Source organism: Variovorax sp. P4_B11 (genome assembly GCF_056402355.1).
Window position 1 is genome coordinate 114,394 of record NZ_JBFUHO010000007.1, and the last position, 55,246, is coordinate 169,639.

Annotated in this window: 57 protein-coding genes and 2 pseudogenes (2 of these 59 running past the window's edge); 30 read left to right on the forward strand and 29 right to left on the reverse strand. The window is 67.8% G+C overall.

The genetic code is table 11. The annotated features are described in order from the left end of the window. The 7 genes in view from AC1DYD_RS09760 to AC1DYD_RS09790 are tightly spaced (at most 30 nt apart) and all read right to left on the reverse strand, a layout consistent with a single transcriptional unit that may run on beyond the window. Positions 1-148 carry the start of an SDR family NAD(P)-dependent oxidoreductase gene (locus AC1DYD_RS09760; protein WP_478172535.1) on the reverse strand. Its footprint begins 605 nt before the window's first position, so 148 of the gene's 753 nt are visible here — the first part of the coding sequence; it begins with the start codon at positions 146-148; its stop codon lies off the left edge, out of view. Between the two features lie 15 nt (positions 149-163). Next, positions 164-919, reverse strand: a complete 756-nt coding sequence (locus tag AC1DYD_RS09765; protein WP_478172536.1) for an SDR family NAD(P)-dependent oxidoreductase — start codon at positions 917-919, stop codon at positions 164-166. Further along, a complete protein-coding gene (locus AC1DYD_RS09770; protein WP_478172537.1) occupies positions 916-1,737 on the reverse strand; it encodes a polysaccharide deacetylase family protein in 822 nt (273 codons plus the stop codon). Before AC1DYD_RS09770 ends, AC1DYD_RS09765 begins: the two co-directional genes overlap by 4 nt. A gap of 15 nt (positions 1,738-1,752) precedes the next feature. Further along, positions 1,753-2,544: an ABC transporter permease gene (locus AC1DYD_RS09775; RefSeq protein WP_478172538.1), complete on the reverse strand. Its 792-nt coding sequence runs from the start codon at positions 2,542-2,544 to the stop codon at positions 1,753-1,755. Beyond that, positions 2,541-3,392: an ABC transporter permease gene (locus tag AC1DYD_RS09780; RefSeq protein ID WP_478172539.1), complete on the reverse strand. Its 852-nt coding sequence runs from the start codon at positions 3,390-3,392 to the stop codon at positions 2,541-2,543. Before AC1DYD_RS09780 ends, AC1DYD_RS09775 begins: the two co-directional genes overlap by 4 nt. After that, positions 3,389-4,477, reverse strand: a complete 1,089-nt coding sequence (locus AC1DYD_RS09785) for an ABC transporter ATP-binding protein (protein WP_478172540.1) — start codon at positions 4,475-4,477, stop codon at positions 3,389-3,391. The genes AC1DYD_RS09780 and AC1DYD_RS09785 overlap by 4 nt, the downstream gene beginning before the upstream one ends. Positions 4,478-4,507: 30 nt before the next feature. After that, positions 4,508-5,533 carry an ABC transporter substrate-binding protein gene (locus AC1DYD_RS09790; RefSeq protein ID WP_478172541.1) on the reverse strand — a complete coding sequence of 342 codons (1,026 nt, stop codon included), beginning with the start codon at positions 5,531-5,533 and terminating at the stop codon, positions 4,508-4,510. 106 nt (positions 5,534-5,639) lie between these two features. On the opposite strand from AC1DYD_RS09790, the gene AC1DYD_RS09795 reads away from it, so the two are divergent. Next, positions 5,640-6,224: a MarR family winged helix-turn-helix transcriptional regulator gene (locus AC1DYD_RS09795; protein ID WP_478172542.1), complete on the forward strand. Its 585-nt coding sequence runs from the start codon at positions 5,640-5,642 to the stop codon at positions 6,222-6,224. Here the strand turns inward: AC1DYD_RS09795 and AC1DYD_RS09800 are convergent. Continuing rightward, a complete protein-coding gene (locus AC1DYD_RS09800) occupies positions 6,168-6,758 on the reverse strand; it encodes a TetR/AcrR family transcriptional regulator (RefSeq protein ID WP_478172543.1) in 591 nt (196 codons plus the stop codon). The two genes, AC1DYD_RS09795 and AC1DYD_RS09800, sit on opposite strands and share 57 nt — an antisense overlap. Before the next feature lie 240 nt (positions 6,759-6,998). On the opposite strand from AC1DYD_RS09800, the gene AC1DYD_RS09805 reads away from it, so the two are divergent. The 10 genes from AC1DYD_RS09805 (at position 6,999) to AC1DYD_RS09850 (ending at position 17,980) form a co-directional block, all read left to right on the forward strand. Continuing rightward, positions 6,999-8,246 carry a branched-chain amino acid ABC transporter substrate-binding protein gene (locus tag AC1DYD_RS09805; RefSeq protein WP_478172544.1) on the forward strand — a complete coding sequence of 416 codons (1,248 nt, stop codon included), beginning with the start codon at positions 6,999-7,001 and terminating at the stop codon, positions 8,244-8,246. Positions 8,247-8,280: 34 nt separating this feature from the next. Then, the gene (locus tag AC1DYD_RS09810) at positions 8,281-9,915 is read left to right on the forward strand and encodes an acyl-CoA dehydrogenase family protein (protein ID WP_478172545.1); all 1,635 of its coding nucleotides are present in this window, start codon (positions 8,281-8,283) and stop codon (positions 9,913-9,915) included. 12 nt (positions 9,916-9,927) lie between these two features. Then, positions 9,928-11,430, forward strand: coding sequence for a class I adenylate-forming enzyme family protein (locus tag AC1DYD_RS09815; RefSeq protein WP_478172546.1), 1,503 nt, complete (start codon positions 9,928-9,930; stop codon positions 11,428-11,430). A 10-nt stretch (positions 11,431-11,440) separates the two neighbouring features. Further along, positions 11,441-12,277, forward strand: a complete 837-nt coding sequence (locus AC1DYD_RS09820; protein WP_478172547.1) for a thioesterase family protein — start codon at positions 11,441-11,443, stop codon at positions 12,275-12,277. 112 nt (positions 12,278-12,389) lie between these two features. Then, positions 12,390-13,295, forward strand: coding sequence for an SDR family NAD(P)-dependent oxidoreductase (locus AC1DYD_RS09825; protein ID WP_478172548.1), 906 nt, complete (start codon positions 12,390-12,392; stop codon positions 13,293-13,295). A 116-nt stretch (positions 13,296-13,411) separates the two neighbouring features. Next, positions 13,412-14,314 (forward strand): LysR family transcriptional regulator, encoded by a 903-nt coding sequence (locus AC1DYD_RS09830; protein ID WP_478172549.1) that lies wholly within the window; start codon positions 13,412-13,414, stop codon positions 14,312-14,314. Between the two features lie 5 nt (positions 14,315-14,319). After that, positions 14,320-15,213: a LysR family transcriptional regulator gene (locus tag AC1DYD_RS09835; RefSeq protein WP_478172550.1), complete on the forward strand. Its 894-nt coding sequence runs from the start codon at positions 14,320-14,322 to the stop codon at positions 15,211-15,213. A 719-nt stretch (positions 15,214-15,932) separates the two neighbouring features. Further along, positions 15,933-16,163 (forward strand): methyltransferase family protein, encoded by a 231-nt coding sequence (locus tag AC1DYD_RS09840; protein ID WP_478172551.1) that lies wholly within the window; start codon positions 15,933-15,935, stop codon positions 16,161-16,163. Positions 16,164-16,343: 180 nt separating this feature from the next. Beyond that, the gene (locus tag AC1DYD_RS09845; protein ID WP_478172552.1) at positions 16,344-16,769 is read left to right on the forward strand and encodes a YdhR family protein; all 426 of its coding nucleotides are present in this window, start codon (positions 16,344-16,346) and stop codon (positions 16,767-16,769) included. 635 nt (positions 16,770-17,404) lie between these two features. Next, complete coding sequence (locus AC1DYD_RS09850) at positions 17,405-17,980, forward strand: hypothetical protein (protein WP_478172553.1); 576 nt, start codon at positions 17,405-17,407, stop codon at positions 17,978-17,980. A gap of 239 nt (positions 17,981-18,219) precedes the next feature. Here the strand turns inward: AC1DYD_RS09850 and AC1DYD_RS09855 are convergent, their stop codons facing one another. Next, positions 18,220-18,969: a GntR family transcriptional regulator gene (locus tag AC1DYD_RS09855; protein ID WP_478172554.1), complete on the reverse strand. Its 750-nt coding sequence runs from the start codon at positions 18,967-18,969 to the stop codon at positions 18,220-18,222. Between the two features lie 104 nt (positions 18,970-19,073). On the opposite strand from AC1DYD_RS09855, the gene pcaB reads away from it, so the two are divergent. From pcaB to AC1DYD_RS09875, 4 genes are read left to right on the forward strand one after another with little or no spacing between them, the layout of a single operon-like run. Beyond that, entirely contained in the window at positions 19,074-20,450 is a 1,377-nt protein-coding gene (pcaB, locus tag AC1DYD_RS09860; RefSeq protein ID WP_478172619.1) for a 3-carboxy-cis,cis-muconate cycloisomerase, read from the forward strand. A gap of 20 nt (positions 20,451-20,470) precedes the next feature. Next, positions 20,471-21,883, forward strand: a complete 1,413-nt coding sequence (locus AC1DYD_RS09865; RefSeq protein ID WP_478172555.1) for a cation:dicarboxylate symporter family transporter — start codon at positions 20,471-20,473, stop codon at positions 21,881-21,883. A gap of 28 nt (positions 21,884-21,911) precedes the next feature. Beyond that, the gene (locus AC1DYD_RS09870; protein WP_478172556.1) at positions 21,912-22,886 is read left to right on the forward strand and encodes a tripartite tricarboxylate transporter substrate binding protein BugD; all 975 of its coding nucleotides are present in this window, start codon (positions 21,912-21,914) and stop codon (positions 22,884-22,886) included. A gap of 2 nt (positions 22,887-22,888) precedes the next feature. Continuing rightward, positions 22,889-24,280, forward strand: a complete 1,392-nt coding sequence (locus AC1DYD_RS09875) for a class II fumarate hydratase (RefSeq protein WP_478172557.1) — start codon at positions 22,889-22,891, stop codon at positions 24,278-24,280. 58 nt (positions 24,281-24,338) lie between these two features. Here the strand turns inward: AC1DYD_RS09875 and AC1DYD_RS09880 are convergent. Continuing rightward, positions 24,339-24,503, reverse strand: a pseudogene (locus tag AC1DYD_RS09880) (IS30 family transposase); the annotation flags it as partial. On the opposite strand from AC1DYD_RS09880, the gene AC1DYD_RS09885 reads away from it, so the two are divergent. The 3 genes and pseudogenes from AC1DYD_RS09885 to AC1DYD_RS09895 form a co-directional block, all read left to right on the forward strand. Continuing rightward, positions 24,501-24,755 (forward strand): hypothetical protein, encoded by a 255-nt coding sequence (locus AC1DYD_RS09885; protein ID WP_478172623.1) that lies wholly within the window; start codon positions 24,501-24,503, stop codon positions 24,753-24,755. The pseudogene AC1DYD_RS09880 and the gene AC1DYD_RS09885 overlap by 3 nt on opposite strands. A gap of 8 nt (positions 24,756-24,763) precedes the next feature. Further along, entirely contained in the window at positions 24,764-25,153 is a 390-nt protein-coding gene (locus AC1DYD_RS09890; RefSeq protein WP_478172558.1) for a tautomerase enzyme, read from the forward strand. Between the two features lie 23 nt (positions 25,154-25,176). Next, a pseudogene (locus tag AC1DYD_RS09895) lies at positions 25,177-25,395 on the forward strand (dihydroxyacetone kinase subunit DhaK); the annotation flags it as partial. On the opposite strand, the gene AC1DYD_RS09900 reads toward AC1DYD_RS09895, so the two are convergent. Then, the gene (locus AC1DYD_RS09900; protein WP_478172559.1) at positions 25,342-25,734 is read right to left on the reverse strand and encodes a hypothetical protein; all 393 of its coding nucleotides are present in this window, start codon (positions 25,732-25,734) and stop codon (positions 25,342-25,344) included. The pseudogene AC1DYD_RS09895 and the gene AC1DYD_RS09900 overlap by 54 nt on opposite strands. Next, entirely contained in the window at positions 25,731-26,024 is a 294-nt protein-coding gene (locus AC1DYD_RS09905) for a type II toxin-antitoxin system Phd/YefM family antitoxin (RefSeq protein ID WP_478172560.1), read from the reverse strand. Before AC1DYD_RS09905 ends, AC1DYD_RS09900 begins: the two co-directional genes overlap by 4 nt. A 414-nt stretch (positions 26,025-26,438) precedes the next feature. Between AC1DYD_RS09905 and AC1DYD_RS09910 the strand changes: the two genes are divergently transcribed. The 5 genes from AC1DYD_RS09910 to AC1DYD_RS09930 all read left to right on the forward strand — a co-directional run bounded on the left by AC1DYD_RS09910 (position 26,439) and on the right by AC1DYD_RS09930 (position 31,109). Then, a complete protein-coding gene (locus AC1DYD_RS09910) occupies positions 26,439-27,593 on the forward strand; it encodes a mandelate racemase/muconate lactonizing enzyme family protein (RefSeq protein ID WP_478172561.1) in 1,155 nt (384 codons plus the stop codon). A 180-nt stretch (positions 27,594-27,773) separates the two neighbouring features. Next, a complete protein-coding gene (locus AC1DYD_RS09915) occupies positions 27,774-28,790 on the forward strand; it encodes a Bug family tripartite tricarboxylate transporter substrate binding protein (protein ID WP_478172562.1) in 1,017 nt (338 codons plus the stop codon). Positions 28,791-28,792: 2 nt separating this feature from the next. Further along, positions 28,793-29,500, forward strand: a complete 708-nt coding sequence (locus AC1DYD_RS09920) for an arylmalonate decarboxylase (RefSeq protein WP_478172563.1) — start codon at positions 28,793-28,795, stop codon at positions 29,498-29,500. A gap of 364 nt (positions 29,501-29,864) precedes the next feature. Then, positions 29,865-30,545 carry a hypothetical protein gene (locus AC1DYD_RS09925; RefSeq protein ID WP_478172564.1) on the forward strand — a complete coding sequence of 227 codons (681 nt, stop codon included), beginning with the start codon at positions 29,865-29,867 and terminating at the stop codon, positions 30,543-30,545. Between the two features lie 258 nt (positions 30,546-30,803). Beyond that, positions 30,804-31,109, forward strand: coding sequence for a helix-turn-helix domain-containing protein (locus tag AC1DYD_RS09930; RefSeq protein WP_478172565.1), 306 nt, complete (start codon positions 30,804-30,806; stop codon positions 31,107-31,109). A 115-nt stretch (positions 31,110-31,224) separates the two neighbouring features. Here the strand turns inward: AC1DYD_RS09930 and AC1DYD_RS09935 are convergent, their stop codons facing one another. From AC1DYD_RS09935 to AC1DYD_RS09975, 9 genes are all read right to left on the reverse strand, one after another. After that, positions 31,225-32,505 (reverse strand): TRAP transporter large permease, encoded by a 1,281-nt coding sequence (locus tag AC1DYD_RS09935; RefSeq protein WP_478172566.1) that lies wholly within the window; start codon positions 32,503-32,505, stop codon positions 31,225-31,227. Further along, on the reverse strand, positions 32,502-33,071 hold the full coding sequence (locus AC1DYD_RS09940) for a TRAP transporter small permease (protein WP_478172567.1): 570 nt from the start codon (positions 33,069-33,071) through the stop codon (positions 32,502-32,504). The genes AC1DYD_RS09935 and AC1DYD_RS09940 overlap by 4 nt, the downstream gene beginning before the upstream one ends. Positions 33,072-33,098: 27 nt before the next feature. Further along, the gene (locus AC1DYD_RS09945) at positions 33,099-34,091 is read right to left on the reverse strand and encodes a TRAP transporter substrate-binding protein (RefSeq protein WP_478172620.1); all 993 of its coding nucleotides are present in this window, start codon (positions 34,089-34,091) and stop codon (positions 33,099-33,101) included. A 94-nt stretch (positions 34,092-34,185) separates the two neighbouring features. Further along, positions 34,186-35,037 carry an HpcH/HpaI aldolase/citrate lyase family protein gene (locus tag AC1DYD_RS09950; protein ID WP_478172568.1) on the reverse strand — a complete coding sequence of 284 codons (852 nt, stop codon included), beginning with the start codon at positions 35,035-35,037 and terminating at the stop codon, positions 34,186-34,188. Between the two features lie 9 nt (positions 35,038-35,046). Further along, on the reverse strand, positions 35,047-36,402 hold the full coding sequence (locus tag AC1DYD_RS09955; RefSeq protein ID WP_478172569.1) for an MmgE/PrpD family protein: 1,356 nt from the start codon (positions 36,400-36,402) through the stop codon (positions 35,047-35,049). Positions 36,403-36,490: 88 nt separating this feature from the next. Then, entirely contained in the window at positions 36,491-37,681 is a 1,191-nt protein-coding gene (locus AC1DYD_RS09960) for a CaiB/BaiF CoA transferase family protein (protein ID WP_478172570.1), read from the reverse strand. Beyond that, complete coding sequence (locus AC1DYD_RS09965) at positions 37,681-38,841, reverse strand: acyl-CoA dehydrogenase family protein (RefSeq protein WP_478172571.1); 1,161 nt, start codon at positions 38,839-38,841, stop codon at positions 37,681-37,683. Before AC1DYD_RS09965 ends, AC1DYD_RS09960 begins: the two co-directional genes overlap by 1 nt. Before the next feature lie 5 nt (positions 38,842-38,846). Next, on the reverse strand, positions 38,847-39,710 hold the full coding sequence (locus tag AC1DYD_RS09970; protein ID WP_478172572.1) for an HTD2 family dehydratase: 864 nt from the start codon (positions 39,708-39,710) through the stop codon (positions 38,847-38,849). Positions 39,711-39,725: 15 nt separating this feature from the next. Further along, positions 39,726-40,508, reverse strand: coding sequence for a citryl-CoA lyase (locus AC1DYD_RS09975; RefSeq protein WP_478172573.1), 783 nt, complete (start codon positions 40,506-40,508; stop codon positions 39,726-39,728). Positions 40,509-40,663: 155 nt separating this feature from the next. On the opposite strand from AC1DYD_RS09975, the gene AC1DYD_RS09980 reads away from it, so the two are divergent. The 5 genes from AC1DYD_RS09980 (at position 40,664) to AC1DYD_RS10000 (ending at position 47,050) form a co-directional block, all read left to right on the forward strand. Beyond that, positions 40,664-42,997 carry an acyl-CoA dehydrogenase gene (locus AC1DYD_RS09980; RefSeq protein ID WP_478172574.1) on the forward strand — a complete coding sequence of 778 codons (2,334 nt, stop codon included), beginning with the start codon at positions 40,664-40,666 and terminating at the stop codon, positions 42,995-42,997. Between the two features lie 335 nt (positions 42,998-43,332). After that, positions 43,333-44,343, forward strand: a complete 1,011-nt coding sequence (locus tag AC1DYD_RS09985; protein ID WP_478172575.1) for a Bug family tripartite tricarboxylate transporter substrate binding protein — start codon at positions 43,333-43,335, stop codon at positions 44,341-44,343. 1 nt (position 44,344) lies between these two features. After that, entirely contained in the window at positions 44,345-45,835 is a 1,491-nt protein-coding gene (locus AC1DYD_RS09990) for a class I adenylate-forming enzyme family protein (RefSeq protein ID WP_478172576.1), read from the forward strand. A gap of 285 nt (positions 45,836-46,120) precedes the next feature. Further along, positions 46,121-46,348 carry a CDGSH iron-sulfur domain-containing protein gene (locus tag AC1DYD_RS09995; RefSeq protein WP_478172577.1) on the forward strand — a complete coding sequence of 76 codons (228 nt, stop codon included), beginning with the start codon at positions 46,121-46,123 and terminating at the stop codon, positions 46,346-46,348. A gap of 27 nt (positions 46,349-46,375) precedes the next feature. Further along, entirely contained in the window at positions 46,376-47,050 is a 675-nt protein-coding gene (locus tag AC1DYD_RS10000) for a protein-L-isoaspartate(D-aspartate) O-methyltransferase (RefSeq protein ID WP_478172578.1), read from the forward strand. A gap of 17 nt (positions 47,051-47,067) precedes the next feature. Here the strand turns inward: AC1DYD_RS10000 and AC1DYD_RS10005 are convergent, their stop codons facing one another. From AC1DYD_RS10005 to AC1DYD_RS10025, 5 genes are all read right to left on the reverse strand, one after another. Then, positions 47,068-47,343: a DUF3303 domain-containing protein gene (locus tag AC1DYD_RS10005; RefSeq protein ID WP_478172579.1), complete on the reverse strand. Its 276-nt coding sequence runs from the start codon at positions 47,341-47,343 to the stop codon at positions 47,068-47,070. 176 nt (positions 47,344-47,519) lie between these two features. After that, positions 47,520-47,858 carry a hypothetical protein gene (locus AC1DYD_RS10010; protein WP_478172580.1) on the reverse strand — a complete coding sequence of 113 codons (339 nt, stop codon included), beginning with the start codon at positions 47,856-47,858 and terminating at the stop codon, positions 47,520-47,522. A 157-nt stretch (positions 47,859-48,015) separates the two neighbouring features. Next, the gene (locus AC1DYD_RS10015; protein WP_478172581.1) at positions 48,016-48,798 is read right to left on the reverse strand and encodes a DUF2189 domain-containing protein; all 783 of its coding nucleotides are present in this window, start codon (positions 48,796-48,798) and stop codon (positions 48,016-48,018) included. Between the two features lie 214 nt (positions 48,799-49,012). Continuing rightward, positions 49,013-50,458 carry a DUF2252 domain-containing protein gene (locus tag AC1DYD_RS10020; RefSeq protein ID WP_478172582.1) on the reverse strand — a complete coding sequence of 482 codons (1,446 nt, stop codon included), beginning with the start codon at positions 50,456-50,458 and terminating at the stop codon, positions 49,013-49,015. Positions 50,459-50,525: 67 nt separating this feature from the next. Beyond that, complete coding sequence (locus tag AC1DYD_RS10025) at positions 50,526-51,491, reverse strand: AraC-like ligand-binding domain-containing protein (RefSeq protein ID WP_478172583.1); 966 nt, start codon at positions 51,489-51,491, stop codon at positions 50,526-50,528. 163 nt (positions 51,492-51,654) lie between these two features. Here AC1DYD_RS10025 and AC1DYD_RS10030 point away from each other — a divergent pair, with 163 nt between their 5' ends. Further along, complete coding sequence (locus tag AC1DYD_RS10030; protein ID WP_478172584.1) at positions 51,655-52,704, forward strand: carbon-nitrogen hydrolase family protein; 1,050 nt, start codon at positions 51,655-51,657, stop codon at positions 52,702-52,704. A gap of 25 nt (positions 52,705-52,729) precedes the next feature. After that, positions 52,730-53,791: a phenylacetaldoxime dehydratase family protein gene (locus AC1DYD_RS10035; protein WP_478172585.1), complete on the forward strand. Its 1,062-nt coding sequence runs from the start codon at positions 52,730-52,732 to the stop codon at positions 53,789-53,791. Positions 53,792-53,799: 8 nt separating this feature from the next. On the opposite strand, the gene AC1DYD_RS10040 is transcribed toward AC1DYD_RS10035, so the two are convergent. The 3 genes in view from AC1DYD_RS10040 to AC1DYD_RS10050 are tightly spaced (each overlapping or abutting the next) and all read right to left on the reverse strand, a layout consistent with a single transcriptional unit that may run on beyond the window. Further along, complete coding sequence (locus AC1DYD_RS10040; protein WP_478172586.1) at positions 53,800-54,234, reverse strand: acyl-CoA thioesterase; 435 nt, start codon at positions 54,232-54,234, stop codon at positions 53,800-53,802. Further along, on the reverse strand, positions 54,231-54,770 hold the full coding sequence (locus AC1DYD_RS10045; protein ID WP_478172587.1) for a MarR family winged helix-turn-helix transcriptional regulator: 540 nt from the start codon (positions 54,768-54,770) through the stop codon (positions 54,231-54,233). The genes AC1DYD_RS10040 and AC1DYD_RS10045 overlap by 4 nt, the downstream gene beginning before the upstream one ends. Continuing rightward, on the reverse strand, positions 54,767-55,246 hold the 3' portion of the coding sequence (locus AC1DYD_RS10050) for an SDR family NAD(P)-dependent oxidoreductase (RefSeq protein WP_478172588.1). The gene runs 294 nt beyond the window's last position; only the last 480 of its 774 coding nucleotides appear in the window; the start codon falls outside the window, past its right edge; it ends in the stop codon at positions 54,767-54,769. Before AC1DYD_RS10050 ends, AC1DYD_RS10045 begins: the two co-directional genes overlap by 4 nt.

Here is a 55,246-nt window from a genome sequence, read left to right on the forward strand (position 1 = left end):
GAACGGCAGAAAGTTGCTGCGCCAATGGCGCACAGTCGAGATCCAGCACGGCCACCCGGGCGCCGTGGGCCAGGAAGTCCAGCACCGCGGCGGCGCCGATGCCCTGGCCACCCCCGGTGACGACGGCGACCCTGTGGTCGAATTTCATGCGGCGGCCCGGCACTCAGTGGAAGGTACGGCCGCCATCGACGGCCAGCGCGGTGCCGGTGATGTAGCTGGATCCGGGGCCGCTCAGATACAGCACGGCCTCGGCCAGCTCCTCCGGCGCCGCGATGCGGCGCATGGCATAGCGCTGGCGGATCGCATCCAGCTCGCGCTCGGGATCGTCGCTGCTCTCGTAGCTGGAGCGAAACAGCGGCGTGTCGACCGCCCCCGGGCACACCGCGTTCACCCGGATGCCGTCGGCGGCCGCCTCGATCGCCAGGGCCTTGCCGAACATGATGACGCCGGCCTTCGCGGCGCAATAGGCCGTGCGATGCAGCAGCGGACTGAGGCCGGCCGCCGACGACACGTTGACGATCGTGCCGCCACCGGCACGGCGCAGATGCGGCAATGCGGCGCGGCAGACCAGCATCGGCCCGGTGAGATTGACCGCCAGCGTGCGCGCCCAGTCTGCATCCTCCAGCTGCTCGAGCGGCATGCGCGAATCGACGCCGGCGGAATTCACCACGGCGTCGATCCCACCCAGCCATCTCGCCGCCTCCTCGACCGCGGCGTTCACGGCAGCCGCATCGGCGACATCGCAGACGATCGGCCACACGGCCTCGCCCAATGCCTGCGACACCGATGCCAGCGCCGCCTCATCCCGATCCAGCAGGCCGCAGCGCGCACCGCGTGCCACCGCCAGCCGCGCCACGGCCAGGCCGATTCCGCTGGCCGCGCCGCTGACCAGAAAACGCGTCGGTGGTACGGGGCTCATCGCGCAGCCGCCTGCAGCCGTGGACGCATGTCGTCCGAGATCCTGTCGCAGCGATCGATCCAGACGTCGGCGTGCGCGAGCGCGTGCTCGATCAGGCCTTCGAGCACCTTGATGCGCGACGGCTGCCCGATGATCTCCGGGTGCATGCCGACCATCATCATGCGGCCCTCGGCATACAGGACGTCGAATTCGCTCTTCCAGGCTTCGAGCACGGCCGACGGCGCCTGCAGGGTGCGCCCCGGCAGCACGATCGAATACTGGAAGAAGGGCGCGTCGTCGAGCACCCAGCGAAACGGCAACTCGACGATGTCGGTGCGCTCGCCGCCGATTTCCAGCAGGTACGGCGAATCGTCGTCGAAGAAGTTCGACGAATAGTCGAAGCCGTATTCCTGGATCAGGTCGAGCGTGATGCTGCTGAACTCCGCCGCCGGCGAGCGCCAGCCGCGCGGGCGACTGCCGGTGAGTGCGGTGAGCACCTCCATGCCACGGCGCATTTCCTCGCGCTCTTCTTCCGGGCTGAGATTCACGATCCAGCGATGGCTGTAGCTGTGATGCGCCACCTCGTGGCCCTTGGCGATCACTTCGCGCACCAGGTCCGGCTGCCGCTCGGCGACCTCGCCGGGAATGAAGAAGGTCGCCTGGAGGTCGTAGCGCTCGAGCAGCGCGAGCACGCGCGGCATGCCCACCTTCCAGCCATAGGCGCCTTGCGACATGAGGATCGGCCGCTCGGCATTCGCGGGATCGCGCCCCGTCCACATGGTCTCGGCATCCAGATCGAAGGTCAGCATCAGAGGGAAGCCTCTGCTGGTCACGGGCATGGGGAACTCCTTGAATCACACGTGTTTGTGGAAGCCGGTCCAACGCTCGGCCAGCAGCAGCACGATGCCGGTGCTCACGATGAGCAGGGTCGAGACCGCCGCGACGCTGGGATCGACGCCCTGCTCCACCGACGTGAAGATCTTCACGGGCAGCGTCGTCTGGCTGGCCGACAGCAGAAAGACCGAGACGGGCACGTTGTCGAGCGAGGTGATGAAGGCGAACAGCCCGCCGGCCACCAGCCCCGGCTTGACCAGCGGGAAGGTGACCAGGCGGAAACTGGCGAAGCCGCCGGCGCCGAGCACGCGGGCCGCGTCTTCGAGCGCCTCGTCCACCGAGGACAGGCTCGACAGGCTCGCGCGCACCACGTAGGGCACCGTGATGACGACGTGAGCCAGCCAGAGCCCGAGCGAATTGCCGCGCATGCCGGTGAGCGTGTAGTACTGAAGCAAGGCCACGCCGAGCACCACGGAAGGCAGGATCAGAGGCGCCATGAAGAGCGAGGTCAGCGCGCCGGCGGCCGGTACCAGGCGCCGATGGATCGCGTAGGCCGCGATCAGGCCCAGCACCAGTGCCGCGGCCGTCGACCCGGCGGCCAGCCAGAGGCTGGTCCAGGCGGCGCTCAGGTACTCGGGGTCGCGCAGCACCACCTCGAACCAGTGCAGCGTCAGGCCCTTGGGGGGAATCGTCAGATAGGCCGTCTTGCTGAAGGCCGCGAGCACCACGACCAGCACGGGAATCTGCAGGAACACCACGACGCCGATGGCTGCAGCGGCCAGCCCGCGCCCTGGTCCACGCGCTTCGTTCATGACGTGCCTCCCCAGCGCCTGAGCACCCGGCTCGACAGTGCGATGACCAGCAGCGTCAGTCCCGTCAGGGTGAACGACATCGCGGCGCCGGCGGGCCAGTCGAGCGTCTGCAGGAAGTCGTCGTAGATCAGCGTGGCCATCACCTTGTAGGTCGGCCCGCCGAGCATGCGCGGGGTCACGAGCGCGCTGATGGTCAGCACGAAGACCAGAATCGAGCCCGACAGGATGCCCGGCGCGCTCATCGGCAGCGTGACCGACCAGAACACCCGCGCGCGGCTCGCGGCCAGGGTGTAGGCCGCCGCCTGGACGTCCTTGGAGATGGCCTGGATGGCGGGCACCAGCATCAGCACCATGAAGGGCAGGAAGATGTGGGACATGCCGACCAGCAGCCCGAAGAGATTGAACATCATCTTGATCGGCCGTTCGATCAGGCCGATGTCGATCAGCAGGTTGTTGACCAGGCCGCGGTTGGCGAGCAACGCGATCCAGCCGAAGGAGCGCACCACCAGGTTCAACAGCATCGGGAAGATCACCAGCATCGTCAGGGTCAGCCGCATCGCCGGTCCGGCGTTGGCGATGTAGCAGGCCAGCGGGTAGCCCATCACGAGGCAGATCGCGGTGACACCGAAGCCGAGCACCAGGGTGCGGAGCACCACCTCGCGGTAGTACGCGTCGGTCAGGATGCTGGTGTAGTTGGCCAGGGTCCAGTGGGCCGAGATGCCGGTGCCCGGCACGTATTCATGCAGGCTCAACGGCGCCATCAGCACGACGGGCGCCACGAACACCAGCAGCAAGACCAGCAGCAGCGGCGAGACCAGCAGGAAACCCGGGAGCTTCCCTTGGCTCATGCGGCCTCCAGCGCCCGTGCCGCGTTGACATAGACATGTTCCGGCTCGACCGCGATGCGGACGGCCATGCCCACCTCCAGCCCTGCGTAGGCGCCGTTGGTCGGTGCTTCGGCGATCACCTCGACGCCGCCCAGCGCGACCACGTACTGGACGCGCGAGCCGACGAAGGAACGCAGCGCGATGCGGCCCTCGATGGCGGTCGAGGCGCCGTCCTGCGGGCCGACGAAGCGCAGGTCTTCCTGGCGCACGACCACATCCACGGCCGCACCGTCGTCGAGGCCGTCGGCGGATGCGACCGCCAGCACCGGACCGTCCTGTATCCGTACCGACGCCGCCTGGCCGGCCGCGCGCAGCAGACGACCGGACAGGCGATTGGGGCGACCGATGAAGCCCGCGACGAAGCCGGTGGCAGGGCGGTGATAGATCTCCTCCGGCGTCGCGAACTGCTGCACCACGCCGTGCGCAAGCACGCAGACGCGGTCGGACATCGACATCGCCTCGCCCTGGTCATGGGTCACGAACAGGGTCGTGATGCCCACCTCGCGCTGCAGGCGCTTGAGCTCGATCTGCATCTCGTCGCGCAGAGATGCATCGAGATTCGACAAGGGCTCGTCGAACAGCAGAATGCTCGGGCGCGGCGCGATGGAGCGCGCCACGGCGACGCGCTGCTGCTGGCCGCCGGAAAGCTGCCGCGGCATCCGGTCGCCATACGACGCCAGCCGCACGCTCGCCAGCGCCTGCGCCACGCGCTGCTTCAGCTCGCTGCCCTCGATGCCCTGGCGCCGGAGGCCGAAGGCGACGTTGTCGAACACGCTCATGTGCGGGAACAGCGCGTAGGACTGGAAGACCAGCCCGATCTGGCGCTTGTTGGTCGGCACCTGCGTCACGTCCCTGCCGTCGATCAGGATGCGGCCGCTGGTCGGCTGGATCAGGCCCGCCACCATCCGCAGCACCGTCGTCTTGCCGCAGCCGGAAGGGCCGAGCAGGGAAATGAACTCGCCGTCCTTGACGGCCAGCGAAATCGAAGCGGCGGCCGTGTGCCCTGGATAGCGCTTTTCGAGACGCTCGAGCGTGAGTGCTGGCATGGCGGGTCCTGTGTCGGCGCGTTCGAGGCGTCAGCGCGCGACTTCACGCTGCCAGCGCTTGGTCCAGTCCGGCAGCGACTTCGCCACCGCCTCCGGGTCGGGCAGCCACAGGTTGTCGAAGGTGTCCTTGTAGGGAACGATCTTCGCGGCCTTGTCGCTGAGCACGACTCGGGAGTTGACCGGTCCCGCGTACTTGCGCTCGGCGAAGCAGGTCTGCCCCTCCTTGGACAACACCTCGTCGATGTACTTGAGCGCCAGCGCCGGCGACCTGGCGCCCTTCGGGATCACCAGCGCCGGCAGGATGCCCACCGCGCCTTCCTTGGGATAGACCACCGCCAGGGGCAGGCCCTTGTCGATGGCGGAGCCCGCACGGTCCGGGTACCAGACGGCGATCGCGATTTCCTGGCGTTCGAACAGCGACACGATCTGGTCGGCCTGCGTGTAGAGCGTCACCGACGACTTGGCCAGCGGCTTGACGGCCTCGAAGCCCGCATCCATGTTGCCGAGCGTGCCGCCCTTGGCGCGGTTGAGCGCCATCAGCAACTGCGAGCCCGAGGTGCCGCTGATGTCGCCGATGGCCAGCTTCCCGGCGTACTCCGGCTTCGACAGGTCGGCCCACGAGGTCGGCGGCGTCTTGATCTGCTGGGTGTCGTAGACGATCACGGTGGCGCCGGTCATGAAGACCACGTACTGGCCGTCCTTGTCGAAGGCCTTGGCGGACACCTCGCCGGCATTGGCCAGCCGGGTCTTGTCGATCACCTCCAGCAGCTTCTCGTTCTTGAGCTGCGCGGCCAGCGCGTTGTCGATGTAGACGATGTCGAAATCGGACTTTCCTGCCGTGGCCCGGATCGAGGCGGCGAACTGCGAGGAACTGCCGAGCTTCAGGGCCACCTTGGCGCCGGTCTTCTTCTCGAAGGCGGCAATGTGGCAGGCCTTCGAATCGTCCGCGAACGATCCGCCGAAGATGCCGATCACCAACTCTTCGGCCTGTGCGGCGCACGACATGAGCGCGGCGGCGAGACCGGCAGCCAGACAACGTGAGAACTTGGGGTTCATGGAAGCTCCTGATGAGGACAAGCAACGGACGATGGCACTTTATCTTTCGCAAAAGATAAATGCAAGGCATTTAAGATCGCGAGGCAAAACCTTGGAGAACCAGTCGATGAAGCACGCAAATGAAGCACCGAAGCCCGCAGCCGTCGCCGCGCTGCCGGTCCCGGTGAAAGGCCATGCCGTCGAGGACGACCTGGTCGGGCGGGGCATCCGGCAGTGGCGCAGCGAGCGCCCCGACCTCGACAGCAGCGGCAAGGCGGTGGTCGGCCGTCTGCTGCGCCTCGAAGAGGTCGTGCTGCGGACCATCAACACCGCACTGCAGCCCTTCGGCTTGAAGTACCAGGAATACGCGGTGCTGGCGACGCTGCGGGTGTCGGGGCCGCCCTATCGCCTGTCTCCCTCGCGCCTGCAGGCGACCCTGTTGTTCACCTCCGGCGGCCTGTCGAACCTGTTGAAGCGCCTCGAGCACGAAGGCCTGATCAAGCGCTCGACGGACCCGAAGGATGGACGCGGCGTGCAGGTCAAGCTGAGCCTGAAAGGCCAGCGCCTGGTCGACGAGGCGATGCCCAAGCACGCTGCCGCGGAGCTTCACCTGCTGCGCATGTTCGACACCCAGCAGCGAGAAGCGCTGTCGCAGCTACTGAGCCTGATGATGGTCGGGAACGATCCCGAACTGGGCCCCGAGCCCGCCTGACGGCGCCGGGCGCACGGCCTCCAGGTAGGCGTTGATGGCAGTACGGGTCTGCCGCGACAGGGCCTGCAGGTCGGGCGCGCCGACGGCGCTGATGTGGACGTGCGAGACCAGTCCGTACATCACGGTCTGGCACACCCGCGCAGCGTCCCGCAGCGCAGCTCCCGCGGGCAGGTCCGAGGCGGCAGCCAGCGCATCGGACCAAGCGTCGACGAAGCGCTCGTACATCTTGCGATAGGCATCGGCGCCCGACAGGTGGCGTTCGAGCAGATAGTGCGCGCCCCACTCCGCCGGCCGCTCGCGGTGGGCCTCGATCTGCGAGTCGATGAGCGCGTCGACGATCTCGCGCAACGGGCGGCCCGTGTGCTGCGCGACGGCATCCTGGATCGCCAGCAGCAGCGCCTTGGAGCGCAGGTGCAGGCAGACGCGCGCCAGGTCCTCCTTGCTGGCAAAGTACTCGTAGAAGCTGCCGAGGCCGGTGCCGGCCACCAGCACGATCTCGCGGATCGTGATGCCCGCGTAGCCGCGCTCGACCAAAAGCCGAACAAAGGCCTCCTGCAGGGCCTGCGAAGTGTGGAGCGCGCGCGACTGGCGCGGCTTCCTCCTCGGGGGAGAAGTCGGGGAAGGTTTGATCCTGGCCTCCTTGCACCGGAACCCGAACACCCGAAGCGTCGGTTGTTCCTAGAATTTTTCGAGCTGACAGGCTGCATTCTGCAGCGATGGACAGCAGCGCCGAAGACCGGCGCAGAACCCACAAGAACGGGAGACAAGAGACGCATGAAAACCATCCTCCGGGCGGCCTCGGCCGCGCTCGCGCTGGCCGCCGCAGCCGCGTCGGCCCAACCCGCATCGACCGTGAAGATCGCCTCGCTGGACGCGATGTCCGGGCCGATGGCCGGCCTCGGCCTGAACGTGCTCAAGAGCTTCCAGTACACGGTCAAGATGGCCAACGACGAAGGCTGGGCCGGGCCGGCCAAGTTCGAGATCGTGGCCTTCGACAACAAGCTGTCGGCCCAGGAGGCGCTGAGCCTGCTCAATTCGATCGTGGCCCAGGACATCCGCTACGTGGTGCAGGGCGCCAGCTCCTCGGCCGTCGGCATCGCGCTGCTTGGCGCCATCGACAAGCACAACAGCCGCAATCCGGGCAAGGAGATCGTGTACCTCAACTATGCCGCGCAGGCGCCCGTGATGACCAATGCGCAGTGCAGCTTCTGGCACTTCCGCACCGATGCGAATTCCGACATGAAGGTCGCGGCGATGACGACGCACATCGCGCTTCATCCCGGCGTGAAGAAGGTCTTTCTGCTGAACCCCAACTACGCCTACGGCCAGGAGGTCTCGAGGGCGGCGCGCGAGCAGTTGGCCGGCAAGCGCCCCGACATCGAGATCGTCGGCGACGACTTCCATCCGCTGGGCCAGGTCAAGGACTACGCGCCCTACATGGCGAAGATCAAGCGCGCCGGCGCCGACACGGTGATCACGGCCGACTTCGGCGCCGACCTGTCGCTGATCGTGCGCGCCGCGCGCGATTCCGGCCTGGGCGTCGACTTCTACACGCTCAACGGCAACAATTTCGGCGTGCCGAGCGCCATGGGGGCGGCGGGCGAAGGCCGGGTCAAGCTGGTCTCGGCCTTCAGCCCGAACGACCCGCGCCTGGCGTCCCAGCCGCTGCTCGGCGGCTTCAAGCGTCAGGTCAACGAGGACTTCATCAACGGCCTGGGCCACAACGCGATCGTGATGCTGGCGCAGGCGATCCGCGAGACGAAGTCGACCGACCCCGCGGTCGTGGCCGCGAAGATGGAAGGCATGCGCTTCGAGGGCCTCAACGGCCCGGTCGAGATGCGCAAGTCCGACCACCAGGCCCAGCAGCCGATCTACGTCCTGAGCTGGGAGAAGGTCGACGGCGAGGCCGTGGTGCACGACCAGGAGAACACCGGCCTGGGCTGGAGGCAGGTGGCGGTGGTCGATGCCAAGGCGGCCGAGCAGGCCACCACCTGCCGGATGAAGCGCCCGGCGGGCGGCTGAGCCCGCACCCCCATTCACCTCCGAAAGGCACACCATGACCGGCATCCATCCCGACAACCAGGCCCCCGAACTCAAGGACTACAACGTCTACACCAGCGACCCCGCGCTGCGCCGCGCGGTGGCGCGCGGCGGCGCCGGCTGGCGCGACGACGAGCTGGTGCGCCAGGGCGCGGCGTACGGCGCCGAAGCCACGCTGCGTGCCGCCGAGGACGCCAACCGCTACGAGCCCGAGCTGCAGACGCACTCTCGCACCGGCGAGCGCATCGACTTCGTCAAATTCCACCCTTCGTGGCACGCGATGATGACCATCGCGCGGCGCAACGGCATCGCCAACCTGCCCTTCTTCGACCCGCGCCCCTCGGCCTGGACCGCCTACGGCGCCTCGCTCTACATGCACAGCCAGATCGAGTCGGGCTCCACTTGCCCGACCACGATGACCAAGGCCTGCATTCCCGTGGTGCGCCTCAACCCGGCGCTGTTCGACGCCGTCGGACCCAAGTTCAGCGCCATGGCGTATGACGAACGCGATCTGCCCTTCGCCGACAAGCGCTCGATGAACGTCGGCATGGGCATGACCGAAAAGCAGGGCGGCAGCGACGTGCGCAGCAACACCTCGCGGGCCGTGCCTGCAGGCCAGGGCCCCTGGGGTGACGAGTTCCTGATCACCGGGCACAAATGGTTCATGTCGGCGCCGATGTGCGACGCCCACCTGGTGCTGGCCAAGACGGACGAACACGGTCCGTCGTGCTTCTTCGTGCCGCGCTGGCGGCCGGACGGCAGCAAGAACCCGATCCATATCCAGCGCCTGAAGGACAAGGTGGGCAATCGCTCCAACGCGAGCAGCGAGGTCGAGTTCAAGGACGCCTGGGGCGTTCTCGTCGGCGAGGAAGGCCGCGGCATCCCGACCATCATCGACATGGCGACCTACACCCGCCTCGACTGCGCGCTCGCGAGCGCCGGCTTCATCCGCCAGGCCTTCGCGCAGGCGCTGCACTACACGCGCAACCGCCATGCCTTCGGCCGCGCGCTGGTCGACCAGCCCGTGATGACCGAGCTGCTCGGCGACATGGCGCTCGAGTCCGAGGCCGCGACGCTGCTGGCCATGGACCTGGCCTCGCACTTCGGCTCGACCGAGCCACTGGACGCGGCCTGGCGCCGCCTGATGACGCCCGCGGCCAAGTTCTGGAACTGCAAGCGCGCGGTGGCGCTGACCGGCGAAGCGATGGAAGTCTTCGGTGGCAACGGCTACGTCGAAGACGCTCCGATGGGCCGCCTGTTCCGCGAAGCCCCGGTGAACTCGATCTGGGAAGGCTCGGGCAACGTGATGAGCCTCGACGTGCTGCGCGCCATCTCGCGCAACCCGGACGATGCGCACCGGGTGCTCGATCATCTTCAGGACGTCGCCTCGCAGGACTCCCGCGTGCTGGCGCAGACGCAGGCGCTGCGCGATGCGGTCCTGCTGCCGCCGGCCGAACAAGAACGGCAGGCACGCCGCTTCACGCAGCGCCTGGCGCTGACCGCCCAGGCCTGCCTGATGCTGCAGCATGCCAGCACGGAAGCTTCGACCGCCTTCATCGGCAGTCGCTTCGATGCCGACTGGGGGCCGGTGACGGGCATCACTGCCGGCACCAGCGACCCGGCCGCCCTGCTGCGCGCGGCCTGGCAGTGAGGCGCGGCACGCATGACTGATTTCGTCTCGATTCTCGACCAGCACGCCCGCGTGCAGCCGGCCAAGGAGTTCCTGCGCGCCGCCGGCCGCTCGTTCAGCTATGGCGAGTTCGCCGAGCGCACCCGCCGCGCTGCCACCGTGCTGCGCGGCCAGGGCGTGGGTTCGGGCGACAGGGTCGCGCTGTTGTGTTTCAACACGCCGGGCTTCGCGATCGCGCTGTTCGGCGCCTGGCGACTCGGCGCGGCCGTGGTGCCGGTCAACCACAAGCTGCAGGCCCCCGAGGTCGCGTACGTGCTGCGCCACTCGGGCAGCAAGCTGTGCGTGGTGGACGGCACGCTGGCCCCCTTGGCACAGAAGATCGACCCTGTGCTCGGCTGGCTCGCGACCGACAGCGCCGGCGCCGGCATGCCCTCCTTCGACGACCTGCTCGAACAGGCCGCGCCCATCGACGACGACACGCCGCCGGCCGGCGATGCGCTGGCCGAGATCCTCTACACCTCCGGCACCACCGGCAAGCCCAAGGGCTGCCTGCACACCCATGCCAACGTGTTCCTCGCCGCCGTCTGCGCGGCCGCCAGCACCTCGATCACGCGCAACGAGCGCACCCTGATCGCGATGCCGGCGTGGCACTCGTCGCCGCTCAACAACTGGCTGCTCGGCACCTTGCTGATGGGCGGCAGCGCGGTGTTCCTGCGCGAGTACGCGCCCAGGGCCTTCCTCGACGCGCTGGCGCAGGAGCGGATCAGCTTCACCTTCGGGGCGCCGATCGCCTTCCTGGCGCCGCTGCAGGCAGTGCCCGACGTGCAGTCCTACGATTTCAGCGCCATGCGCATGTGGGCCTACGGCGGCGGCCCGCTGGGCGCCGACATGGCGCGCAAGCTGGCCGCCAGCTACCGCAGCGACCGCTTCGTGCAGGTCTACGGCATGACCGAATCGGGCCCGCTGGGCACGGTGCTCTACCCGGAGGAAGCGATCGCCAAGGCCGGCTCGATCGGCCGTGCGGGCGTGCCGGGCGTCGCGGTCGAGCTGCGCCGCGCCGACGGGCAGCGCTGCACGGCCGGCGAGGTCGGCGAGATCCACCTGCGTTCGCCCGCGATCATGAAGGGCTACCTCGACAACCCCGAGGCCTCGGCGGCCGCCTTCGACGACGAAGGCTGGTACCGCACGGGCGACCTGGCGCGCATCGACGAGGACGGCTTCCTCTTCATCGTCGACCGGCTGCGCGACATGATCGTCACCGGCGGCGAGAACGTGTACTCGAAGGAGGTCGAGGATGTGCTCGCGATGCACCCCGACCTGCAGGACGTGGCGGTCATCGGCCGGCCGCATCCGGAATGGGGCGAGACGGTGACGGCGGTGCTGGTGGCACGCCCCGGCCGGACGCTCGACGGCGAAGCGTTGCGCCAGTTCCTCGAGCCGCAGCTGGCGCGCTACAAGATCCCGCGCGCCTACGAATTCCGCGACGCGCTGCCGCGCACCGCGACAGGCAAGCTGCTCAAGCACCAGCTGCGGTAAAAATGCGGCGATGACCCGCACCTCGATCGACCCCGAACGCCCCGCTGCCGTTTTCACGCGCGAGGGCGATGTCTGGCAGCCCTCCGAACTCTCTCGCGGGCCATGGGACCCCCGCGCCCAGCACGGCGGCGCGCCCAGCGCCCTGATGGCGCACGTGGCCGAGAGCGCCATGGCCGAGCCCGGTTGGCAGCTGGTGCGCCTGAGCGTCGAACTGATCAAGCCGGTGCCGGTGGCGCCGCTGACCGCGCGCTGCAGCGCGCATCCCGCCCGTTCGACCACGCGCCTGACGATCGACCTGTTCGCCGGCGACACCCTGGTGGCGCGCGCCCATGCGCTGATGCTGCGCGCGCAGGCGCTGGCGCTGCCCGACGGCCTGCCCGGGCGGTCGCCGCCGCGCCTGCTGCCGCTGCCCCGGGACTGCAGCGAGCCGCTGCGCATCCCCGGCCTGCCCGCGGGCCGCTCGTTCTACGGCACCGCCGTCGACACCCTCGCCGCCCAGGGCGACGTCTCGCGGCCAGGCCCCGGCGCGGCCTGGTTCCGTCTCGCCGTGCCGCTGGTGGCCGGCGCGCCGAACTCGCCGGCGATGCGCGCCGCCGCGGCGGCCGACTTCGGCAACGGCCTGAGCTGGGTGCTGGAGGCCGAGCGCTATGTGTTTTCCAATGCCGACCTGAGCCTGCACCTGCACCGCCAGCCGGTGGGCGAATGGGTCGGCCTGTCGTCGGATACCCAGGCCGACGCCGGCGGCGCCGGCACCACGCTGTCGCGGCTGTACGACGAAGACGGGCCGGTCGGCGTCGCCATCCAGACGCTGGTGCTGCGCGACCGCGCCGCGGGCCCCGGCCGCTGAGGCCCGTTCACCCCGGGGCCGAAGCCCCTCTTTCGGAATTCCGAAGCACGGGCGGCGGCCGCCGTGGCATTCTTCGCCAGCGATCCCGCAGGCACGTTTCAGGAGAGATCCGATGGTCGAAGGCAAAGTGGTTCTGGTCACCGGCGCTGGGGGCGGCATCGGCCGCGACATCGCGCTCGCCATGGCGCGGCACGGTGCCCGGGTGGTGGTGAACGACATCGGCGCCGCGGTCGACGGCGCCGGCCACAGCGCCGGGCCCGCGCAGCAGGTGGTCGACGAGATCCATGCGCTGGGCGGCGAGGCCGTGCCCAACGCCGACAACGTGGCCGATGCGGCGAGCGCGGCGCGCATCGTGCAGTGCGCGGTCGACAACTTCGGCCGCATCGACGCGGTGGTCAACAACGCCGGCATCCTGCGTGACCGCTTCTTCCACAAGATGTCGGTCGACGAATGGGATTCGGTGATCAAGGTCCATCTCTACGGCAGCTACTTCGTGAGCCGGGCGGCGGCGACCTTCTTCAAGGAACAGAATTCGGGCGCAATGGTGCACATGACCTCGACCTCGGGCCTGATCGGCAACTTCGGCCAGGCCAACTATGCGGCCGCCAAGCTCGGCATCGCGGCGCTCTCGAAGTCCATCGCGCTCGACATGCTGAAGTTCAACGTGCGCTCCAACTGCATCGCGCCCTTCGCCTGGAGCCGGATGATCGGCGCCATCCCGACCGACACCGAGGAGCAGAAGGCGCGCGTGGCCAAGATCCAGCAGATGACGCCGTCGAAGATCGCGCCGCTGGCGGTCTACCTGGCCAGCGACGCGGCGCGCGAGGTCAACGGCCAGATCTTCTCGGTGCGCAACAACGAGATCTCGCTGATCAGCCAGCCGCGGCCGGTGCGCTCGGTCCACCGCTCCGAAGGCTGGACGCCGCAGACCATCGCCGAGCACGCGATGCCGGCGATGCGGGCCAGCTTCTATCCGCTCGACCGCTCCGCCGACGTGTTCAGCTGGGATCCCATCTGAAATGACCCGTTGACCCCCACGCTCCCCACTTCGTGTGGTCGCTGCCCCCCGAGGGGGCCGCGGGCCTGCTTGGGGCGGCCCGGCGCCCGCCCGGCAATTCGCGGGACAATCCGCGCGTGAATCTTCATTTCGACCTGTTCGACCTCAAGCTCTTCGCCTATGTGGCGGAGGCGCGCAGTCTGACGCGCGGCGCCGACAAGGCCTGCATCTCGCTCGCGGCCGCTTCCACCCGCATCAAGCAGATGGAGGAAGTCATCGGCGGCAAGCTGCTGCACCGCACCGCCCAGGGCGTGAACATGACCGCGGCCGGCGAGGCCCTGCTCTACCATGCCAAGCGCGTGATGCAGCAGATGGAGCACCTGCGCATCGACATGCAGGACTTCGGCAAGGGCATCAAGGGCCATGTGCGGGTGTTCGCCAACACCACCTCGATCACCGAGTACCTGCCCGAGAAGCTGGCCGGCTTCCTGACGCAGCATCCGGCGGTGCAGGTCGATCTGCGCGAGTACCTCAGCGAGGAGATCGTGCGCTCGGTGGCCGACGGCGGCGCCGACATCGGCATCCTGGCGGGCGACGTGCACACCGGCGACTTCGATGCCCGCCCCTTCGGCCGCAACCAGCTGGTGCTGGTGGTGCCGGCCGCGCATCGCTTCGCCGAGGCGAGCGCGATGGCCTTCGTCGACACGCTCGAGGAGCAGCACGTCGGGCTCCACCATGGCAGCGCGATCCACCGCTTCCTGCTGCGCAAGGCCGAGCTCGCGGGCCGCGGCTACGCGCCGCGGATCCAGGTCGGCAGCTTCGAGGCCATCTGCCTGATGATCGAGGCCGGGGTCGGCGTCGGCGTGCTGCCGGCCTCGTCGGCGCGGCGGCTGTCGCGCGCACTGCGCATCAAGACGCTGCCGCTGACCGATGCCTGGGCCGAGCGCGAGCTGAAGATCATCGCCCGCAGCCGCGAGCAGCTGCCGGCCTCGGCGCGCGAACTCTTCGACTATCTGGCCCAGCCGTCCAAGTCGGCCTGAGCCCGATGTCAGCAGACCCGAAATCGCTGCGCCTGTTCGTCGCCGTGGCCGACCACGGCAGCATCAGCGAGGGCGCCAAGCGCTGCCACATCGCGCTGGCGGCTGCCAGCAAGCGCATCTCCGACCTGGAGTCACGGGCCCGGCTGCCGTTGCTGGTGCGCCATGCGCGCGGCGTCACGCTGACCTCCGCGGGCCACGGCCTGCTGGTGCATGCGCGCGCCGTGCTGTCGGCCATGGACCGGCTGGGCGCCGAGCTCGATGACTTCCAGAACGGCGTGACGGGCGTGGTCAGCATCACGGCCAACGCGTCGGCCATCGCCCAGTTCCTGCCGGCGCAGATCGGCGCCTTCCTGCGGCTGCACCCGGTGCTCAAGATCGACCTGCAGGAGCGCGCCAGCACCGAGGTGCTCAAGGCGGTGCTCGGCGGACTGGCCGACATCGGCGTGATCGAGGGCCAGACGCCAGCCGAGGGGCTCGAATGCCTGGCCTACCGCAGCGACGAACTCGCCGTGGTGGTGGCGCGCGACCATCCGCTGGCCCGGCGCCGGCGCATCGGCGTGGACGAGGTGCTGCGCCACGACCATATCGTGGTGCGCGAAGGCACGGCGCTGCACCGCGTGCTGCTGGGCGCCGCACTCGAGGCGCAGGCGCCGCTCAAGGTCCGCATGCAGGTCGGCAGCTTCGACATGGTGTGCCGGATGGTCGAGCAGGGCATCGGCATCGGCGTGCTGCCTTTGGCCGCGATCCTGCCCCAGATGCAGATCCTGCGGCTGCGCTGCCTGCGGCTCGACGCGCCGTGGGCCGTGCGCCGGCACCTGCTGTGCGTGCGGCGCGAGCAGGACCTGACGGCGGCCGCGCGCTCTGTGCTGGAGCACCTCCGAACCCCAGACCCGGCCTGACTGGCCCCCACGCTCCCCACTGTGTGTGGTTCGCTGCCCCCCGGGGAAAGCAGCAGGTCGCCCGTCCGTGCAAAGTGTGAAGAGCTGCAGTTGCGGGTTGTGGATCGCTAGCAACATCAAGAACCTCGGCAACAACTGCGACTGCCGCTCGAGGGGTCATTCCTGCAGTTGCTGCGCTTTTCCCACTCACCGGTTGAAGTTACCGAGATGCGCTTGCAGACGAACGCCCGCATTCGAGTGAATCGAACAGCCGGGTTGGGCCCATCCGTGCCCTTCGCGCCTCGCGGGTGAACTTCTGCAATCAGTCTTTCTTGTGGTTCGGTCGGCTCTCATCGGCCAACACCTGTCACTCGCGACGGTCCGCTTTCGAGCACGTCAACTCCAACCCCATGAGCATCTAGTGATTCGGGGGTCATGCCACCGATTGCACCGGCGCTAAGTTCGCGCTGGCGCATACCAGCGTCGACCGAGGTGCCGTCACCAGTTCATACACCACCGATGAAACAAGCCGGCCGCTGCTAGCCTTCCTCGCGCTGCCTGGCGCTGTCGCGTTTGCCGTTCCTGTCTCCTGGCTGCTGGCCAGTTCTCACACTCAGCTTGTCCAGCCGCTTGGTCTCGCTCCCCTGATCGTTGGCTGCCTCGCGCTCTTGTGGTGCATTCGTGACTTCTACGTTCGTGGCAAAGGCACGCTTGCCCCTTGGTCGCCTCCGGCGCACCTAGTGGTTGTCGGCCTGTACCGCTACACGCGCAATCCCATGTACATCGCCGTCACGCTCATCCTTCTTGGCTGGGCGGTGTCGTTCGGGTTGGCGGGGCTATTTGTGTACGCCATCGTTGTGGCTGTCGCCTTCCACCTGCGCGTTGTACTTGGCGAAGAGCCTTGGCTCGCGCGTACACATGGGGCTCAGTGGCACGAGTATGCTCGTCATGTTCCACGCTGGTTCTGGTGAGTCTCACGCCCACAAAGACTTCGATCCAGGGGCCACTAAGGTGATTGCCCTTCCATTTGAAACCCTGATCGCCGGGTTTGGCCGAAGCCGCCGACCAACGGACGCGGCCCATCAACTTTGAACATTGTTCGGGAGATGTGCAGCAACTTCGACCGTGCCCGATCGGAACGGCAGTGATAGTTGGCACGGCGTTTTCACCAGGGCAAGTTCGCCTGGCCCAACAATGCCGGCGCAACGCTCGGTCTGAGCCACCCGCAATTCGACGCCTTGGTGCTCGGCCTGCCTTGGCAACGCGTCGACGAGGCCGGCGTCTATGACCTGCCGCCGCACATCGGCCTTGAGGAGTGTCGCGCCCACTTCACGAAGATCGCCCCGGATTTCCTCAGAATTCCGGGCTTTATTCGCAAGCAGTTCATCTGCGCCCGCGACGGCAAGGTCGCCGGCGGCGTCTATATGTGGGTGAACCAGGAGGCGGCCGAACGCTTCTATTCTGGCGAATGGCTCGCCGGAATCCGCGCCCGCTACGGCGCGGAGCCGAAAATCGGCTATTTCGAGACGGTCGCGCTGACCGACAAGGCGAGCGGCCAGGCGGGCGGGCTCGACTGATCGGCGGCGGGGACGAACGACGGCCGCAGCACGTTGCAAAGCCTCACCACACAACCGCACCTCAGGCGTCAAGGCGTGATGCCCGCCTGCTTACCCAGCGTGGAGCCTTTTGCGAATCCTATGGCATCCTCCGCGCGGGCCGCTGTCGGCCACCAGCAGCGGAGGTTCATCGCAACCTCCCAGCCTTGACACGGATAAGCGGTCACTGGCGCACGAAATGCCGCTAGAGCGGCGGGAGCCGATCATCTTGCCATTGCGTCGGAAGCGCGTAGCATCACGGCGGCATCTCGCAGTGAAGTTCCTTGCCCCCTCCGCGCTAGGTCCGCTCCCATTACGGAACCTGCCTTGCCGATGATTCGAAAGTCGCTTCACTGTCAGCGAGCTTGAACGACGTCAGGCGGCCGCGTCGGTTCGAGGCAGATGGCATCGGCCGCTCATGGCGAACCCGAAGGAGATGACATGGTCACCTACGCTGGTTTAATGAGTTTCACCGAAGAGGGCATGCAAACGGTCAAGGAAACGACCGCGCGCCGCCGCTGCCAGGGAGTTTGCGAACAAGGCCGGTCTCAACATTCGCGAACTGCTCTGGACTGCAGGAGAGTACGGTGTCAGACCGATCGAGCGGAGGTGACATCATGACCGCCGAACTCGCTGGAAATGCAGGCGTTTGCCGTAGAGCCGTCGTGGCTGGTGTCCTCGCTTTCAGCGGCGGAAATATCGCGTTCGCCCTCGACACCTGCCTTTCGGGCTACGAGGTGTCGCCCGGCACCGACGTGTCCGGTCTGACCCAAGGCGTGACCTTCGCCGGCATCGACAACCTTCCCTATCAGGACGGTGGCCCGAACCCTGCCGCATGTGATCGCTGGACCACGAACGGCAACGGCGGTAGCTGGACCGCGAAGATCGACCGCGTCGGCGTTGCCGGGATCGGCGGCAGCGGGGTCACGGTCGTCGGCGGACGCTGGTACTGGTTCGATCGCGACGATCACTTGCACTTCGGCCGGGTCGAGGGGGGTTTCGTGCTGTGGCCGCCCGCTCTCGATCAGGACACGTACGGCTGCGGTGCAGGCGTGGCGCAGTTCACGCTGACGGTGCGAGGCTTGTTTTCTCCCGGCAGATTCGTTGGCTGCCTCGACGACACCCACCTCGACCCAACCAAGCAACCTTTCACCTTTCCCCCGCACGTTTGGGGTGCACTCCACCTGAACTGAGCGTTGGCGACCGCGAAGCAGTGTGCATGGCCGCGGTTCGGCGGTGCGATCAGCCATGCACAGTCATTCGCCAACGTCATTTTCCTGGACGCTTCGACCGGCAGCTTTGGGCCCGTAGCGCCGAGTAGGCTACAGGCTACAGTCGGCCACATCCGGACCTTCGTTGCGTTTGACTTGAATGTCGCCTTACCGCGAAAGCGGACTTCAGAATCCAGTTCGAGTCCGACGGCAAGCTCCCGTCATCTGCGCAGGCGCATGGACACGGAAAATCTGTCCGCAGGATGCACCGAGACCGAGGCCTCAAACAGCTCGTCGTCGGCATCGAGATAGCGCCGCACGATCTTCAACGCCGAGGCCCCAGGCTCGACGTGGAGCTTCTCGGCCAAGCCGGCATCGGTGATCGTGAACGCCCTCACGTCTTGCTGAATCTCTGCGATCTGACGGCCGTAGCGTTCCTCGATAAGTGAGCTGATCAACGCGTCCGGCGATTCCTCCACAAGTTCTCCGATCTCGGAAAACGCGGCGTCGATATACACGTCCGTCCAGCCGATCGGCATGGCACTTTCGTCTCCGACCATGCGCAAGGTGGAGATGCGCAGCCAGGATGTGCCCTCCCCACACCCCAATTCCTTCGCCAGGTCGCCTGTCACCGTTTCGGGCGCGATCGATTGCACCACGCGCAGATGCTCCTCGCCGAACTGGACCAGATCGTCGACGGACGCCAGCGACGGCCGGAAGCCAGCCCTCGGCTTCGCCGAGATGACCCGCGTGCCCACGTTCTTGCGCCGCGATACCAGCCCGAGTTGCTGCAGTTCGGCCAGCGCCGCACGCACGGTGTGCCTGCTGGTCCCGTAGTGCTTGCACAGCTCGAGTTCGGTCGGTAACAGCGCTCCGACGCTGAAGTGCCCCGACGTGATCGCGTCGGTCAGGTGGCGGGCGATGTTCGCGAAGTTCGCCTTCTGCGGAGCCGGTTCAAGCATGGCGTTCATGGTTCTTAAGGGTAAACCCCAAATTGGAGCTATGTCCGAACATATTAAAGTTGAATATGTTCGGACATATTAGCGTTCATCTCTCCCCACTTCAAGAGGCATTCATGTCGACTCCTTCGTTTCCCATGGCCAGCACTGTCGTTGATTCCATCCTGTTCCGCGATGCCTTCGGCACGCAGAAGATGAGGCAAATTTTCTCCGATGGAGCACTCATCCAGCGCTACATCGACGTCGAGGTCGCACTCGCGAAGGCCGAAGCGCGGGTTGGCGTGATTCCCGCCGACGCGGCCGAGGTCATCGCACGCGAATCGAAGCTCGAGCGCATCGACTTCGATCACATGCGCCACGAGACGGACATCGTCGGCTATCCGATCCTGCCGCTCGTGCACCAACTCGTAGGGATGTGCGGCGAGGCAGGCCGCTACGTGCACTGGGGTGCCACGACGCAGGACATCATGGACACCGCCGTCGCTCTCCAGGTGCGGGACGCGCTCGACAGCGTCGACGCCGACATCCGCGAGCTGCGCGGCATCCTCGCCTCACTGGCACGCAGGCATCGCGACACGCCAATGGCCGGCCGCACCCATCTGCAGCAGGCCTTGCCCGTGACCTTCGGCTACAAGGTGGCGATCTGGCTCGCCATGTTCGACCGTCACCAGCAGCGCCTCGCCGAGTTGCGCCCACGCGTGGCGGTCGTCGAGTTCGCCGGTGCCGCGGGCACGCTGGCATCACTCGGCGAAAAGGGCTTCGACGTTCAGAAAGCGATGGCCGCAGAACTCAAGCTGGGCGTGCCCGCCACCACCTGGCACGTGGCCCGCGACGGCTTTGCCGAAGCGGTGAACCTGCTGGCGCTCGTCACCGGTTCGCTCGGCAAGATCGCGCTCGACATCATGATCATGGCGTCGACCGAGTTCGCCGAGGTCTACGAGCCCTTCGTCAAGGGGCGCGGCGCGTCGAGCACGATGCCGCAGAAGCGCAATCCGATCTCCAGCGAGCTGATGCTGGCGGCCTCGAAGGCGGTGCGCCAGCACGCCGGCCTGATGGTCGATGCGATGGTGCAGGACTTCGAGCGCGCCACCGGCCCGTGGCACGCCGAATGGATCGCGATCCCCGAGAGCTTCATCCTGACCTCGGGCGCCTTGCATCAGGCCAAGTTCGCGCTCGGCGGGCTGATCGTCGACGAAGCCCGCATGGCCCACAACCTCGGAATTACCAAGGGTCTGATCGTGGCCGAGGCCGTGATGATGGGCATGGCCCCGCACATCGGTCGGCAGCAGGCGCACGACGTCGTGTACGACGCCTGCCGCACGGTCAACGAGAAGGGCGGCACGCTGGCCGAAGCGCTGGCGGCCCTGCCGGAAGTCACGAAGCATTTCGACCGCGCCACCATCGATCGCCTCACCGACCCTGCCAACTACTTGGGCCTGGCACCGCAGATGGTGGACCGCGCGCTGGCGCTGTCCGCCGAAGTCAGCGCCTGAGACGCCTGGAGAGAGACAACATGACAACCACATCCACCCTCGAGCCCAGCACGCTCGCCTCGCCGAAGAAGCTGCCCTGGTACCGCAAGCTCGGCATGCAGGTGCTGGTCTCGCTGATCCTGGGCATCCTGGTCGGCTTCGCATTTCCGAAGTTCGCGTCGCAGCTCAAGCTGCTGGGCGACATGTTCCTGTCGCTCATCAAGGCAGGAGTCGCGCCGCTGGTGTTCCTCACCATCGTGCACGGAATCGCCTCGGCCGGTGACGTCAAGAGCGCGGGTCGTGTCGGCTGGCGCTCCATCGTGTACTTCGAAGTGATCTCGACGATCGCCCTGTGCGTCGGCCTGCTGGCGGGCAACCTGCTAGGCATCGGCAAGGGCATGACCGTCGCCGGGGGCGGCGCCGTCGCACCGACGGCGAAGGCGGCGGCGCCGCAAGGCTTCCTCGAGTTCATGGCGCACATCGTTCCGGACAACTTCGTCGGCGCCTTCGCCAAGGGCGAGCTGTTGCAGGTCGTGGTGCTGGCCGTCATGGTGGGCATCGGCATCCTCGCGATTCCGGAAGGCCGCCGCGAGAAGGTCAACGGCGGGCTCGACTACATCTCCGAAGTGCTCTTCTCGTTCATCAACCTGGTGATGAAGCTCGCACCCATCGGGACCTTCGGCGCCGTCGCCTACTCGGTCGGCAGCAACGGCAGCGCGGTGCTCGTGGCGCTCGCGCAGCTCGTGCTGAGCTTCTACGCGGTCATCGCGATCTTCATCGCGGTCGTCCTTGGCCTCATTGCGAAGTTCGCGGGCTTCAGCCTCTGGCGCTTCCTGCGCTATATCAAGGACGAGATCCTGATCGTGCTCGGCACGGCTTCTTCGGAAAGCGCGCTGCCGCGCCTGCTGATCAAGCTGGAGCGCCTGGGTTGTGCGAAGCAGACGGTCGGCCTGGTGCTGCCCACCGGGTATGCCTTCAATCTCGACGGAACCTCGATCTTCATGGCGATGGGCGTGATGTTCATCTCGCATGCCTACGGCGTTCCGCTGTCAATCGACCACCAGATCGGCATCCTGCTGCTGATGCTGCTGACGTCCAAGGGCGCGGCCACGGTGTCGGGCGGCTCGTTCGTGGTCTTCGCGGCCACCGTGACTTCGACCGGGATCCTCCCGGTCGAAGGGCTCGCGGTCATCTTCGGCGTCTATCGCTTCCTGTCGATGGCGATCGCGACCCGCAACACGATCGGCAACAGCGTCGCCGTCGTGGTGGTCGCGAAGTGGTCGGGTACCTTCGACCCGAAGGTCGCCGAGCGGCACCTGTATCCCGAGCGCTACCCGGACATCGCCACGGCGGACGCGCAACTGGACGACGGCAACCTGCTGCCGGAAGACATGAAGGACACCAATCCCCACCCCGCCGGCATCGACATGCATGTGCCGGCCGCTGCCCGCTGACCCCACCCACGCTCCCAAGGAACTCATCATGAAGTCGAACTGGAAACTGGGCGCGCTTGCCCTGGCATTCGTGGCGGGCGGTGCGCTCGCCCAGGCCTATCCGACGAAGCCGGTCACCTGGATCGTGCCTTTCGCTGCCGGTGGACCGACCGACGCACTCGCGCGCAGCATTGCGGAGCGCGTGGCGCGTGAGCTGGGGCAGCCCATCGTCATTGACAACACGCCTGGAGCAGGCGGCACCGTCGGTGCGGCCAAGGCGGCGCGCGCCACGCCCGACGGCTACACGATGCTGGTCGGCCACATGGGCTACATGGGCGCCGCGCCCGCCCTGTACAAGAAGCTCAACTACGACCCGGTCAAGGATTTCGCCCCGGTGTTCCGCTTTCCGGATACGCCGCTGGTGCTGATGGTCCGCAAAGAGCATCCCGCCAAGGACATCAAAGCCTTGGTCGATTTCGGCAAGGCCAACCCGGACAAGCTGTTCATCAGCAATGCGGGGGTCGGATCCAGTTCGCACTTGATCGCTGCACTGTTCGCTTCCTCCGCGGGTATCAAGGTTTCGCAGGTTCCGTACAAGGGGGCAGGGCCGGCACTGATCGACGTGATCGGCGGTCAAGTCGACGGCATCTTCGACCAGACCAACACGGCTTTGCCGCAGATCAAGGAGGCCAAGGTGCGTCCGCTGGCCGTGACTTCGAAAGTCCGCCTGCCCCAACTGAAGGACGTACCGACATTGTCCGAAACCGTGCTGCCGAACTTCGAAGCGTCGACCTGGTACGGCATCTATGCGCCCAAGGGCACGCCGCAGCCCGTTCTGGACAAGGTGCAGGCTGCCTACCAGAAGGTCATGACCGACAAGGCCTTCACCGACAAGATGGCCGAGCAGGCGATCCAGCTGCTGCCGGCCGAGCAGTACACCGGCGCGGCTTTGGGCAAGCACACCGAAAGCGAGGTCGCACGATGGAAGACTGTCGCCGCCAAGACCAACATTTCGCTGGATTGAGCATGAGCGCATCACGCATCGAGCATGACGCCTTCGGTCCGGTCGAGATTCCCGCCGACCGCTACTGGGGTGCGCAGACGCAGCGCGCGCTCGGCGTCTTCGAGGTGGGAGAGGAGCGCTTTCCTGCCTGCCTGATCGGGGCGTTCGGGCTGCAAAAGATGGCGGCGGCGCGCGCCAACCAGCGTTGCGGCGCGCTGAAAGCCGAGCTGGCAGAAGCGATCGCGACGGCTGCCGGCGAGTTGCGCGACGGCCGCTTCGACGCGCACTTTCCGCTCACCATCTGGCAGACCGGTTCGGGCACGCAGACGAACATGAACGCCAACGAGGTGATCGCGAACCGAGCCAACGAGCTGATGGGCCGGCCCCTGGGCACCAAGTCGCCGGTGCATCCCAACGATCACGTCAATGCTTCGCAATCGTCCAACGACAGCTTTCCGACCGTCATGCACGTGGTGACGGTAGTGGAACTGGAGCACCGCCTGAAACCATCGCTCGCATTGTTGCGCGACAGCCTGCGAGAACGCGCCGATGCCTTCGCCGATGTGGTGAAGATCGCGCGGACGCACCTGATGGACGCCGTGCCGATGACGATGGGTCAAAGCTTCGACACCTTCGGCCGCCAGGTCGCGCACGGGATCGACCGGATCGACGCCACCATGCCCCGGCTTCTGGCGCTGCCGCAGGGCGGGACGGCGGCCGGTACGGGTTTGAACGCGCCGCCGGATTTCGACCTCTACTTCTGCGAGGAGATCAGCGCGCTCACGGGGCGCGACTTCTCGCCCAATGCATCGAAGTTCGAGGGCATGGCCGCGCACGACGCGCTGGTCGAAGTGTCAGGCGCGCTGAACGTGCTGGCGACTTCGTTGCTCAAGATCGCCAACGATGTGCGCTGGCTCGGGTCCGGGCCGCGTTGCGGGCTGGGCGAACTGAAGATCCCGGATGACGGCCTCACGAGTTCGATCATGCCGGGCAAGCGCAATCCGACGATCGCGGAGGTGCTGGCGCAGGCCTGCATGCAGGCCGTTGGCAACCACGCGACGATCACCCTGGCCAACGCGTCGGGCAATTTCGAACTGAACGTCGCGAAGCCCTTGTTGATTGCCAACCTGCTGCAATCGATCCGCGTGCTCGCCGATGCATCGAGCGTGTTCGCCCGGCGGCTGGTGCAAGGGATCCAGGTGGATCCTGTGCGCCTGGCCGGCAACGTCGAGAACGCGTTGCTGTTGGTGACGGCGTTGAATCCGCACTTTGGCTATGACCAGGTGGCGCGGATTACCGCTGTGGCATTTGAGCAGGGAATCACACCGCGAGCTGCCGCTTTGCAGCTTGGGCTTCTGGACGAAGCGACCTATGACAGGATTGTGGATCCCGGAAGGATGGCCCATCACCAGTAGCCGCGCCCACCGTGGCCCGTTGTACTCAAGCCGCAATGCCCGCTCTTAAGATGCGGATTCAACCGGTCGATGCAACGATTTGGCTGAACATCTCAGCCGGTGTGTGGAAGTCGAGGGTCTTCCTTGGTCGCTCGTTCAATTGTCTTGCAACGGCATTCAGCTTGGCCTGTGAATGGCTCGAGAGATCGATCCCTTTAGAGTGGTCCAGTCGAAGCGCGCCGTGGAGCTCAGCGAGCTCACGGCTGCGACGCGGCGCGACATGGCCGGTGAGATGGCCGCCCTGCGTGGAGCGATACGGCTCGGCGTTGTACCCGCGCTGCTCGGCGGCGTGGCCGCGCCGGTGCTGGCCGACATGCTCCCGGGGCCTCACTCCGTCCGGTTGCTGGTGAGCGTCAAGCATTCGGCGGAGCTGGTACGCATGCTGGAAGAGGCCGTCTGTCGCCCGAGCAGCGGCGCGAACTCGCCCTGTCGCTGACCGACGAAGTGCTCGTACCCGAGGTCGGCCAGCACGCGCCGCCGGCCCGCATCGGCTTCCAGGTGCACTTCGTCGAACGCACGCCCGACCGCATGGCGATCGGCGGTCGGTTGCTGTCCGACCAGTCGCCCGCGCCCGACGTCGCCGCCTTTGACATCTGCGTGATGGATGCAGCCTGGCCTACGGCGGTGCGCAAGCAGGTGACCGAGAACGTGCTGGCCGCGATGGCCAAGGCGTGCGGTATGGATCAACCCTCGCCGTCGTGGTGGACCACGTTCCGCACCATCGACGAAGGCAGCTGGGGCTCACGCGGCGGCGTGCTGTCGATCCTGGACCTGCTGGCCAGCGGCGTGTTCACGCCCGAACGCGTGGCCGAGATCCGAAAGGCACTGGGCTGAACGCGCGAGGCCAGGAACTGAGAGACCGAGTGAACAAGGCGACCGCCTCCATGGGGGTCGCGTTCACCAACTGCACGGTGACGGCAGCCGGCCGCGCGACCTTCTACATCGGTGCCGACGAGATGGAAGTCGGCGTCGGCATCCACGGAGAAGCCGGTTGGCTGACATCAGGTCTTGCTCAGTGCGCGTCAGGTGGATGGCTTGGGCAAGCCATAGCCCAACTGACGCTCGTGCCGCATTGAAAGCAACACCACTTCTCGCTCGGAATGGGCGTAGAGCACTACGTGACGAGCCAGCACCAGCTCCCGCAACTCGGGCTGGCCAAGTGCTCGGGCAATTTGCCTTGCCTGCTCAGCTTGAAACTGCCCCCAGCCCGACTTGGCATCAAGGAATCGAGCAGGTCGCCCGCTTGTGGGTGCGAACGAAAGAAGTGCCCGCGCTTTGACCACTTCAGCCTGCAACTTCTTGAAGCGCACCGACGCAGAAGCGGCGTCCTGTTCCTCCATGGCGCTACGTGCAGCGTGCAGGCACTCCAGAAAGTTCGGAACCGCCCGAACCCTTGCGTTGACGGGAATGCTCACGGCGCCGATGCGACGCCGAGTGCCTGGTCCAGTTCCTCGTCAGCCACGAACTGCCCTGCCAAGGCCTGCCGCAGGCCGGTGATGGCGTCTTCAGCCAGCACAAGGTTGGCGTGCTCCGACTCGAGCGCATGGTAGTAGTCCAGCCGGCGTGCATCGACCAAGGCAACGTAGCTCGCCCCGTTCTTGGTCAGCACTTTCTCTGAGCCGTTGCCGACCACGTCTTCGGCCAGCTCGGTGAGGCGGGCGCGCGCTTCGCTGATGGGAACAATGTCTGATGCCCTCAATGACATATTGCAGTATCCGTTAAGCTTTACGTTAATGCCAGTCTAGCAGCCAAGCCTGTACCCTGCAATCGCCGCCGGAGATGTTCGACCCTGCGAAAGTTCGCAGTTGGACCACTGTAGCCGGTCGCGGTCAGGAGCCCTGGGCCCGAAGCGGCCACCCGGGCTCCTTGGCAGATCAACGCAGCAACGTCGGTCTCGATAGGGTGCACCGCACAAACTCCGGCTGGTTCATGTCAGGAACTCCGGAGAATTCGCAGTCACTGTGCACACCCACACGAAGCGCTGACTTCGCCGCGCTGGCGGCCCGGCGCTGGCCTGAGCCTTCGTCTGACGCGAAGCCTCGCGCCCGCCACAAACGAATTGTTCTCCTCGGCCCGCGCGTCAAGAATCGCGAAGCCGAACCCGCCAAGGAGACATTTCTTGAAGATCATCCGCGTCAGCGCCACGCCGCTGAACATCCCGGTCACCATCGACGTGCTGGGCCTCGACAAAACGACCTCGCTGTCGCTCTGCCTGACCGAGATCGAGTCCGACACCGGCCTCGTCGGCCACGGCATGACCGCCATCACCGAAGAGGAAATCATCGCCGCCGCGGTGCGCGAGGTGGCCGGCCCGGCGCTGGTCGGCGAAGACCCGATGGCCACCGAACGGCTCTGGGACAAGCTCTACTGGCTGCTCTCGCCGCGCGGCCAGACCGGCTACGCGAGCCACACCATCGCCGCGCTCGACATCGCGCTGTGGGACCTCAAGGCCAAGGCGCTGGGCCAGCCGCTGTGGCGCCTGCTGGGCGGCGCGCGCGCGCGGGTCCCGGTCTATGCGACCTTCGGCTTCGGCTTCTTCGAGCGCGACGAACTCGCCGCGGCTGCGAAGCTCTGGGTGTCGCAGGGCTTCCGGCGCCTCAAGATGACCGTCGGCGGCCATGCGCTGGCGCGCCGCGACGAGCCGCGGCCGATCGACGAAGTGATCGACGAGGACGTGCGCCGCGTCGCGGCGGTGCGCGAGGCCGTGGGCCCCGACGTGAAGCTCTACGTGGACGCCAACTGCGGCCTCGACCTGTTCCATGCGAGCGACCTGGCGCGGCGCATCGAGCCCTACGGCATCAGCTTCTTCGAGGAGCCGCTGACGCAGAACGACGTGCGCCAGATGGCGCAGCTGCGCACGCGCACCACGATCCCGCTCGCCTGCGGCCAGAACGAGGGCCTGTCGTTCCGCTTCCGCGATCTGCTGGTGAATCAGGCGGCCGACGTGCTGCAGCCCAACGTGACCCTCTCGGGCGGCTATTCGCAGTGCCTGAAGATCGCCGGCATGGCGCAGGCCTTCAACGTGCCGATCGACAACGGCGGGGCCTGGCCCTTCCACAACATGCACCTGCACGCGGGCGTCGCCAACGGCGGGATGGTCGAATACCACTACGTAGCGGTGAAGATGCTCGAGCAGATCTTCGACGGGCTGCCGGTGCCCGACCAGGGCTGGCTCACGCTGCCCGAGACCCCGGGGCTCGGCTTCGCGCCCAATGTCGAGCGCGTGCGAGAGCTGGCGAAACTGCCGACCTCCCACGGCAAGGGCAAAGCCTGAAATGACGCTCACCCCCAGGTTGGGCTCACTTCGTGTAGCCCGCCCACCCCCTTCCGGGGGCAACCCCAGCGGCCCGGCGAAGCCGGTTCCGCGGGGTTCCTGGCATTCGACTCTGCCGGCTTGATAGCTCGCGAACGACAAGCAGCGCGTTGAGAGACTGACAAAGACAACGGAGACACGATGAAACTGAAACGACAAGCGATGCAACCACCGCGCCGGCAGGCCCTGCGGGTCGCGACCCTGGCACTGGCCCTCGGCCTGGCGGGCGCATTCGGCACGACCGCCGCCTGGGCCCAGAAGTACCCCGACAAGCCGATCCGCCTCGTCGTCGGCTACTCGGCGGGCGGCGGTGTCGATGCGGCGGCGCGGATCCTGAGCGCGCGCCTGCCGGCGGTGCTCGGCCAGCAGGTGGTGGTCGAGAACCGCGCCGGCGCCACCAGCATGATCGCGGCCGACCTGGTCGCCAAGGCGGCGCCCGACGGCTACACGCTGATGATGGGCGACAGCGCGATGCTGATCGCCAAGCTGCTGCAGCCGAAGATCGCGATCGATCCGCTGACCAGCTTCAAGCCGGTGGCCGGCGCCTTCGTCTCGCCGCTGATGATCGTCACCGGCAACGACTTCCCGGCCCGCACACCGGCCGAACTGGTGACCGAGCTCAAGACCCATCCGGGCCGCTATTCCTTTGCGACCTCGGGCGTCGGCACCGTGCAGCACCTGGGCTTCGAGATGCTCAAGCAGGCCACCGGCAGCTTCGTGGTGCATGTGCCGTACCGTGGCGCCGCGCAGATCGTGCCCGACGTGGTCGGCGGGCAGGTGCCGATCGGCGTCGTCAGCGCCACGGCCGGCATGGCGCAAGCCAAGGCCGGCAAGCTGCGCGCGCTGGCGTTGATGAACACCGCGCGGCTCGAAGCCGCGGACGGCGTGGCGCCGCTGGCCGATGCGCTGCCGGGCTTCAATGTCGCGCCGCGCCTGTTCCTGCTGGCGCCGGCCAGCACGCCGGACGAGATCGTCGACAAGCTCGCGGCCGCGGTGAAGACCGTGCTCGACACCCCCGAGGCCGCCACCGCGGCCGCCGCCCAAGGGACCTTGCGGGCCTTCGCCACGCCCGCGCAGCTGCGCAAGGAACTGGTCGACGAAAACGCGCGCTGGAAACGCATCATCACCGAGCAGCGCATCGTGGCGGAAGGGACCTGACCATGGCGCAACCCCACCTGGGCCTGATCGTGCCGCCCGCCGCCGGCGCGGTGCCGGTCGATGGCCCGCTGCTGTACGGCGAGCGCATCCGCTTCAGCGCGCGCGGGCTCGGCCTGGGCGAGATCTCGACGCGCGGCTACACCGAGGTGATCGATTCGGTGATCGAGAAGGCCGTCGAGCTCGCCGACCTCGGCGTCGGCGCCGTCTCGCTCATGGGCACCTCGCTGAGCTTCTTCCGCGGCGCCGCCTTCAACCGGCAGCTGCAGGCCGAAATGGCGCGCGCCACCGGCCTGCCCTGCAGCACGATGAGCGATGCCATCGTCGGCGGCCTGCGCAGCCTGGGCGTGCGGCGGGTCGCGGTGGCCACCGCCTACATCGACGAGGTCAACCTGCAGTTGCGCCGCTACCTGCAGGACAGCGACTTCGAGCCGCTGGCCTTGCAGGGGCTGTCGATCTCCGACGTGCAGGCGGTCGGCGCCGTGCCGACGCAGGTGCTGGTCGACCTGTGCACGACGGTCTTCGAGGCCAGCCCGGGCGCCGACGGCATCCTGATCTCGTGCGGCGGACTGGTCACGCTCGACGCGGTGCGCGAGGTCGAGGCACGGCACGGCGTGCCCGTGGTCTCGAGTTCGCCCGCGGGCTTCCGGGAGCTGGTGCGCAGTGCCGGGCTGGATGCGCGCTCGCCGGGCCACGGGCGCCTGTTCGCCTGAGCGCGGCAGATCGATGCGCCGGCGGCGCGCAGCACGCTCTGTGCCTGCGCCCGCTGAAATCACCGACGCGTTGCGAAACACGCGACGACACTTTCGGATCATTCACATCCCTCCTTCCGAACGGTCTCAGTTCGCTCTGCAACCGCTCGCGGTGAAATGGCTGTGCTCACGCCACACCCATGCAGGAAAGGAGATCCGCTGCCACCCTCAGAGCACCGGGGAGCGAACAACGCCGCGCCTCAGGGCGGGATGTCTTGACGTTCCATGACATCCATCTGAGACAAAAAGACGAGCCCCGAAGGTGCGCTAACACCAACGAGGCTCTGACCACAACGTGCACACACCTTGGAAGGAAACGCACATCATGGCTACCTCGAATGATAGTGAATCTCCCAGCATCGCCATCGCCGTCTACGGCGGACCAGTGCAGGTCTTCGTGAACTCCTGCAACGACCCGGCCCACCGGGTCACCCTCGACGCACCGAAGTCGAATCGCCGTCGCTCGGCGGCCCAACGCCCCAACCTCTTTGGTATCGCGCCCAGGCATGGCCTCGCATCGATGCTCGACCGCGCCTTGCCGCCCGCCGAGGTGGCAGGCGGCGCATTCATCGCCACCCACTCGCCCTTCCAGGTGTTTGTCGAACTGGCGAAAGTCGTGGGTTCGGCCCGAAGCGAGATCCTGATCGTCGATCCCTATGTCAATGCGACCGCCCTGACGGACATCGCGATCTCCGCGCGGGAAGGCGTTCACATCCGCATCCTGGGCGATCGCGCGGGGGCCAAGTCGAGCCTCGCGCCGGCGGTCCGTCGCTGGCAGGCGCAGTACAAGGGATCGCGCCCCCTGGAGGTCCGCCTTGCACGCGACAAGTCGCTGCACGACCGCCTGCTGCTGATCGATCGTGCGGAGGTCTGGAACCTGTCGCAGTCGATCGCGGACTTTGCGAAGAAATCACCGGCGTCAATAGAGCGAAGCAGCGCAGCAATTTCGAAGGAGAAGGCCGCCGCGTACCTCGGCCTTTGGAAGGCCGCTGCGTCCTTTCCCTGACCGCCCGGCAGGAGGGCAACTTCTACGTGCTGCCGTCCCCGGCGAACCGGCGCAAGACGATCACCGGGGCGCAGCGCCCCGCGGAGGTGTTGGCATGAGCAGGCTCAAGCACTTGGTTTCCGCTGCCGGAAAGTGACAAGGCGAGCATTGCGCAGGACGAAAGGAAGGCGCTGCAGTTCGCCGGAAAGGTGTTTCTGGAGCTATCGACAGAGGACTTGATGAAAGCGCTGCAGATAGGCGTTCTATTGGAGGTGTGTTGTGACGAGCAAGCTCATTGAATCCCTGCGCGGCGATCTGGCCGCGCTGCACGATGCTGACGCAATCGCTAAGGTGACGATGCGCGAGTTCGATGCCATCTGCCCGCCGCCAGTACAGGAGTTCAGCGCGGCCGATATCAAGCGGCTGCGCGAGGAACTGAAGTTCAGCCAGCCGGTGTTCGCACTGCACCTGCACACCACGGCATCCACGGTGCGCAAGTGGGAGCAAGGCGGCACCCATCCTGCCGGGCCGGCCCTCAAACTGCTCAACGTCATCGCGAGCAAGGGGCTGCAGGCAATCCTTTGATCGAGATTCGCCCATCGGGGCTTCGGGCGACCTCGAGAGCTCGCGTTGCTGCTCTCGCGAACTCCGTTCGCAATGAACGTGGCCTCGAGTTCGCCTGCGGGCATCCGGGCACTGGCTACTTGAGCAACAGCCCCGGCAGCCACAGCGACAGGCCCGGCCAATAGGTCACGCCCGCCAGAAAGCCCAGCATCGCCAGCAGCCAGGGCCAGACCGCCACGGTGAGCTCGGTGATGCCCATCTTCGTGATGCCGCTGGCCACATACAGGTTCAGGCCGACCGGCGGATGGCACATGCCGACCTCCATGTTGACCACCATCATGATGCCGAAATGCACCGGGTCGATGCCCAGCTGCATCGCCACCGGGAACAGGATCGGCGCCAGGATCAGCACGATCGACGAGGGCTCCATGAAGTTGCCCGCCACCAGCAGCACCAGGTTGCAGACCAGCAGGAAGCCGATCGGCCCCAGGCCCTGCGCGATCATCCAGTTGCCGAGGTCTTGCGGGATGTTCTCGTTGGCCAGGATGAACGAGAACATCACCGCGTTGGTGATGATGTAGAGCAGCATCGCGCTCATGTTGGCGGAGTTCAGCAGCACCCGCGGCACGTCCTGCAGGCCCAGGTCCTTGTAGACGAAGACCGCGACCACGAAGGCATACACCGCGCTCATCGCGGCCGCCTCGGTGGGCGTGAAGATGCCGGTGTAGATGCCGCCCATCACGACCACGATCAGCAACAGGCCCCAGATCGCCTCCCGAAAGGCCTTGAGGCGCACCGCCCAGCCCATCTTCGGCAAGCGTGGGTAATCGTTCTTCCAGGCCCGGTACCAGGTCACGACGCCCAGCAGCAGGGCCAGCGCGATGCCGGGCACCACGCCGGCCATGAACAGCGCGCTGATCGAGGTGTTGGTGGCCACCGCATACATCACCATCACGATCGACGGCGGGATCAGGATGCCGAGCGCGCCCGAGGTGGCGATCACGCCGGCGCCGAAGCGCTTCGGAAAGCCGGCCGCGACCATCGCCGGCAGCAGGATCGAGCCGATGGCCACCACCGTGGCCGGGCTCGACCCCGATACGGCGGCAAACAGCGCGCAGGCCAGCACCCCGCCCAGCCCCAGGCCGCCATGCCAGTGGCCGACCATCGCCGAGGCGAAGTGGATCATCCGCTTGGCCACCCCGCCATGGGTCAGGAAGTTGCCGGCCAGGATGAAGAACGGGATCGCCATGATCTCGAACTTCTCGATGCCGGTGAACAGCTTCAGCGCCACCGCCTCGAGCGGCACCTCGGTCATGGTGAACAGAAAGGTCAGCACCGTCAGTCCGAGCGCGATCGAGATCGGCATGCCGCTCGCCATCAGCAGCACCAGCAGGGAGAAGATGATCAGGCTGTTCATGATCGCGCCTCCAGGGCCGGCGTGCCGGCAGCGTCCAGGCCCTCGACATGGCCGTGGTCATGGCGCGGCAGTTCGCCGGTGCGCCAGAACGTCACGGCCACTTGCAGAAAGCGAAAGCACATCAGGAACGACCCCAGCGGGATCGCCAGGTAGGCGAGCCAGCTCGGCAGCTCCAGGTCGGGCGTGGTCTGGTCGCTTTGGGCCAGGCCCCAGACCAGCCGCGCGCCGAGCCCCCCGACCACCGCGGTGAACAGGGCGCCGGCGAACAGGCCGAACAGCACGAAGCGGCGCCGCATCGGCGCCTCGAGGCGATTGATCAGCACATCCACGCCGACGTGGATGCCGGTGCGCACGCCGTAGGCGGCGCCGAACTTGGCCATCCAGACGAACATGAAGATGCACAGCTCCTGGGCCCAGCCCAGGTGGACCTGCAGCAGCCAGTCCTGCAGGCCGGCCATGGGCAATCCCGCCAGATAGCGGTGGACCACGGCGACGAAGATCAGCAGGGTCGCGCCGCCCATGAGGCTGGCGATGAGCCACTCCTCGAGCTTGTTGAGTACGTTCATCGTGCCTCCGAAAGGTGCTTCAGAGCTTCACGAGGTTCCGAGCGCTTTGTGGATGTCCTGGATCAGCTCCGGGCCCACGCGCGAGGCCATGGCCTGGTGCACCGGCTTGAGCTGCGCGATCCAGGCCGCCCGTTCTTCTGCGGTGAGCGCATGCAGCCTGATCCTGCCGCTGGCCTGCATCGCCGCGATCGCGTCGTCGTTGTCCTTTTGCGAGATCGCGTCATTGCGCTCGGTGGCCTCCTTCATGGCCACTTCGAGCGCGCCGCGGATGTCGGCCGGCAGCGCATCCCAGAACTTCTTGTTGACGATCACGCCATAGCCGATATAGCCATGGCCGGTGAGCGCGCCATGGGCCTGCACCTCGTGCGTCTTCTGCGTGTAGATGTTGGACGGCGTGTTCTCGGTGCCGTCGACCACCCCGGTCTGCAGCGCCTGGTAGACCTCGGAGAAGGCCATCACCTGCGGAATCGCGCCGAGCGCGCGCATCTGCGCCTCGAGCACCTTGGACGACTGGATGCGCAGCTTCATGCCCTTCAAATCGCCGGGCCGCCGGACGGCCTTGTTGGCGGTCATGATCTTGAAGCCGTTGTCCCAATAGGCCAGCCCCTTGAAGCCCTTGGGCTCGAGCCGGGCCAGCAGCCGGGCGCCGATCGGCCCGGTGGTGACGGTGCGCAGCGCCGCCTTGTCCGGAAAGATGTAGGGCAGGTCGAAGACCTCGAACTCCTTCACGCCCAGCGGCCCGAACTTGGCGAGCGATGGCGCCAGCATCTGGACCGCGCCGAGCTGCAGCGCCTCGAGTTCTTCCTTGTCCTTGTAGAGCTGGCTGTTCGGATAGACCTCGACCTTGACCCGGCCCCGGGTCAGTTCGACGGCCCGCTTCGCGAAGAAATCGGCCGCGGCGCCCTTGGGCGTGTTGGGCGCCACCACGTGGCTGAACTTGATGACGATCGGCGTCGGCTGTGCGAACACCCTCGGGACTGCGAATGCGGACGCGCCGACCCATACGGCACGCCGAGTCATGGAATGGCTCATGAATGTCTCCCTGTCTCGTTTTTCGATCTGCGACCCGCTGCGCCGTTTCGGCGCACTCCGTGTCGCTCTCCCTTGCGGTGCTTCAGCGTGACGCTGCGCGCAGCACCGCCTGCGCCTTGAGGACCACCGGCCGGTCGACCATCTTGCCGTCGACCGCGACCGGCGCTCCCCCACTTGCGGCATCGGCCGCAAGAACCCGTTGCGCCCAGGCGATGCGTTCGGGCACGGGCGAGAAGCCCTGGTTGACCGACGCGACCTGCTTCGGATGAATGCACAGCTTGGCGCCGAAGCCGAGGGCGCGGGCCCGCCGCGCCTCGGCCTCGAGGCGCGGACTCTGGTCGATCGCCGTGCTGACGCCATCGACGGGCGCCTGCAGCCCCGCAAGGCGCGAGGCCAGCACGATCTTCGAGCGGTAGAAGAGAAGCTCGAGGCCGTCGCCCTCGTCGTCCGCCTCGATGTCGAGATCGGCCTGGAAGTCGATCGAGCCGAACACCAGGCGCTGCACGTGCATCGCGCTCGCAATGCCGGCCAGCCGGTCGATGCCGCGCGCGGTCTCGATCAGCGGCCACAAGGCCGCGGTGGGCAGCGCGGTGGCGATCGCATGCAGCACGGCCGCATCCTCGGCCTTCGGCAGCATCAGCGCCTCGATGCCGGCACGGGCGCAGAGTTCGACATCGGCGGCGTGCCACGGGGTGTCGGCCGCATTGATGCGCACGCCGATGACCGGCGTTGCCGCGTCATTGCGCCGCGCGGCCAGCCACGCGCCGACCTGGGTGCGGGCCTCGTCCTTGCGATCCGGCGGCACGGCGTCCTCGAGGTCGAGCACAACCGCATCGGCGCCGCTTGCGCAGGCCTTGTCGAAACGCGCGGGCTGGTGGCCCGGCACGAAGAGCAGGCTGCGGGCAGGCGGACGCGGCGTCGAAGTGGAAGACATCCCGATCCCTCAGCTCAGCAGGCGTTCGACGCGCGGCGCTTCGGCCAGGCTCCAGATGCGCTGGCACAGCGATTCGGCCTCCGATGGCGTGGCGGCCTCGCCGTACTGCGCGAGCCGCTTCATCTTGTCCTCGATCTCGGCGCGGCTCAGCGTGTTGCCGGGATCGCCCTTGGGTTCGTCGACGCGGCCCGGGAAGATGCGCCCATCGGTGGTCGTGACGCTGACCTTGCCGATCCAGCGCGCCGGGTAGGCGCTGTCGACCTCGCGGTCGAGTTCCATCATGACCTTGTCGCGGAAGGCCGCGACCTCGGGCGCGAGGTAGTCGCGGTCGAACTCGGTCAGGCCGGCGCGGCCATGCACCGCGATCAGCCCCAGCACGGTGCCCATCGAGAACTTGCCCTGGTGCACGGTGGTCGGCACCGCGACGCGGCCCAGCACGTCGATCGCGCCTTGGTGCACATGGGTCACGACGCGCGCGATGTCGCCGTGCTTCAGCCCGTGCTTCGTCATCGCCAGCAACAGCGCATCGCCGGCCGGGTGCGTGTGGCGGCAGGAGGCGTGGTACTTGAACGAGGTCTCGGCCAGCGCCCAGCGCGTGCCCAGGCCATCGACGAGGCGCGACGGATCGGCGTCGGTCGACATGCCCACTCCCAGGCCCTGCGCGCCTTCGAGCACATGCTGCGCACCGGTGAAGCCATCCTTCGCGAGGTAGGCCGACATCAGTCCGCTTGCGGCCGCATGGGCGCAGTGCAGCTGTTTCGAATCGGCGGCGTCGCGCAGAAACTCCCAGACGCCGGCCGACTGCGTGCCAGCGGAACCGAAGGCGTGCAGCATCTGCGCCGGCGACAGTTCGAGCAGCCGGCCCACCGCCGCTGCGGCCGCCAGCGTGCCCGCCGTGGCCGTGGTGTGGAAGGTGCGGTAGTGGGAGCGGCCGAGGAACTCGCCGACCCGGATGCCGACTTCATAGCCGGCCACCACGGCCGTGAGCAGCTGCGCACCGCTCGCGCCGACGGCTTGCGCGGTGGCCAGCGCCGGCCCGAACACCACGGCCGCCGGATGGAACACCGAGCCGTTGTGGACGTCGTCCTGCTCGACGTAGTGCGAGGCTGCGGCATTGACCAGCGCCGCGAACAGCGGCGAGGTGGTGCGGCGCGAGATCAGCACTTCGCTGGGGCCGTCGGCGGGGCCCATCATCTCGGCGAAGCGCTGGATGCTGCGCACCGGCCGCGCCGAGCGGGCCGCGAGCACGGAGCCGAGCCAGTCGAGCATCAGGTCCTCGGCGCGGCGCAGCACCGGATCGGGAATCTGTGCGAACGAGAGTTCGGCGGCGAAGGTGGCGAGGGTCTGGCTGGGATGATCGTTCATGGTGGGGGTCTGCTTGTTCACAAAGATCTAGTCAGTTGAGGACAGAGCAAAAACTGCTTCGCAGTTTCTTGGTCTGTCCCGCAAGGTCTCAGATTGCGCCTTCGGCACGCAGCGCCGCGATGGCTGCCGCGTCGTAGCCGATCTCGGCCAGGATCGCGTCGGTGTGCTGGCCCAGCGTGGGCACCGGGTCCATGCGCGGATTCCATTCGCTCGGCATGCCGGGCGGCCACAGCGCAGGGATCGGCCCGGCACTGGTGCCGACCTCGGTCCATCGCCCACGTGCCTGCAGTTGCGGATGGTTCCAGACGTCGTGCATGGTGTTGGCCTGCGCGTTGGCGATCTGCGCCGCATCGAGGCGCTCGATGATCCCGGCCGCGGTGAAGGGCGCGAAGGCCTGCACGATGATCTCGCGCAGCGCCTCGCGCGAGGCGGTGCGCAGTGTGTTGGAAGCAAAGCGCACGTCGGTCGCGAGATCGGGCTGCTCGAGCACCCGGACGCAGAACAGCTGCCACTCGCGCTCGTTCTGCAGCCCCAGCATCACCAGCTTGCCGTCGCCGGCCGGGAACGGGCCGTAGGGATAGATGGTCGCGTGCGCCGCGCCGGCGCGCGGCGGCGGCGCCGCGCCCTCGAAGGCGTAGTACATCGGAAAGCTCATCCACTCGGCCATGCTCTCGAGCATGGAGACGTCGATGCGGCAGCCCTTGCCGGTCTTGCCGCGTTGCAGCAGCGCCGCCAGGATGTTGCTGTAGGCGTACATGCCGGCCGCGATGTCGGCGATCGAACAGCCGGCCTTGGCCATCTCGCCGGGCGTGCCGGTGACCGACAGGAAGCCCGACTCGCTCTGGATCAGCAGGTCGTAGGCCTTCTTGTCGCGGTACGGGCCGGGCTGCTGCGGATCATCGCCGTAGCCCGAGATTCCGCAGACGACCAGACCGGGATGATCGGGCGCCAGCGCCTCGTGCGAGAGGCCCAGCCGCGCCGCAGCGCCGGGCGCGAGGTTCTGCACCAGCACGTCGGCCTCGGCCACCAGGCGCTGCAGGATCTCCTGGCCCTGGGGGTGCTTCACGTCCAGGGTCAGGCTCTCCTTCGAGCGGTTGGTCCAGACGAAATGCGAGGCCAGTCCGTGCACGCGCTGGTCGTAGGCGCGCGCGAAGTCGCCGCTGCCGGGCCGCTCGACCTTGATCACGCGGGCGCCGAGGTCGGCCAGCTGGCGGGTGCAGAAAGGCGCCGCGATGGCATGCTCGAGCGTCAGGACGGTGATGCCTTCGAGGGGTCGCATCAGAAGCTCCGGGGCAGCCCGAGCAGGTGCTCGGCCACGTAGCTCAGGATCAGGTTGGTCGAGATCGGCGCCACCTGGTAGAGCCGGGTCTCGCGGAACTTGCGCTCGATGTCGTATTCGCAGGCGAAGCCGAAGCCGCCGTGGAACTGCAGGCAGGCGTTGGCGGCTTCCCACGAGGCCTTGGCCGCCAGGTACTTCGCCATGTTGGCCTGCGCGCCGCAGGATTCCCGCGCATCGAAGCGGCGGCAGGCCTCGTAGCGCATCAGGTCGGCCGCCTCGATCTCGATGAAGGCCTCGGCAATGGGGAACTGCACGCCCTGGTTCTGGCCGATCGGGCGGCCGAAGACCACGCGCTCCTTGGTGTAGGCCGTGACCTTGTCGATGAACCAGTGGCCGTCGCCGATGCATTCGGCCGCGATCAGCGTGCGCTCGGCGTTGAGGCCGTCGAGGATGTACTTGAAGCCCTGCCCTTCCTCGCCGATCAGGTTCTCGGCCGGGATCTCCAGATTTTCGAAGAACAGCTCGTTGGTCTCGTGGTTGACCATGTTGAGGATCGGCCGCACGGTGAGCCCGTGGCCGATGGCCTCGCGCAGGTCGACGATGAAGATCGACATGCCCTCGGACTTCTTCTTCACATCGGCCAGCGGCGTGGTGCGCGCCAGCAGGATCATCAGGTCGGAGTGCTGGATGCGCGAGATCCAGACCTTCTGGCCGTTGATGACGTAGCGGTCGCCCTTCTTCACCGCGGAGGTCTTGATCTTCGTGGTGTCGGTGCCGGTCGAGGGCTCGGTCACGCCCATCGACTGCAGGCGCAGCTCGCCGCTGGCGATCTTCGGCAGGTACTGCTGCTTCTGGGCCTCGGAGCCGTGGCGCAGCAAGGTGCCCATGTTGTACATCTGGCCGTGGCAGGCGCCCGAGTTGCCGCCGGCGCGGTTGATCTCCTCCATGATCACCGAGGCTTCGGTCAGGCCCAGGCCCGAGCCGCCGTACGCCTGCGGGATCAGCGCGGCCATCCAGCCAGCCTTGGTCAATGCGTCGACGAACTCGGCCGGGTAGGCGCGGGCCTCGTCGACCTTGCGGAAGTACTCGTTGGGGAACTGGGCGCAGAGGTCGCGCACGGCGTCGCGGATGTCTTGGTGGCGGGGCGTGGAATCGGTCATGGGGATCAGGAGGAAGTGAATTCGGCGCTGGCCTGCATCAGCAGCGCGCCCTGGCCGTCCTCGGCCCAGAGCGCGACCTTGCCATCGGCATCGGCCGCATGGCCGCAAACCCGCAGCAGGCGGCCGCAGGTCAGCGGCCGCACGGCCTTGAAGCGGTAGGCGCGCACGTGTTGGCCCGGGTGGTGCAACTGCGCCGCTTCGAGCAGCAGCGTGGCGATCAGCGGCCCGTGCACCACCAGGTCGTCGTAGCCCTCGACCTGCGTGACGTAGGGATGGTCGTAGTGGATGCGGTGGCTGTTGAAGGTCAGCGCCGAGTAACGGAACAGCAGCGTCGCGTCGGGCCGGTGCTCGACCGACCAGGTGGCATCGGCCGGCGGTGCCTGCGGCGGCGCGGATTCACCCGGCTTCGCCGCCTCGCGGTAGACGATGTCGTGCGTGTCGCGCAGCAGCAGCGTGGGGCCGGCGTGCACCTCGTGCGCCACCTGGACGAACACCAGCGCGCCGGCCTTGCCCTGCTTCAGCGTGACGTCGGCCACGCGCGAGGTCTTGCGCGCCGGCGCGCCCAGCGGCAGCGGCGCGAATAACTCGAGCTGGCTGCCGGCCCACATGCGGCGCGGCAGCGGCACCGGCGGCAGGAAGCCGCCGCGGGCCGGATGGCCGTCGGGCCCGAGCTGGCTCTGCGGCGCCGTGGGCAGGAAGTAGCACCAGTGCCACAGCGGCGGCAACGCCTGCCCGGCCTGCCAGGGCTGGTCGTCGTTGCGCAGGGTGGCAGCCAGCGCGCTCGCGGTCCAGGGCGACATCGGGTCGTCGCGGGTCTCGGTGCGGCCGATCCAGCTTTGCAGGTGGTCGATGTCGAGGGCTTCGGTCATGGGCTGCTTCTCGCTTCAGTCCTGGCGTGGTCCGCCGGCCTCGCGCTCGACCCGCTGCCAGATCTCGATCCCCATCGGGTCGTCGATCTCCTCGAGGATGTGGCCCACCAGGCCGATGGCGCGCGCCATCACGCCGAAGCCGCGGATGATGCGCCACGGGAAACCGAACTCGGCGGCGATCGCACCGACGGCGCCGGTGGCATTGATCGGCAGCGACTTGCCCGACACCCGTTCGGCTTCTGCCTGCACCGCCTGCATCAGCGCCACGTAATGACCCGACAGGCCGTTCTCGGCTGCGATCTGGAACAGCCGCGGCGTGCGCGGATCGATCGGCTTGTGCAGCGGATGACCCAGGCCGGGCAGGATCTCCTTGCGCTCGCGGAACGCGGCAACGATCTCGCGCGCCATGTCGGCGAGCGGCCGGGCCGGTGCGGTGCCGGGCGGGATCGCCTCGTAGAGCATGCGCGCGGCGCCCTCGGTGCTGCCGACGAACACGCTGCCGAGCCCGCACAGGCCCGCGCCCACGGCGGCCTGCAGCGCCTCGGGCGCCCCGGTATAGGTCAGGCGTGCGACCAGCGCGCTCGGCGTGATGCCGTGCTCGACCAGCGTGACCACGATGGCGTTGAAGGTGACGGATTCCTGCGGCGTCGGGATGCGGCCGGTGAGCTCGAGGAAGGCCATGTCGCCGAGGTTCAGGTGGCCGAGGATTTCGGACGGCAGGTCGCGCCCGCGCACCGTGATCCTGTCGGGCGTGCTGTGGCCGAGCTCGGTGTGCAGGGACTTCTTGATCTTGGTCATGGGTATCGGGGAAAAGGGCAAGGCTGCAAATCTAGCCCTTCGCGGCCGCCCTGGGTCAGTCATTGCCGAAACCTGCCTTCAGCAATGGCGAATGCCGCTCGCAGGGTGCTTCTGGCACGCTTGCCCTCGATCTCACTGCCACCCCCCAACACGCCATGGATTCCGATTCCCTGTCAGCGATCCGCGAAGCGGCGCTGGACTACTTCACTCGCAGCGACAGCGTTCGCCGCTGCCGCGCACTCGCCGAGCAGCCCGAGGCCGAGCGCGGCCAAACGGCGGCCGCCAGCTGGGCCGAACTGGCCGCACTGGGCTGGCCCGGCATGCTGGCGCCCGAGTCGGCGGGCGGGCTGGCCCTCGACCTGGCAGGCGCCGCCGAGATCCTGCGCGCCGCCGGCGAGCATGTCGCGCCCGAACCGCTGCTGGCGGTCGCGGGCCTCGGCGCCCTGCTGCTGACCCGCCTCGACAGCGCCCCGGCCGCGGCGCTGCTCGAAGACCTGGTGGCGGGCCGCAGCCTGCCGGCGCTGGCCTGGCAGGAAAGCGCCGGCGACCTCAGCGACGTGCCGCTCGACTGCGGCTGCGAGCCCGGACCCGCGGGCGGCGTGCTGCTGCAGGGCGAGAAGCTCATGGTGCTACCGGGCCGCGCCGCCAGCGGCTGGCTGGTATCGGCCCGCGGCGACGACGACACCGTGCTGCTGTGGGTCCCGCGCGGCACCGACGGCGTCACCGAGACGCCGATGCCGCTGGTGGATGGCGAGCAGGCCGCCACGCTGCGCTTCGATCGCGTGGCCTTGCCCGCGAGCGCCGTGCTGGCGCAAGGACCGTCGGCCCGCAATGCCCTGCGGCATGCACTCGCCGCAGGCCAGATCCTCCAGGCGGCCGAACTGCTCGGCACCGGGCAGGCGATGCTCGCGCAGACGCTCGCCTACCTGCGCACGCGAACGCAGTTCGGCAAGCCGATCGGCTCCTTCCAGGCGCTGCAGCATCGCGCGGTCGACATGTTCATCCACCTCGAGATCGCGCGGGCGACGCTCGACGAGGTGCTGGCGCTGGCCGGCGATCCGGCCGGCATCGCCGTCGAGCGGCTCGAGGCCGAAGCCAGCCGGGTCAACGCGCGCTGCACCGCGGCGGCGCTCCAGGCCTCGCGCTCGGCGGTGCAGCTGCACGGCGCCATCGGCTACACGCAGGAATGCGACCTGAGCCTGTTCTACAAGCGCACCCTGCGGCTCTCGGCCTGGCTCGGCAATGTCACGGCGCACCAGCGGCGCTATGCCGCGCTGGCCGACGTCACGGAGCGCACCGAGGCCGCCATCGCCTGGCCGGGCGAGTTCCCGCGCAGCGCCGACTGGGGCGCGATGCCCGAGGCCGAATTCCGCCGCATGGTGCGCGCCTTCCTGCAGCAGCGCTACCCGGCGCCCCTGCGCTACCTCTCGCACCGCGCGCGATGGAGCGAGGTGCGCGACTGGTACCTCACGCTGTCGGCCCAGGGCTGGATCGCGCCGGCCTGGCCGCAGGCGCAAGGCGGCATGGGCCTGCCCGCCGACAAGATGATCGCCTGGATCGAGGAGCTGGAGCAGTACGGGGTGGCGCGCGCGCCCGACCAGGGCATCGTGATGATCGGACCGCTGCTGATCCAGCACGGCACACCCGAGCAGCAGCAGCGCTTCCTGCCGCGGATCCTGGCCGGCGATCACATCTGGTGCCAGGGCTATTCCGAACCGAATGCCGGTTCCGACCTCGCGGGCCTGCGTTGCGAGGCCGTGCAGGCGCGCGATGCCGAGGGCGATCACTTCGTCGTCAACGGCCAGAAGATCTGGACCACGCTGGCGCAGGACGCCAACCACATCTTCATGCTGGTGCGCACCGACAAGGAAGCCAAGAAGCAGGAGGGCATCAGCTTCCTGCTGTGCGACCTGCGCACGCCCGGCATCACGATCCGGCCGATCCGCACGCTGGCCGGCGAGCCCGAGTTCTGCGAGGTGTTCTTCGACAACGTGCGGGTGCCGGCCGGGAACCTGGTCGGCAAGCTGCACGGCGGCTGGACCATCGCCAAGGCGCTGCTGGGCTTCGAGCGCATCTTCCTCGGCAGCCCGAAGCAATCGCAGTACGCACTGGGCCAGCTGGCGCGGCTCGCGAACGCACGGCGACTGTTCGCCGACCCGGTGTTCGCGCAGCGCTACACGGTGCTGCGGCTCGACGTCGCGGATCTCTCGGCGGCCTATGCGGGCTTCGCCCACATCGTGAAGGCCGGCAAGCCGCTGCCTGCATCGGTCTCGCTGCTCAAGATCTGGGCCAGCGAGACCTACCACCGCATCGGTGCGCTGCTGGTCGAGGCCAGCGAGGAACAGGGCGCGATCGCGGGGGACGTCGATCTGGATGGGCAGCCCTTCAACGCGCTGTCGCCGTTGATCGGTTCGACCTCCGCGATGATCTACGGGGGAACCAACGAGATTCAGCGGAACATCCTGGCTCGGCAGGTGTTGGAACTATGAGGGCTCCCGCTGCGGGGAGCGACGATGGGCGGTGTGCCCTGGGCCGGCCGACGTCACACGCCGCTTGCGCCGCCCGAGGCGCGCCCGCCCGTCGCACCCCCACGGAGCCCGGTATGCGGTGCGGCGCGGGCGATCCCCTCTGCGCCGCTGAGCAGCGCAGCCTTTCGCGGATCAGGGCTCGCGACTGTTTGAGCCGAAGGCGAGTTTGAGCGAGACCCCGCGAAAGGCGAGCAGCGCAAGGCAGCCCGAAGGGCCGGCGCAGTGGGGTCGCACGGGACGCAGCGCATACCGGGCGCGCATCCATGGGAAAGCATCAAAGACAACAAGGAGACAGCATGACCAACTCACAAATAGCCAAAGACGTTGAACTCACGCGCAGGCATGCGCTCGCATTGCTGACAGGCGCGGCACTCGTTCCATTGCTCATCCCCACGAGAGCACTGGCCCAGCAGCCCCCACTGCCGACGCTCATCAAGCTGGTGGTGGGCTACACCCCGGGCGGCCCGGTCGACGGCGCAGCACGCCTGCTCGCCCCCGCACTCGCGCAGGAGCTGGGCACGCAGGTGATCGTGGAGAACCGGCCCGGCGCGGGCGGCTCGATGGGCGGCGACATGGTCGCCAAGGCGGTGCCCGACGGCGCCACGCTGTTCTTCGGCGCCAGCCCGACGATCACGATCAATCCGAATGTGCAGCGCAAGATGCCCTTCGACCCGATGAAGGACCTGACGCCGATCGCGCCGCTGGTGGCCTACACCAACGTTCTCGTGGTCAACAAGGATCTGCCGGTGCGCAGCGTGGCCGAGCTGCTGGCCTATGCCAAGGCCAATCCCCAGAAGGTCTTCTACGGCTCGGCCGGTGTCGGCTCGTCGAACCACCTGAGCGGCGCGCTGCTCGAGAAGATGGGCGGCGCGCCGATGGCGCACGTGGCCTACAAGGGCAGCGCCCCGGCCCTGGCCGACGTGATGGGCGGCACGCTGTCGATGATGTTCGACATCATCGCCACCTCGCGGCCCTTCATCGAATCGGGCAAGGTGCGGGCGCTCGCGGTCACCTCGCGCCAGCGCAACCGCATGCTGCCCGACGTGCCGACCATGATCGAGTCCGGTGTCGCCGATTTCGACGTCGGCGGCTGGTTCGGCCTCTACGGCCCGGCCCGCATGGACCCGGCGCTGGTGGCGCGCGTCAACGCGGCGGCCGTCAAGGTGCTGGCGCGCCAGGCGGTCGCGGCGCGGCTGCTCGAGCAAGGCTACGAAGTCTGGTCGGGCGCCCCCTCGGTGCTGGCCGAGAAGGGGCTGTCGGACCGCAAGCTGTGGGCCACGGTCTCCAAGGGCATCGAGGCGGAATAACGTGCCGAAGCGAATCCATGAACGGCTGGCGCTCCGCGCCGCCGCAACCCCCGACGCCATCTTCCTGCACGAATCCGCGGACGACACCTCGTATGCGTCGCTGCAGACGATGGTCGAGGCCGCTGCGGCCGACCTGATCGATGCCGGCGTGCGGCCGACCGACCGCGTGCTGCTGGTGGCCGAGAACTGCGCCGCCCACATCGCGCTGATCATGGCCTGCAGCCAGGTCGGCGCCTGGTCGTGCGGCGTCAATGCGCGGATGTCGCCGGGCGAGATTGACGCGATCGTCGAGCGGGCCGACGCGCGCCTCTGCTACTTCACCGGCGCGGGTTCCGCCGCGGCGCTCCAACATGCGCATCGCGCGCAAGCGGTGCCCAGCGCCCTGCCCGGCGTGCTGCGCTCGCCGCTGCGCGCCGCCGCCACCCCCGAGCCGAATCCCGCGCTGGCCGACACCGCCGCGATCATCTTCACTTCGGGCACCTCCGGCACGCCCAAGGGCGTGATGGTGTCGCACCGCGGGCTGCTGCATTTCGGCCGCGTCTCCGCGGCCTCGCGCGCCCTGAGGGCCGACGACCGCGCCTACGCCTTCCTGCCGATGACACACATCTTCGGCCTCGGCACGGTGCTGATGGCCTCGCTGAGCGGCGGCGCATCGCTGGTGCTGCGCGGCAGCTTCTCGCCCGACGACCTGCTGCATGCGCTCGCGCAGGAAAAAGTATCGAACCTGCTGGGGCCGCCGACGATGTACGCGCGCCTGCTGGCCCACGTCGAGGCCCGGGCCGCGACGCCTGACTTTCCGCATCTGCGCTATGTCTACACCGGCTCGGCGCCGCTCGACGCTGGGCTCAAGCAGCGCGTCGAGGCGCTGTTCGGCCAGCCGCTGCACTACGGCTACGGCCTGTCGGAGTATGCGGGCTCGGTCTTCCTGACCCGGCGCGGCGTGGCGCGCGACGACACTTCGGCCGGCTACCTCGTCGAAGGCGGCGAGGCCCGCATCGTCAGCGCCGAAGGCCGTGACGCAGCACCCGGCGAGGTCGGCGAGATCTGGCTGCGCGGCGCCGGCCTGATGCTGGGCTACTTCCGGGATGCCGACGCCACGGCGCAGGCCATGCGGCCCGGCGGCTGGTATGCCTCGGGCGACCTCGGCCGTCTCGCTGCCGACGGCGCGCTGTTCGTCGTCGGGCGCCTGAAAGAGATGATCATCCGCTCGGGCTTCAATGTGTACCCGGCCGAGGTCGAGGGCGTGCTCAACCGCTTCCCGGGCGTGCACCTGAGTGCGGTGGTGGGCGTGCCGGAGTCCGACGGCAACGAGGCGATTGCGGCCTTCGTCGAACTCGAGTCCGGCGCCGCGTTCGACCCCGACGCCCTGCAGGCGCATCTGCGGCAGAACCTGTCGCCGTACAAGCGGCCGTCGCGCATCGAGGTGCTGGATGCGCTGCCTACCACGTCGACCGGGAAGATCCTCAAGCGGGCGCTGGTGCCGCCCGCTTGACGGCCTCAACCCGGACTGGCCGGGTTCGCCCGCACGCCCCTGCCGAACGATGGGAAGCCCGGCTCCCGGGTCTGTGCCACACCCCAGTGCTCACCGTTGATGTCCGCGATGAGGGGCGAACCGGCCACCCCAAGAACGCGTCACAGGGCGCCTCTCCTTCGAAGCGCGATGCCCAGGCCGAGTGCCTCTTCGTCCATCAGGGTCTCCCGGTTGAAGTTGCCGGGGCGCTTTGCTCAAATGCGGAAGATACGTCTTTGCGCCGCTTCTAACCCTGTGGAGGCAATCATGGCGAGACTGGTCATGCGCACGCGCAGCAAGCCCTATCCGATAGACATCGGCGGCGAGACGAAATTCATCTGCGGTTGCGGCCTGTCGGCGAACCAGCCCTTCTGCGACGGCACGCACAAGCTGACACGCGATGAGCAGGAAGGGGCGCTCTGCTGGTACGACGCCGATGTGCAACGCAAGGCGATCGCGCACGCATTCCCCAACATCCGCACGCCGAGCGAATAGGCTCGTGCCGGCACGCCCGAGGGCACCATGAGCGAACCGGACTTCACGATGCTGCGGCAGCGCATGCTGGCCGAGATCGCGGCCAAGACTGTTTTCTCGACCACGTATCTGGGCAAGGCGGCGCTGGATTCGAGGGTCATGAACGCCATGGCCACGGTGCCGCGCCACGCGTTCGTGCCGTTCGAACTGCGGCCCTACGCCTACGTCGATTCCCCCTTGCCGATCGGCTACGGCAAGACGATCTCGCAACCCTTCATCGTCGCCGTGATGACCGACCTGCTCGGCGTCCAACCGACCGACACGGTGCTCGAGATCGGTACCGGGCTGGGCTACCAGTCGGCCATCCTGGCGGAGCTCGCGCACCGCGTCTTCACTGTCGAGATCGTCGAGGAACTGGCCGAGCAAGCCGGGCATCGGCTGGCCGACCAAGGACATGCCAACGTCGAGATCCTGATCGGCAACGGCAGCCATGGCTGGCCCGAGCACGCACCATTCGACAAGATCATCGTAACGGCGGCCCCCGAGCTGATCCCGCCGGCGCTCATCTATCAGTTGAAGCCAGGCGGCACGATGGTGATACCCGCCGGGTTGCCGGATGCACAGCAACTCATCCAGCTCAAGAAGGACGCGCAGGGTTCAGTTACGACACGGGAAATCTTCGAGGTGCTTTTCTCGACCCTCGAGGACGTCGCCATGCCGTGAATGGTCGGCCGCGGGCCTCAGCGCTTCCCCAGGGAAGCCAGCACCGACCCGGCATCAGCGTCCTCAAGGCAGGGAGTCACCGTCATGGCGAGCAAGTCAGCCCACTGAGCCTGATACAGGAACATTGCCTTCGCGTCGTTCGACTCGGTGATCGCGAAACCTTGGCCACTCATTCCATGCCAGCGCCCGACAAGTTCAACCCCCTTGGGCGGCGCTCCACCTGTTTCCAGGAAGCGGGCGATGGCGGCATTGAATGTGCCTTGCGGAACAGTCCAACTCACGATGTACTTCATAGACTTCTCCAAAGTTCATGGACACGTGCCGCCGGCTGTGCGTGGGCCTTGCGGCACTCAAAGCCCCATCGACCCGCCGGGGAGCACAGCAGGGTACGCCCGGCTCCTACGAAGAGGTTCTGCTCGCCCGACCAGTCGGCCGTGCTCGAGTCGTCGCTCGTCGTGCACCTTGCTCGCTAGACCTTGAATTCCTTGTCAAGGACGAATATCTTGACGGTCTCTCTCTTGACGCCATCGAAGGCCATGGCTTCCGCCGTCGCGGGGGAATCCATGCCCTTCATGAACGCGTCCAGGTCATCGGGCTCGGCGCACACCGCGACTTGATTGCCTGCGATGGTCGCGAAGCTGATTGGCTTGGTGACGGTTTGGCTCCTGAACAGCGGACCGTGGGTCCGGAAGCCCTTCTCCCACTTGTCCGGGTCTTCAATCTGCGCTGTGATTACTACCTTGGGCATGTCGTCTCTCCTTCGCGCGGGGTGGTTTCGGGCCAGGGCGAGGTGGATGGCCTTGGCCATTTGACGGCCGCGATGTCGAATTAGTCAATTCGTATTACATTTTGACGTTCATGGATGCTTGCGGGCTTGCCGGCAGGCGCGGCAGCTCCGGTCTCGCCTTCCCAGTAGAGACGGTGGTCAGCGCATTGGAAGCACTGATACCGCTGCCCGCGCAGGATCACCCGTCCACCATCTCGCGATAGGCGTGCCAGCTCCCGTGTGCCAGCCACGGGAAGATGACGATGAGCCCGAGCATGAACGTCGCAAAACCGAGGGCCGTCAGCATTGCGATCAACACGGCCCACAGCAGCATGGCCACCGGATTGCGGGCGCAGCAGCGCAGGCTGGTCAGCACCGCGGTGATCACGTCCACGGGGCGATCCACCAGCAACGGCACGCTGACGACGCCGAGCGCGAAGACGAGCGCTGCCACCGCGGCGCCAAGCGCGAAGAAGGCAAGCACAAGACCGACCGGCTGGCCCGACAGCAGCAGCGCTGCGGGCAGGTGCGACGCGTGCCGCACGTGCTCGGTGAAGAACAGTGCGAAGACGATCGCTGCCAGGCGCTCCCAGGCAAAGTACGCCAGCGTGAGCACCAATCCGAACAGCGCGATCGAGCCGGCGTTGCCGCGCCACGCGCCAAGCGCCAATGCGGAGTCCGGCGCGGCGGACTGCTCCCGCTGGCGCGACAGTGCGTACAGGGGCATCGCGAGGAAGGGTGCCACCAGCAAGAAGCCGCCGAGCAGAGTTGGCGCAAGGTAGGTGGCATCCCAGGTCGCGGCCATCAGGGCCAGGCCTGCAACTGCAACCAGCACACCGACACCGAGGCTCAAGCCTGGCCGGAACGCCAGATCGCGTGCGCCCAAGCGCAGCCAAACGAAGGGCCGCATCGCGCCAACCCGGCGCACGGCGGGCGCCACCATTGACGGCGGAAGAGATTGACTGTCGAGCGGGTGTTCCATGGCGCACACTCCTTCGTGAAGCCCGCGCTGGAAACCAAGCGGCGTCAGCGCTACCGCCAGCATAGTCGCGCGCATCGCCAGCGGCAATCAAGCCCTGGCCAAGCACTCGATCACGCTGGACATCGCCACACCCGAGGGCGCGGCGCTGGCGCAGGATCTGGCGGCACGACCGGGTGCCGGGTGCTGCGAGAGCGCGGGGTGATCTGAGGCAGGGCTACGCGCCCGACGCCACCGCCACCACCCCCTCCTTCGCCGCCGCCGCAAAGCGCTCGTGGTCGGCCCGGGTCTGCCCCGCATAGGCGGTGGCGAACTCGACCAGCGCGTCGTCGAACACATCCGATTTGCCCAGATAGCCGCTGATCATCGCGGCATCGCCCGACTTGGCATGCGCCAGGGCCAGCGCCCAGCCGCACAGCCTGCAGTACTCGATGAAGCCGCCCGGGCTGGTCTCGCCCGGCGCCAGGTCGATGCCGCCCTTCATGTCGCGCAACTGCCGGATGTAGAAGTGCACGCCGTCGATCCGGCCCCAGCCGAGGAAGATGTCGGGTGAACCCTGGATCAGCCGCTGCCCCCGGACCACGCGCTCGCCCTGGTTGGCCGGGGCGTGGGCCGGGTCGACATCGCCCGCGAAGGGGGCCAGCACCGAAGGCTGCGCCTCCTTGAGCTGCAGGAACAGGGGGTCGTCCTCGTCGCGCCCCTGCATCAGCACCATCCAGCAGCGGGTGCCGACGCTGCCCACCCCGACCACCTTCTGCGCCGCATCGACGATCCGGTAGCGCGACAGCAGCAGCCGGCGCTCGGGCGCCAGCGACTCGAGGTAGTGGGCCAGGCAATGGCCGATCGCCTCGTCCACCGGACGCCCCATCGAAGTCAGGGGCGAGCGCACGATGAAAGGGTGCTGCTCGATGATCCGGTGCTGGTCGTCCACCAGGTCGGTCATCTTGTCGAGCACCTGCATGTGGGTGCGCTTGCGCGCCTTGTCGAGCACCGCGCCCGCACTCCCTCGCCAGGCCGGTGGCAGCGATTCCACCAGCCGATCGCTGTGGATGGTGTCATACCAGATCTCCAGCTGCCCCATGCCGGCGTAGCGCCGCATGCGCTCGCGGTAGCTCTCGACCGCGGCCCTCGCGGCCGCCTCGCGCTCGGATTTGTCGCCGCCCAGGTGATGGGCGGCCACGAAGGCGCTGGCCGCCAGCCGCTTGACGTCCCACTCCCAGGGCCCGGGCTGCGTTTCGTCGAAATCGTTGATGGCGAACACCAGCTGCCGCTCCGCGGACGCGAAGACGCCGAAGTTCGCCACGTGCATGTCGCCGCAGGCCTGGACCCGGATCCCGGTGCTCGGGCTGGGCGCCAGGTCGGCCGCCATCACCGCGGCCGAACCGCGCAGGAAGGCGAAGGGCGACTGCAGCATGCGGGCGTGCCGCACCGGCACCAGCTGCTGCAGGCGGGTGGCCGCCTGCGCCTTCAGGATGGCCAGCGGGTCGACCTCCGGCAGGCGCTCGAAGGCGCCGTGGCGGGCCCGGGGAACGCGCTCGCGCAAGGCCTTGCCGGCCGCCATGCGCTCCTCGACGCTCGGCCGCGGCGCCGTGAAGGCGCTGGCCAGGGCCTCCGCCCGGCTGCTTTCCTCGGGGTCGGGTTCGTCTCTCTCGGCACGCGCCATTCTTTGCTCCGGTGTGGCTCCGTCGCACATCATGCCGGAACCCGCACCCTGCGGCGCGGCGGTCGAATCAATGCGCGACGCGCTGCCGCCACTCCCGCGGCGAGCAGCCGAAGCGCTCGCGGAAGGCCCGGCTGAAATGCGCCGCATCGTTGAAGCCGCGGCCATAGGCGATCTCGCCGACCGTGCGGCCGGCGGCGCGCGGGTCGAGCAGGTCGCGGCTGCAGGCCTCGAGCCGGCGCTCCCAGATGTACTGCGCCGGCGTCACCGGCTCGCTCTTGAACACCCGATGGATCTGGCTCACCGACAGGCCGAGCGCGGCCGCCAGCGTGCCGACCGACAGCGCCGGATCGTCGAGCTGTTCGTCGACGCGGCGCTTGATGCGCGCCAGGTGGAAGGCGGTCAGGTTGCTCAAGCCCGGCGAGCGTGCGGCCGGCAGCGTCTGCAGCCCGGCCACCAGGATGTTGAGCACGCCGTTGGCGACCGCCAGCGCCGAGGCCGGCTGCAGGGCGTCGATGTCCTCGTGCAGCGTGCGGATCATGCCCAGCAGCAGGTGGCCGGCGCCCTCGCGGCCCGACACGGTGGTGGCGGTCAGGGCCTCGGTCTGGCGCAGCTCGCTGCGCAGGCGCTCGCCCGGCAACTTGAGCACGATCTGCTCGAAGGCATCGTCGAACAGCAGCTGGTAGGGCCGCGTGCTGTCGTAGAGCGCGAAGTCGCCCACCGACAGCACGGCATCGCGCCCGTCCTGCCGCACCACGCCGCGGCCGCGGGCCTGGATGCTGACCAGGAAATAGTCGTCCGACGAGCGCGCGATGTGGCCCGCCGTGCGCATCACCTTCTGCGGCCCCGAGCTGACGACCGAGACATCGAGGCTGGGCAGCGTGTGCTGCTGGATGCTGCCGTCGAATTCGCCCTTGGGGCGATCTCCCGGCACCGCATCGCAGCCGAGCTGGACATAAACGTTGCAAATCATGTCGGTCCAGTAGGCGAGCCGCTGCGCGCGCGGAACGACGGCAGTGCTGAGCAATCGGGTCATGGGATTCCTTCCGCAGAAATGGCCGCCTGCGACGCTGGATCAAGAACGCCGCGAATTCCGGACAAGGCGCTTTCCAGGCGGCGAACTTACGCTTCAAGCAACCCGTGTGCCACCGCGCTAACCCGGAGGCCGCGGGTCCCTTCCACCCCTTTTGGAGAACGCCATGTCCAGTACCACCCATCCCCGCCTGCGCGTCGCCGCGGTGCAAGCCGCCCCCGTCTTCCTCGACCTCGACGGCACCATCGACAAGACCATCGACCTGATGGCGCAGGCGGCCGGCCAGGGCGTGCAGCTGATCGCCTTTCCCGAGACCTGGGTGCCCGGCTATCCGTGGTGGATCTGGCTCGATTCGCCGGCCTGGGGCATGCAGTTCGTGCAGCGCTACCACGACAATTCCCTGGTGGTCGGCTCGCCCGAGTTCGACCGCATCCGCGAGGCCGCGCGCAAGCACCGGATCTGGGTCTCGCTCGGCTACAGCGAGAAGGCCGCGGGCAGCCTGTACATCGCGCAGGCGCTGATCGACGACCAGGGCCACACGCTGCAGACGCGGCGCAAGCTGAAGCCGACCCATGTCGAGCGCACCGTCTTCGGCGAAGGCGACGGCTCGGATCTCAGCGTGGTCGAGACGCCGATCGGCAACATCGGCTCGCTGTCGTGCTGGGAGCACCTGCAGCCGCTCAGCAAGTACGCGATGTATTCGCAGAACGAGCAGATCCATTGCGGCGCCTGGCCCAGCTTCTCGCTCTACCGCGGCGGCGCCTATGCGCTCGGCGCCGAGGTCAACAACGCCGCCAGCCAGGTCTACGCGGCCGAAGGCCAGTGCTTCGTGGTCGCGCCCTGCGCCACGGTGTCGAAGGCGATGCACGCGCTGCTGTGCACCGATGCCGGCAAGCAGCAGATGCTGCTGGTCGGCGGCGGCTTCGCGCGCATCTACGGGCCCGACGGCTCGCCGCTCGGCAAGAACCTGGCCGAGGACGAGGAGGGGCTGGTGGTGGCCGACATCGACCTCGGGACGATCTCGCTGGCCAAGGCCGCCGGCGACCCGGCCGGCCACTATTCGCGGCCCGACGTCACGCAGCTGCTGTTCAACAGGAAGCGGCGCGAGCCGGTGGTGCTGCAGGGGCCGGCCGAGCCCGAGAAGGCTGTCGCCGAGCCGGTGTCCACGCCGGTCGAACCGGCTGCGGCTGCCGCCCGCCAACCGGTCGTGGCCTGAGCCGCCACGTCACAGGGGAAGCGCCATGGAATCCGCCATTGCCGAGCACCTGAAATGTCCGCGCACCCGGCAGCGCCGGGTAGAGGACGACTACACGCCGCCCTACCCCGTCTGGTCGGCCCGCGCAGCCGCCGGCGTGGGCCAGGTGGTGATGGGCTACTTCGGCGTGCAGTCGCGCGGGCCCGGATTGCAGGGCCGCGCCTGCGCCGCCCTGATGAAGATCGCGCGCAGCTTTGGCCTCGCCGACGGGCCGGGCCACCATGACCTGGCGCACTTCGTCGACGCCGAGGGCTTCGACAACATGATCGCGATCGCGTACTGGAGCGACCCGGCCGCCTTCGCGCGCTGGTGCGCCACGCCCGAGATCGACGACGGGTGGCGCTCGCCCGCGCGGCTCGACGACGGACTGGGCTATTTCCGCGAGATCGCCTCGCCACGGGCCGCGCACTACGAAACCATGTTCAGCACGCCCGACCGCTTCGAAGGGGTGGGCGTGGTGATGGGCGGCGGGGTCAGCGGCGAGATCCGGGAGCACGGCTACTGGGGTTCGATGCGCGACCGGATTCCGCTGTCGCAGACCGACGCGATGGTGGCATCGGGAAGCCGCAGCGCGATCTCGGGCGCGCCCGCGCCGGGGCAGCGGGTGCGCATCGCCGGCCACCAGAACGTGGCGATGATCCGCTCGGGCCAGGAATGGACCGACACCACCGGACGCGAGCGCACGCTTTACCTCGAGGACATGGAGCCGACGCTGCGCGAAGGCATGGAATTCCTGCGCGACCAGGGCCTCGCGATCGGCTGCTACAGCAACCGCTACATGCACCACCTTGACGCCAGCGGCGCGCCGCTGCAGAAGTCCTTCGGCCTGAGCTTCTGGCGCTCGCTGGCCGACATGGAGCGCTGGGCCGAGTCGCATCCCACGCACGTGGCGATCTTCGGCAGCTTCATGCGCTACGTGCAGGAACTCAACTTCGAGCTGCAGCTGCGCGTGTACCACGAGGTCTCGGTGCTGAAGGCGGACGAGCAGAGCTACGAATACATCAACTGTCACCCGCGCACCGGGCTCATGAACGGCCTGGCGGCCTGAGCGAGGACTCAGCCCCCGTCGGGAATGCCGCGCAGGATCGCATCGCGCAGCGCCGCCGGGATCTCGAGCGCGCGATGCGTCTCGAGCGAAGTCGTCACCAGCACCTGGCGCATCTGCATGCGCAGTTCGTCGTCGACGCCCACGCATTGCAGCGCCAGGGTCAGCGAGCGCGTGCCGAGGCGCTCGACCGCCAGTGCCAGCGTGACGCTGTCGCCGAAGCGGCTCACGGCGCGGAAATCGGCCTCGATCCGCACCGTCGGCAGGCCGATGCGCTGCTCCGTGATCAGCCGGTGGTAGCCAATGCCCATCGCGTTGACCCAGTCTTCCACCAGGCCGTTGAACATGACGAAGTACTGCGGATAGAAGACGATGCCCGCCGGGTCGCAGTCGGAGAAGCGGATCAGCCGCTCGCGGCGGAACGCACCGGCGAGTGCTTCGCTCACGAAGGCTCCTCGCCGGCGGCCTCGTTGCGCATCACATGCACCCGCAGCTGGCCCAGCTGGCTGTGCAACTGCTTCACCGTCTTCATGTCGAGCCCCGAGAACATCTCGAGGATCCATTGCTCGTGCTCGCTGGCCATGGCCTCGAAGCTGCGGCGTCCCTTGGGCGTGAGGCTCACGATCCAGGCCCGGCGGTCGTCCGGGCTGGCGGTGCGCGAGACCACGCCTTCGCGCTCGAGTTCGTCGGTGAGGCCGGTCACGTTGCCGCCCGTGACCATCAGGTAGCGCGACAGCACCCGCATCTTGAGGCCGTCCTTGTAGCGGTAGAGCTGCGCCATGTAGTCGAAGCGCGCCAGCGTGATGTCGAAGCGCTCGCGCAGCCGCTTGCGGATCTCGGCCTCGATCTGCGTCGTGCTGGCGAGCATGCGCAGCCAGAGCTTGAGCACGGCGTGGTCGTCGTTGCCGGCGCGGGCCTCGTGGCCCAGTTCCTCGGCATCGCTGAGCGCCGCATGCGAGGGGTCGTTGCTGCTGTCGATCATGTGACTTCTCCGCCCGACACCGAGATCGACTGGCCGGTGACCGACGCCGCGCCCTCGCCGCAGAGCCAGCGCACCGCGTCGGCCACCTCGGCCGGCTGCACGATGCGGCGCTGCGGATTGACGACCGCGAATTCGGCCAGCGCATCGGCCTCGCTGCGGCCGGTCTTGCCGACCACGTTGGCGACGCTGTTGCGCAGGATGTCGGTATCGGTGTAGCCCGGGCAGACCGCGTTGACCGTGATGCCCTTGCGCGCCACCTCGAGCGCCAGCGAGCGCGTGAGCCCGACCACGCCGTGCTTGGCCGCGGCGTAGGCGGCCACGTAGGCATAGCCCTTCTGGCCCGCCGTGCTCGCGATGTTGACGATGCGGCCCCAGCCTGCGTCGAGCATGTCGGGCAGCGCCGCCTGCGCGCAGAGGAAGCTGCCCGTGAGGTTGACGCCGAGCATGCGCTGCCAGAGCTCGACCGAGGTCTTGAG

Coding starts and splice junctions, on each gene's coding strand:
- AC1DYD_RS09765 (WP_478172536.1), bottom strand. CDS start 919: ATGAGCCCCGTACCACCGACGCGTTTTCTGGTCAGCGGCGCGGCCAGC.
- AC1DYD_RS09770 (WP_478172537.1), bottom strand. CDS start 1,737: ATGCCCGTGACCAGCAGAGGCTTCCCTCTGATGCTGACCTTCGATCTG.
- AC1DYD_RS09775 (WP_478172538.1), bottom strand. CDS start 2,544: ATGAACGAAGCGCGTGGACCAGGGCGCGGGCTGGCCGCTGCAGCCATC.
- AC1DYD_RS09780 (WP_478172539.1), bottom strand. CDS start 3,392: ATGAGCCAAGGGAAGCTCCCGGGTTTCCTGCTGGTCTCGCCGCTGCTG.
- AC1DYD_RS09785 (WP_478172540.1), bottom strand. CDS start 4,477: ATGCCAGCACTCACGCTCGAGCGTCTCGAAAAGCGCTATCCAGGGCAC.
- AC1DYD_RS09790 (WP_478172541.1), bottom strand. CDS start 5,533: ATGAACCCCAAGTTCTCACGTTGTCTGGCTGCCGGTCTCGCCGCCGCG.
- AC1DYD_RS09795 (WP_478172542.1), top strand. CDS start 5,640: ATGAAGCACGCAAATGAAGCACCGAAGCCCGCAGCCGTCGCCGCGCTG.
- AC1DYD_RS09805 (WP_478172544.1), top strand. CDS start 6,999: ATGAAAACCATCCTCCGGGCGGCCTCGGCCGCGCTCGCGCTGGCCGCC.
- AC1DYD_RS09810 (WP_478172545.1), top strand. CDS start 8,281: ATGACCGGCATCCATCCCGACAACCAGGCCCCCGAACTCAAGGACTAC.
- AC1DYD_RS09815 (WP_478172546.1), top strand. CDS start 9,928: ATGACTGATTTCGTCTCGATTCTCGACCAGCACGCCCGCGTGCAGCCG.
- AC1DYD_RS09820 (WP_478172547.1), top strand. CDS start 11,441: ATGACCCGCACCTCGATCGACCCCGAACGCCCCGCTGCCGTTTTCACG.
- AC1DYD_RS09825 (WP_478172548.1), top strand. CDS start 12,390: ATGGTCGAAGGCAAAGTGGTTCTGGTCACCGGCGCTGGGGGCGGCATC.
- AC1DYD_RS09835 (WP_478172550.1), top strand. CDS start 14,320: ATGTCAGCAGACCCGAAATCGCTGCGCCTGTTCGTCGCCGTGGCCGAC.
- AC1DYD_RS09850 (WP_478172553.1), top strand. CDS start 17,405: ATGACCGCCGAACTCGCTGGAAATGCAGGCGTTTGCCGTAGAGCCGTC.
- AC1DYD_RS09855 (WP_478172554.1), bottom strand. CDS start 18,969: ATGAACGCCATGCTTGAACCGGCTCCGCAGAAGGCGAACTTCGCGAAC.
- pcaB (WP_478172619.1), top strand. CDS start 19,074: ATGTCGACTCCTTCGTTTCCCATGGCCAGCACTGTCGTTGATTCCATC.
- AC1DYD_RS09865 (WP_478172555.1), top strand. CDS start 20,471: ATGACAACCACATCCACCCTCGAGCCCAGCACGCTCGCCTCGCCGAAG.
- AC1DYD_RS09870 (WP_478172556.1), top strand. CDS start 21,912: ATGAAGTCGAACTGGAAACTGGGCGCGCTTGCCCTGGCATTCGTGGCG.
- AC1DYD_RS09875 (WP_478172557.1), top strand. CDS start 22,889: ATGAGCGCATCACGCATCGAGCATGACGCCTTCGGTCCGGTCGAGATT.
- AC1DYD_RS09905 (WP_478172560.1), bottom strand. CDS start 26,024: ATGTCATTGAGGGCATCAGACATTGTTCCCATCAGCGAAGCGCGCGCC.
- AC1DYD_RS09915 (WP_478172562.1), top strand. CDS start 27,774: ATGAAACTGAAACGACAAGCGATGCAACCACCGCGCCGGCAGGCCCTG.
- AC1DYD_RS09920 (WP_478172563.1), top strand. CDS start 28,793: ATGGCGCAACCCCACCTGGGCCTGATCGTGCCGCCCGCCGCCGGCGCG.
- AC1DYD_RS09925 (WP_478172564.1), top strand. CDS start 29,865: ATGGCTACCTCGAATGATAGTGAATCTCCCAGCATCGCCATCGCCGTC.
- AC1DYD_RS09935 (WP_478172566.1), bottom strand. CDS start 32,505: ATGAACAGCCTGATCATCTTCTCCCTGCTGGTGCTGCTGATGGCGAGC.
- AC1DYD_RS09940 (WP_478172567.1), bottom strand. CDS start 33,071: ATGAACGTACTCAACAAGCTCGAGGAGTGGCTCATCGCCAGCCTCATG.
- AC1DYD_RS09945 (WP_478172620.1), bottom strand. CDS start 34,091: ATGACTCGGCGTGCCGTATGGGTCGGCGCGTCCGCATTCGCAGTCCCG.
- AC1DYD_RS09950 (WP_478172568.1), bottom strand. CDS start 35,037: ATGTCTTCCACTTCGACGCCGCGTCCGCCTGCCCGCAGCCTGCTCTTC.
- AC1DYD_RS09955 (WP_478172569.1), bottom strand. CDS start 36,402: ATGAACGATCATCCCAGCCAGACCCTCGCCACCTTCGCCGCCGAACTC.
- AC1DYD_RS09960 (WP_478172570.1), bottom strand. CDS start 37,681: ATGCGACCCCTCGAAGGCATCACCGTCCTGACGCTCGAGCATGCCATC.
- AC1DYD_RS09965 (WP_478172571.1), bottom strand. CDS start 38,841: ATGACCGATTCCACGCCCCGCCACCAAGACATCCGCGACGCCGTGCGC.
- AC1DYD_RS09970 (WP_478172572.1), bottom strand. CDS start 39,710: ATGACCGAAGCCCTCGACATCGACCACCTGCAAAGCTGGATCGGCCGC.
- AC1DYD_RS09975 (WP_478172573.1), bottom strand. CDS start 40,508: ATGACCAAGATCAAGAAGTCCCTGCACACCGAGCTCGGCCACAGCACG.
- AC1DYD_RS09980 (WP_478172574.1), top strand. CDS start 40,664: ATGGATTCCGATTCCCTGTCAGCGATCCGCGAAGCGGCGCTGGACTAC.
- AC1DYD_RS09985 (WP_478172575.1), top strand. CDS start 43,333: ATGACCAACTCACAAATAGCCAAAGACGTTGAACTCACGCGCAGGCAT.
- AC1DYD_RS09995 (WP_478172577.1), top strand. CDS start 46,121: ATGGCGAGACTGGTCATGCGCACGCGCAGCAAGCCCTATCCGATAGAC.
- AC1DYD_RS10000 (WP_478172578.1), top strand. CDS start 46,376: ATGAGCGAACCGGACTTCACGATGCTGCGGCAGCGCATGCTGGCCGAG.
- AC1DYD_RS10005 (WP_478172579.1), bottom strand. CDS start 47,343: ATGAAGTACATCGTGAGTTGGACTGTTCCGCAAGGCACATTCAATGCC.
- AC1DYD_RS10010 (WP_478172580.1), bottom strand. CDS start 47,858: ATGGCCAAGGCCATCCACCTCGCCCTGGCCCGAAACCACCCCGCGCGA.
- AC1DYD_RS10015 (WP_478172581.1), bottom strand. CDS start 48,798: ATGGAACACCCGCTCGACAGTCAATCTCTTCCGCCGTCAATGGTGGCG.
- AC1DYD_RS10020 (WP_478172582.1), bottom strand. CDS start 50,458: ATGGCGCGTGCCGAGAGAGACGAACCCGACCCCGAGGAAAGCAGCCGG.
- AC1DYD_RS10025 (WP_478172583.1), bottom strand. CDS start 51,491: ATGACCCGATTGCTCAGCACTGCCGTCGTTCCGCGCGCGCAGCGGCTC.
- AC1DYD_RS10030 (WP_478172584.1), top strand. CDS start 51,655: ATGTCCAGTACCACCCATCCCCGCCTGCGCGTCGCCGCGGTGCAAGCC.
- AC1DYD_RS10035 (WP_478172585.1), top strand. CDS start 52,730: ATGGAATCCGCCATTGCCGAGCACCTGAAATGTCCGCGCACCCGGCAG.
- AC1DYD_RS10045 (WP_478172587.1), bottom strand. CDS start 54,770: ATGATCGACAGCAGCAACGACCCCTCGCATGCGGCGCTCAGCGATGCC.